The organism is Gimesia chilikensis (assembly GCF_007744075.1).
In the GTDB taxonomy this organism is placed as follows: Bacteria; Planctomycetota; Planctomycetia; order Planctomycetales; family Planctomycetaceae; genus Gimesia; species Gimesia chilikensis_A.
Genome location: NZ_CP036266.1, coordinates 5,637,674 through 5,695,344 on the forward strand (window position 1 = coordinate 5,637,674; position 57,671 = coordinate 5,695,344).

The following is a 57,671-nucleotide window of genomic DNA, read 5'->3' on the forward strand; positions in this document are numbered from 1 at the left end:
TCGTCCCGGAAATGGCGTCAGTCATCCCCTGCACCAGGAATATTTCGGCAAGCCAGGCAAAACGCTGCTCGGTTCTGACAGCCATACCTGTTCCGCCGGCGCACTCGGCATGCTGGCCATTGGCGCAGGCGGACTCGAAGTTGCAATGGCCATGGCAGGTTTTCCGTTTTATCTCAAGATGCCCGAAATCTGGGGCGTTCATCTCACAGGCACGCTCCCCGACTGGGTCAGCGCCAAAGACGTGATTTTAGAAATGTTGCGTCGGCACGACGTCAAAGGAGCCGTGAATCGCATCATCGAATATCACGGTCCCGGTCTGAAACAACTCTCGGCCATGGACCGCCATGTGATCGCGAATATGGGCGCGGAGCTCGGCGCGACTGCCACGGTCTTCCCGGCTGACACAGAAATTCAGCACTTCCTGCACGAACAGGGACGCGCAGAAGATTATTCGGAACAGACAGCAGACGCGGATGCCAGCTACGACATCGAGGATGAAATCGATCTGGGTACCCTGGAACCATTGATCGCCCTCCCCTCCAGTCCAGGCAATGTGCACACTGTCCGCGAACAGGCCGGCGAACCGATCTACCAGGCCTACATCGGTTCCTCTGCCAATCCCGGTTATCGCGACTTCGCCATCGCCGCCGAGATCGTCCGGGGACGCCAAATTCATCCGCGCGTTTCCCTCGACATCAATCCCAGTTCACGCCAGATCCTGATGTCCCTGGTCGAACAGAGTGCCCTGGGCGCGTTAATTCAGTCTGGTGCCCGTATCCACCAGGCGGGATGCAATGGCTGCATCGGCATGGGACAGGCCCCCGCCACCGACCAGATCAGTCTGCGTACCGTTCCCCGCAACTTTCCCGGGCGGAGTGGAACCCGGGAAGACAAGGTCTGCCTGGTCAGCCCTGAGACGGCTGCCGCGTCCGCACTCTCCGGATGCATTACCGACCCCCGTACCCTGGAAATGCCCTGCCCCTCAATCGAGATTCCCCGGGTCCGGACCAGCCGTGACGAACTCTTTCAGGCACCGCCTATGGATGACGACCTCACTCAGTTCAAACTACGCAAAGGACCAAATATTAAATCCATCCCCGAATTTGAACCCCTGCCAGATGAACTTGAGGTTCCCGTCTTACTCAAAATGCGCGATAACATCTCGACGGACGAAATCCTGCCTGCGGGTGCCCGCGTACTGCCTTATCGCAGCAATATTCCCGAAATCAGTAAGTTCGCTTTCGAACAAATCGACTCCAGCTATGCAGAACACGCCCTGCATATCCGCGAAGCGGGCGGTCATTCAATCGTGGCCGGAGAAAATTATGGACAGGGTTCCAGTCGCGAGCATGCAGCGCTCGCCCCACGCTATCTCGGGTTGAGACTGGTCATCGTCAAAAGCTTTGCCCGCATCCACTGGCAGAACCTCGTCAACTTTGGCATCCTCCCCCTCACGTTTGAGAACCCGGACGATTACGCAGAGATTGAGCAGAACGTACTGTTGCATATGGAATCACTCAGGCACCAGGTCGCAGATCAGCCGACAATCCAGGTCCATGTTAACGGTCACTCTACCATCACAGCTCGACATGGGCTCTCAGAACGTCAGCGTGAGATCCTGCTCGCAGGCGGATTGATCAACTGGGCACGTTCGTCCCGGCAGAAACAGGCCTGACAGATATCGGTTATGTATTGCTCAAAGCACATAGTAATACAGGCCCATGCCACTGAAATAAATCAGCAGAATCATGGCCGAATCGTAGCCCATCCCCAAGATGGTCTTATCGCGGCGTTCGAGAATTCCCCAGAGATACAGTCCCGTGCAGATGATTCCCAGCGCTGCCAGAAAACTCGCTGAGGGATCCAGGCTGTCAATAATCGCCCCGTCCCGATACGCCAGGTCGGCAGGTAGAAACAGCGCGACTTCCAGCAGGTTCGTTCCCAGAATATTAGCCACCGCCATACTGTAAGCACCGAAACGGACTGCGGTCCACGTAGTACTGACCTCCGGCAGACTGGTCGCCAGCGCGACCAGCGTCGCACCGATCAGGCTCTGGCCAAGACCACTCTGATCCGCCAGCACTTCCCCCGTCCGCGCCACCACAAATCCACTCACCAGCACACCAGCCGCTGCCAGTACAAAGCGTATCACCAGTTGCCTGGTACTCAGATCACGATATTCGGGATGCGCATCTTTGACATCGCGAGGCGATTCAATCGGCTGTTTATCCTCACCCGTCGGCTCCCAGCGTGGTGCCCCTTCATAACGATGAAATACCCCCAGGCAAAACAGATAGGCCAGAAACAGCAATACGGGCCAGAGCCCCACTCCCCAAACCACCAGCAGTTCCCCGGTCACCAGGGTAATAATGCCGAAGCTCAACATCAGGATCAGAAACACGCCCTGCACCAGTAACGTCGCCTCAGGCGAGAACAGCGTCAGCGGTTTGTTTCGCAGAAAAAAAACATCCAGTGCTGCCAGGACCGCAATCTGCATCACCACGCCTCCCAGCAGGTTGTTACCCGCCATCTCCGCGGCACCAGAGAAAGACGCGCTCAACGTGGTTGCCAGTTCAGGCAGGCTGGTCGCACCTCCCAGTAGCAACGCCCCGGCGAACGCTTTTCCAATTCCCGTACGTTCCGCGATCAAATCTACGTAGTAACTCAGCCTGGAACCACATAACCAGACTCCCCCGGCTGCGAGACTGAACAGGACCATGTTCAACGCCAGCGGATTTGTCTGTAACTCGAACAATGACATTGAGTCAACAACTTCTTTCCAGTTGGAATAACTTAGCTTGCGATCAGACAGACGAACGACCAGAACGAACGCTCAGACAACAGTCCACCCCACCAAAAAACCCGGACAGCCTGTCGCACAGGTGCGACAGACTGTCCAGCCAACTCATCAGGCCCGAGATGAATCCCTGATAAATGAAACTCATCTCTGCTGAAGCAGGGGCATTCGTGGTATTAACCAGCCCTTCCTCAATATCAGCAAAAGCGGTACCGTCGTGGTATGCGTTTTGCACTCTTCTCCGACTGCTACTACAAAAGTTTTCAATCATTTCAGGAGAACGATCATGCAAACGATCTCGACCAAAGAACTCCGCAGCAAAATGCAGCGTAATGAAAAAGGTATTCTGGTCAACACCCTGTCACAGGATGACTTCCAGAAGGCGCATATCCCGAATTCCATGAACATCCCTCAACAGCAGGACGATTTCGTCTCGCAGGTGGAACAGGCGGCTGGCAGTAAAGAACTGCCTGTCATCGTTTACTGTGCGAGCGAGGATTGCGGTTCCTCCGAACAGGCGGCACAGAAGCTGGAAGAGGCCGGCTTCTCGAATGTCTATGACTACGAAGGGGGATCGAAGTCATGGAGCGAAGCCGGAGAAAAGCTCGTTGCAGGAGCGTAATTCGAGTGATCCTTACTGAGTGAGATGCACTGGTTACTCAAATGCCATCAGTAACCAGCGCATCCGGTGATCACTCGTCTTACGCTTTACCGCTGGCCGATGGAAATGTTTCCTGCCAATTCATTCATTTTCATCGGTCAGCTTTTTATTTTAGAACCAACAGGTGAATCAATGAATCAGCAAGAACCAAAACAACAGGAACGTCAGCAGTCGATTGATACACTGCGTGAACTGATCCGTGATATTAAAATCTGCATGCTTACAACCCACTCTTCCGAAGCAGGCTTGAGAAGCAGACCCATGATCACAGCCCGGCACGAGTTCGATGGTGAGCTCTGGCTGTTTACCCACGCCAATGATCCCAAGGTCAAGGAAATCGAGCAGGACCCGCATGTGAATCTCGTCTATTCGGAACCGAGAGAAGATCGCTACATCTCCATTTCCGGCCAGGCTCAGCTCATCCAGAACAAGCAGAAAGCAGAGCTGCTCTGGACAGACAGTCTGAATGAGTGGTTTTCCGGCGGTCCGGAAGACCCCAGCCTGATGCTGATTTGCGTGCATGTCGCAGAAGCCGAGTATTGGGATGCGAATGTGCAAAACCTCTCCGATGCGGTAAGAGCACTTTTCTTCACTTCGACAGCACCGAAACATGATAAGCTGGAATGGTCAGACACACCGTCCTGATCTGATTGAAGCCCAGTCTGCAAAGTCCGGCTGATACAAAAAAGCCCCGGGAAGCAACACAACCTGCTTCCCGGGGCTTTTTTAATTTCATTCAATCATGAGCCGATCATGATGACTGTGAGCGAGGCAGACTTTCTGCATCTACCAGGTCCGATTCGCGTGACTTCTGACTCTGGTCTGCGATCACCGACTTTTCATATTCCAGCAACTGCTCAAACAGTTCTTTCACACGTGGTGCAGAAGAACCGTTTGCCAGCGATTCATACAACTGAATCAATGCCTGGCGAAACCGGATATTCATATCATTCAACTCATCCAGCGTCATATCACGCTGTACCCGAATGGAATCCAGCTGCTCGCGCACATCCTCATCCGGGATGTACTGCAGCCACGTATCCAGTACGCCTTCTGCCACCCGCTTTCCGTATCCGTTCAGCGCGGCCTGCCAGTGCAGCTCATGCGCCCGTAACTCTTTGGAGAGCCATTCCACGCTTTCGGATCGGGATTCCACTTCCACGCGTTCCAGCGCCTGACGCATCCGTTTATGAAAAGACTCGACAAGTCCTAAAATATCTTCGACTTTGCGATATGCCATGATGGGTTCTCCTTAATAATGGACCAGCCAGACTAAGGTGCAATTCATATGCCAGTGTCTGAAATCGCTCATACAGGCACGAGAGCCGCTTTAACAGCCATGATCGCAGAATTCTGGTCGCTCAGCGCCCACCCTGGAAGCTCGTCAGGCAGCGGCAATCCAGCACAGGAACATTAAGAAACAAATTGGAGAGCCACACTGTCATCACGCAAGGATGACGTACCGCGCATAAAAAAAGCTGCTGCCCTTCCAGGCACCAGCCACTCAGCTCCATAAGCGTGCGAATCGCAGTTCCCCGTATGCAGGATGCCTCAGCCCAACGACCTCAGCCCACTTATCGCGAAGTTCGCCCTCGATTATGGAGCTGCCTTCCAATTTAGATATGAGGTACTAACAGCCAGCCTCCTTTCTCACACTTTCAACAGGCGAGGTGGATGACGAGTCCATTCCTCGCAACCCTTTCGGATCCTCATGATCCCTTTTTTCCTTCCATACTTAATACGTTTTCAGGGTGATTTGAGAGAAGAAAATCCGCACTTTTTTCAGAATTCCGGTCGCCAGAAACAACCTGGTCCCTTAACTCTTTCAGATATTCAGGTTAGCGAAATTCGACCGAAATCGGGTATCTGGTGAACCGATTTTTTGATCTCTCCGAAATCCCCTGCGTTTTCAATGACAACAGAGACATACTTCAGATTCCTGACAATCATGTCTCCGAAGAAATACAGCAGATCAAAACACCTATCTTCTACATTGATAGTGACTTGTAGAAACACATTGCTTTCATTCACGGTCGAGACGGACTCGATCAAAGGAGCAGAAATGAGCGACGAACGATTCAAAGCCAGACTTCTTTTGCTGAAATTCGGGATCACCGGCCTCTTTGTCGGCGGATTATTCCTGATGATTTTCGGGTATGTTGTCTACTCCCAGTTTCGCATCGACGTCCCCGCCCGACACTTTGCCGTCCTGACTCACAAGACTGGTATCGACCTCAGCAACGATCAGGAAATTTCGCCTGACCTCACACTCAAGGACGCCACTCACAAAGGACTCCAGCGGGAAGTCCTGCCCGAAGGACGCTACTTCTACAACTGCTACACCTGGGACTGGGAAATTTATCCGATGGTCGAAATTCCCGCCGACGCAATGGGGGTCCGCATTCGACTCTATGGCGAAGACCTGCCCCCCGGAGATTTCATGTCGACCAGCGAAAAGCACAAAGGCATCATCCAGGAAGTGCTCAAACCAGGTCGCTATGCCATCAACGCCCTGGTCATCGATCGTAATTCCAAGCAACCCGTGGGCATACCCCGTCTTAAGAACGACTACATCGAAATCATCGAGCTCTGGGAACCCAAGGTCATTCCCGCCGGTTACAAAGGCATCGTCACGAACCTGGCCGGCCCCATGCCCGAGGATCCCAACAAGTTACTCGTTGATACCGGCCACCGTGGTCCGCAAAAAGAAACCCTGGACGAAGGTACGTACTACCTGAACCCGTATACGATCCGCATCAACGCCATCGATACGCGTTCGCTCCGATTTGACCTCTCCCAGGGAGGCGTGATGATGTTTCCCAGTAAGGACGGTTTCCCGATTACCCTCGACGGCGTCATCGAGTTCCGCGTCATCCCCACCACCGCGGCTCAAACGTACGTAACCTACAACGATGTTTCCAATGACGAAACAGGTTCGACAGCGATTGCCGACGAAATCATCAACAAGGTCATCATGCCCAATGCCCGGGCCTTCTGTCGTCTGCGGGGTTCTAACACCAGTGCTCGCGAATTCATCGGCGGTGAAACCCGTGCAGCTTTCCAGAAGGAGTTCCAGACCAAGATCACCGAAACCTGTAAAGAACAGGGCATCGAAATCGTGCAGGCTCTGATCACCACGATCACACCTCCCGAAGCCATTGCAGAACCGCTACGGAACCGGGAAATTGCTGTCCAGAAAAAAGGACAGTACAGCCGGGAAACTTTGCAGAAAGAACAGGAAGCGGTCCTCGCCACTGAGACGGCGCTCATCGAACAGAAGAAAGCCCTCGTGACTGCAGAGCGAGAGATCATCAAAAAGATCACCCTCGCCCGCCAGGAACAGGGCGTTGCTCTCGAACAGGCGGAACGGGATAAGGAAGTCGCCCAGGAACAGTTGGAGGCAGCCAAAGACAAAGCCCAGGCCATTCTCGCCAAGACACGTGCAGAAGCGGCCGTGATCGGCTTTGAAAACATCGCGGATGCCGCGGGCTGGAAACGGGCCGTCGAAGCATTTGGCGGCGACGGTTCCAGCTTTGGACGCTATGTCCTCTACCAGAAGCTGGCTCCCGGATTCAAAAAGATCATGACCAATACGGCGGACTCACCGCTGATGCGAATCTTCGATCATTTCGCCGACTCTGCACCAGTCACTCCGCAACCAGCGAAGACACAACCGGTGACCGCCGTGTCGACAGAAAAGTGATTTCACAGAAACACATTTGATTTAGAAAAAACAACCACTCCAGAATGGAGAGAAAACCAATGCAACGCAGTAAACTGATTATCATCCCTGTTGTCGTGCTGTCGATGATGCTGGCCATCGCCGCCTTCCTGTTCCACTGGACCATCGACCGCATTTACGTCCCCGAAGGACAAAGCCTGCAGCTCCGCTACAAAGGTCCGCTGATCTTTGGAGATCGAATTCAGGCCGAGCCCGGTATGTGGGCCAAAGAAGGCCAGATGGGCATCCTCGAAAAAATGCGTGGCCCCGGACGGCACTTCTACTGCCCCATCTGGTGGGAACGCAAACTCGTCGATGACGTGGTCATCAAGCCGGGTGAAATCGGGGAAGTCACCTGTAAACTCGGAAAGAACCAGGAAGGGGCCAACTTCCTCGTCGACGGCGACATCGGACACACAGAATATAAAGGGGTGCTCCGCAAGGTGCTGCACCCGGGCCGCTATCGTGTGAATCCCTACGGCTACACAGTCGAAGTCAAAAAACGAATCGACTTCACCTCGGGACAGTCCCAGAAAGTCGCTGGCTGGGTCGAGATCCCCACCGGTTACGTCGGTGTGGTCACGCAGCTCTCTGACAATCAGGCGACCGGCGTGAAGAAAGGCGTTCAGGACAAAGTGCTGCCCCCGGGTAACTATCCCGTCAATGGTCGCGAACAGCAGATCGACATCGTCGAGATCGGCTACCGTCACAGTACTATCTCCGTGGAAGTCAAACATGACGAACTGGGGGAAACGGTTGTAGACGAAAACGGAGAACCCCAGATTTCCGATCCCCGCAGCGGAATCGCCTTCCCCAGTGCGGATGGCTTCCCGATCCATATCGACTTCACCGGGATCTGGGGGCTGATGCCCGACCAGGCGGCTCACGCCGTCCGGACGTTCGGAAACGTCGACCAGGTCGAAAAGAAAGTCGTCCTGCCACAGATCGAATCGATCTGTCGTAACAATGGTTCCGAATACAAGGCAGTCCAGCTGCTGGTAGGCAGCGATCGTGAAGTTTACCAGAAGACCTGCCTCGACCAGTTCCACAGTGTCCTGGACGACAAGGAGATCACCCTGCTCTACGGCCTGGTGCGGCATGTCTACATTCCCAAACAGGTCCGCGAACCGATCCAGCGGGCTTTCATCGCCGATGAATTGAAACTCACCCGCGAAGAAGAACAGTCCACCGCCAAAGAAGAAGCCCGACTCCGGGAAGCCGAAAACAAAGTTGAACTGGCCACCGACACCGTAAATGCCGACACGGAAAAGCAGGTGGAAGAAGCCAAGGCCGGCGGTCAGCGTGAAGCGGCCAAGATCGAAGCGGAAACCGAAAAGCTGGTCGCCGCCATCGACAAAGAGACCGAAGAACTGAAAGCCCAGGCTGTAACCATTCTGGGGGAAGCGACCAACGAAGGGAAGAAGATGGTTGAGGAAGCCAAATCAGACCGCTTCCGTCTGGCCGTCGATGCCTTCGGTTCTCCCCAGGCATACAACAACTGGTACTTTGCCACCAACCTGCCCGACAATGTCGAACTGAACTTTCTCTACGCAGGTGAAGGAACGCTCTGGACCGACATGAATAAAGCCAACGGTGGTTTCGGCGTCCGTGGCATCATTCCACTCAAGTCGGATTCAACCGCTCCCACGCAGCAGCGACCAACCCGCTAAGGCCTGCCCACGGGAAACAGACAGGCGCTTTCCATCAGGAACCCGCCTGCTCTGTTTCCCGTGTTTTCTTTTCCAGCTTGAGCCAGACGCTGGACTCTTGCCATCCAATCAGAGTCCCTCTCTCCCATCCCGATTCTGGACGAAGTCTTCTCGAATGGGTAAACTGAACAGGATGTCGGCAGCGACTTACTTCTCACGTACTATCGAGAATCGACAGGTGCTCTCATGTCACAACTTCCCTGGAAGCCCATCCGGGTCCGCAACATCGAACAGCAGATCGATCAGGCCTTCGACGATCTACTCCACGGCCAGTGGGGCATCTGCGGCCCCTCGGGAGGCTGGCAACCCGAAATCGATATTTATGAAACCCCGGACTCCTATTTCGTAGAAGCCGATATCCCCGGCGTCCCCACGGATGAAATTCATATCGAAGTCACCCCGCATACCCTCATTATCTCAGGCTGGCGTCAGTCCGGCTGTGTTGAGAAATCTGCCCAGGGGGTCTGCATCGAACGCCGCAAAGGCAGTTTTTTCCGTCGCTTCCCGCTCGAACACGCCGTCGACCCACATCGGGTGGAACGGGAAAACAAAGCGGGCACCCTGACATTGAGAATCCCCAAACAGAAACTGAAATCACAACCCTAGTCTTTGACTGATCTGGTGAGGAATGCATGACGGACACTCCGCAGTATCGCGCGCTCAGCGCTGACGAAGTCACTCTCGATATCGATCCCAAGTCGTTCGGATTCAAAACCACGAAAGAACTGGAACCGCTGACGGATATCATCGGTCAGCCCCGCGCCTTAAAGGCCCTGGATTTGGGGACGGGAATCAAACATCCGAATTACCATATCTACATCTCCGGCCTGGTCGGCACCGGTCGGACTGAGCTCATCACCCATGCCGTCCGGCAGCGCGTACTCGACGATTCGATTCCCGACGACTGGGTCTATTTGAATAACTTCGATGAACCCGATTGCCCGCATGCCATCAACCTACCCGCCGGCCAGGGGATCCAGCTGCGTCAGGAGATGGAAGACCTGATCGAACAACTGCAGGAACTGCTCCCCAAGGCGTTTAAAGAAGAAGATTTCGGCAAGGAAAAAGAGAGACTCCGCCAGGTCTACCGCAAACGGGGTGACGAAGTTTTCGACAAACTGCAGAAGCTGGCCGGTGAACACAACATGACCGTACAACAGCTCCCCGACGGTCAGATGCTGTTTATCCCGCTCACCGAGGGTCGCCCCATGACCCAGGAAGAGATTGAGAAGCTCACTCCGGAGCAGATGCAGGAAATTGAAAGCCATCAGGATGAACTCGTCGAGATGGCCGGTCGGGTCCTGCAGGAACAACGGGAAATCCAGCGACAACTGTCAACGGACGTTCGCGAAGTCGCCCGTAAGTTTGCCACGCAGATCATCGAACCGATGGTCACGGACCTGCAACAGAAATTCGAGTCCCCGCGACTCAAGGAATGGTTCCCCCGTTTCAAGCAGCACGTCATCGAACATCTCAACCTGTTCCGCGACATTTCAGACATGCCTCCCCAGATGGCGCAGATGATGGCTGCTGAAGGACAGGATGCGCAGCAGCGCTTCCTCGAATATCGCGTCAATGTGGTCGTCGACAACAGCCAGCTTAAAGAGCCGCCAATCATCGTTGAGGATGCCCCCAACTACCGCAACCTGTTTGGTACCATTGAACGCATCGTCGACCGGGCCGGCCGCATGATGACCAATTTCACCCGGATCAAATCCGGCAGTCTGCACAAAGCTAACGGGGGTTACCTGGTCATCAATCTCATGGATGCCCTGGTCGAACCATTCGTCTGGAAAGAACTCAAACGCACGCTCAAAAGCCGTTCCCTGGAAATCCAGATCCAGGACCCGTTTTCCATGTTTTCCTCCTCCGCTCTGCAGCCCGAGTCGATCCCCCTCAATATCCGACTCGTCGCGATGGGGGAACCGCTGATCTACCATCTGCTCTATCTGCACGATGAAGACTTCCGCGAGATTTTCCGCGTTAAAGCCGAGTTTGATACCGAAATCGACCGGAACGGTGAAACCGGGCAGATCTACGGCATGCTCGTGCGCCAGTTAAGCGACAGGGAAGGTCTGATTCCCTTCAATGCGGGTGCGGTCGCAGAACTGGTCCGCGTCGGTTCGCGTCTGGCAGACGATAAGAAAAAAGTGACCTCCATCTTCAGCCACGTCGCCGATGTCGCCCGCGAAGCCGGCTTCTGGGCCGAACAGGATAAGCAGAAAGTCGTCAAAGCGAAACACGTACATCAGGCGGTCCAGGAACGCATCTACCGTTCCGATCTGGTGGCCGAGAAGATCCGGGAGCTGATCTCCGATGGGACGCTGCTGTTTCAACTGGAAGGTTCCGAAACCAGTCAGGTCAACGGACTCGCCGTCGCCGATCTGGGAGACTACGCCTTCGGCCGCCCGTCTCGACTGACTGCCAGTGTTGGCGTCGGAACGGCAGGCATCATCAATATCGAACGGGAAAGCCGCTTGAGCGGGAATACCTACGACAAAAGCATGCTGATCCTGGAAGGGCTCCTGCGGAACCTCTACGCCAGCGAACAACCGTTGACCCTCTCCGCGAGTATCGCCATGGAACAGAGCTACGGCGGTATCGATGGAGACAGTGCCACCGTCGCCGAGTTCCTCTGCCTGCTCAGCGCCATTTCAGAAGTCCCCCTTCGCCAGGATCTGGCCGTCACCGGTTCTGTCAACCAGTGGGGTGAAGTCCAGGCGATCGGCGGCGTCAATGAAAAGGTCGAAGGCTTCTTCGACGTCTGTCGAGCCCACGGGCTCACCGGAACACAGGGAGTCTGTATCCCCGTCTCCAACGTGCAGAATCTCGTCCTGCGTTCCGATGTCATCGACTCCATTCGAAAGAAACAGTTCCACATCTATGCCATCTCAAACGTGAACCAGGCCATTGAACTTTTCACCGGTCTGCCCGCCGGCGATATTTCCAATCCCAAAACGTTCCACGGCAAAGTCATGGACCGGCTTTCAGAAATTGCAGAGCTCCTGATCGAACAGAAAATGACCGACACCGGACGACTGCTCTGGATCCCCGGAACGCCGCTCGACATGCCCTCGGATCCCCGTCCCCCTCTCCCGGGAAATTGAACGGACTCAATGACGCAGAGAGAACGATTGATCAGAACCCGGATGCCAAAAACCGCGCAGGCTCTGATTAGAAAACAGGCAAGCTGCGCCCCTCTCTTCAGTCAGCGGCGATCAAACCCCATTTTGCTCTTTTGTACAGAACCTGAATTCACTGATCTAACCTAAACACCTTCCAATAAGTGGTTTAGCATATGTATGACAGCAGCAGATCACATCAACCACTTTGCATATAATCAGTAAATTCGGTCCTCACAGAATCTCATGACGCTCAATTTAACTTTATTTTTTAATAATCGTTAAATATGGCATCCGCTTTGCATTTATGTCTCAGCAACTGAAATTTTCCCGCCTCATTTTCTTTCCCAGGAACCCACCAATGTTGAAACGTACCCTCCCGAAACGTGGCTTTACGCTCATTGAGCTTCTGGTCGTGATCGCCATTATCGCGATTCTGATCGCCCTGCTCCTGCCGGCTGTCCAGCAGGCCCGCGAAGCAGCCCGCCGTTCCACCTGTAAGAACAACATGAAACAGCTGGGACTCGCACTCCACAATTACAACGATAATTTCCTGGCGCTCCCCATTGGAACACAAACCGGTTCCTACTCTAACTGGCGTGCTGCCATCCTGCCCTACATCGATCAGGCCAATGTCTACTCGCAGCTGACCCGTCCGAATGGTTACTGGGCCCACTCCGGTTTTCCGGGAAACACCATTTTGTATTCGGTCCGTATCCCCGTTTACAAATGTCCGTCCAACCCCTACGGCATGACCAACACAACTGACTACACCCTGTCTGACAGCAACTCCGATCCCAGTCTGCAGAGTATGATCATCGACTACGTTGGTATCTCCGGTGCCACCCCCGACCCCGTGGGCCGCACCAGTGTCTGTACCGGTGACGTGCTGGCGAGCAGTTCCAGTAACTGTAACACCGGAATGATGATCCCCTACAAGAGCGTCCGTTTCCGTGACTGTACCGACGGAACATCGAATACCATCATCCTTGCTGAACAGTCTGGTCAGGTGAACGGAGCTCAGAAGGGTGCCAATGCACTGGGTGCCTGGCACGGCTGGGCCAACGCCAGTCTCTCCACCTGGAATGCAGGCACGCCGCTGCCCCTCAGTTCGGGTGGCTACTGGTATGCAGCCGGAACCACGACCGTACGGAATCCTCCCAATGCGTTCTGGACTTCCGGTGCACCAACTTACGCCAACAGTGCCTATTCCGCTAACACGGTACTCAACTCGCATCACGTGGGTGGCATTCACGCCGTGCTGACCGATGGCTCCGTTCGCTTCCTGTCTGAAAACATCGACATGAACACACTCCGCCAACTGTGTGTACGTGACGACGGACAGGTCATCGGAGAATTTTAATCCACACCTCTGACCAAACCCCCTCCCCCGAGACTCCGGTCCGGGGGAGGCTTTCCCGCATGAGACCTCTCTTTTAATCTCCCTGGTATCACGATGAACAAGTCCATCCTACGACATAGTGTCCGTTTCACCGCGTTAATCGCCGTCAGTCTCTTTCTGATCACCCTGAATACGGCCTGCAGTCGTACCCCGGGTGCAGACAAGCCCCGCGGTGAAATCTCAATCACAATCACCAACGGTGGTGCGCCCGTATCCGAAGGGCAAGTCGACCTGGCCAACGAAGAGACGGGAGAAGGCGGAGGAGGCCCGCTGGATGAATCGGGAACAGCCACGATCGAAATGGTCGCCGTGGGGAAATACACGGTCACAATTAGTCCCCCACCACAAGAACCAATTGCTCCCGGCATGGATCAACCCGCGCCACAACCCAAAGAATACCCGAATATCCCCACGAAGGTTCGCAAGATTCAGACCAGTCCTCTGACCGTCGATGTGCAATCAGGGGCCAATGAATTCACCTTCGATCTCAAAGAGATCCATTAAGCAGACCAGCATTCCGTTTTCGCAACAGCACGAATAATTGTCTGCATCTCTGTAAGATCGCACAGCTGGTCTAGCCGAATTGGATTTCTCTGGTAAGATAGGTATCGTCAATCGAGACAGCTCACTCTGTGAATCACAGTTTTGGAGTCGGCAATTACGGTTTTTGTTTAATCCCTTGCTGCGCGATAAATAGGCATGACATTCTTCGCCTGCTGACTTCCTGCGCGAGATTTTGAACAATCAGGCACCAAAAGCTGTGATTTCATCATAGATTCAGGCAATCAACGATTACTTGATGTGTACGGCACGCAATCTGCTTAAAACTTAAGGCAGACAGAAAACCCCGTAGCAATTCCAACTAGAAGGCTCGTTGAGGAATCGTCAGATGAGGTTAGCTCCCTATCAGTCTATAGACTGTTTCGATGAAATGTTTGCGCCCGATGGCCAGCCCCGGCCCAGCGGCAAAAAGTTTGTGGAACGTCTGCAGACCCTGACCGAAGGCAGTCTGCAGCAACGCCAGAAAGCAGCCGAGCTCTCCCTGCAGAACATGGGGATCACCTTCAACGTCTACGGACATGAAGCGGGCACCGAAAAAGTCTGGCCCTTCGATCTGCTCCCCCGCATCATCGACGCCCATGAGTGGGAGGTCGTCGAAAGCGGACTCAAGCAGCGCATCCACGCCTTGAACCTCTTCATTAACGATGTCTACAACGACTGCAAGATCTTCAAAGACAAAGCTGTTCCCGAAGACCTGATCCGCAGCTCGAAAACACTTCGCCAACAGTGTCAAGGCTATCAGCCTCCCCAGGGAGTCTGGTGCCACATCACCGGCGTCGACCTCATCCGTGATGCCGATGGACAGATCTACGTTCTCGAAGACAACCTTCGCTGTCCCTCCGGCGTCTCCTACGTGCTGGAAAACCGCGAACTGATGAAGCGGACCTTCGCCCCCGTCTTTCAGGGCATGTCTGTCGCTCCCATCGAAGACTACAACGAACAGCTGCTCAAAACACTGCTCGACTGTGCCCCCGAAGGCGTCAGCGATCCCACCGCGGTCGTACTGACTCCAGGCATCTATAACTCGGCTTACTTCGAACACACCTTCCTCGCCCAGCAGATGGGCGTCGAACTCGTTCAGGGTACCGACCTGTTCGTGGAAGACGGCTATGTCTTCATGAAGACCACACAGGGACCGCGTCGCGTCGACGTCATCTATCGCCGCATCGACGATGACTTCCTGGATCCGAAATGTTTCCGTTCCGATTCCGCTCTCGGCGTCGAGAACCTGATGGAAGTCTGTCGCGCCGGTCGCGTCACCCTGGCGAATGCACCGGGAACAGGCGTCGCTGACGATAAAGCCGTCTACGCCTACGTGCCGCAGATCATCAAATACTACCTGGGGGAAGAAGCCATTCTGCCGAATGTACCGACTTACCTCTGTTCTGATCAGAAACAGCGCGATCACGTACTGGCGAACCTGGATCAGCTGGTTGTGAAACCCACCAACGAATCAGGGGGCTACGGTATCCTGATGGGGCCTCAGTCCTCACAGGCAGAACGTGATAAATGTGCCGACGCCATTCGTGCCAATCCCCGCGAGTGGATTGCCCAACCCATGTTGAAACTCTCAACCGTCCCCACCCTGATCGGCGATGAACTTTGCCCCAGACATGTGGACCTGCGACCGTTTGTGCTCTGCGGAAAAGATATTTACGTAATGCCGGGAGGCTTGACGCGTGTAGCGCTGCGAGAAGGATCAATGGTCGTTAACTCTTCACAGGGGGGAGGCAGCAAAGATACGTGGATTCTGCGAAACGGACACACGCTGTCTGATCCGCATTTTTCACCCGCAGCTCTGGAGAAGATTTGATGCTCAGTCGTGTCGCTAGTTCCGTTTACTGGTTAAGTCGCTATGTCGAACGTGCAGAAAACGTCGCGCGATTTATAGACGTCAACTACAACCTCACCCTCGGAGAAACGGACACCCTCGCCAATCAGTGGGCGCCGCTCGTCTATACCACCGGAGATCAGGCTCCCTACGAAAAACTCTACGGCGAACCCACGCGGGAAAACGTCCTCAAGTTTCTCTCGTTTGATAAGAAAAATCCGAACTCGATCATCTCCTGTGTCTCACTGGCGCGGGAAAACGCCCGCACCATTCGTGAAATTATCCCCACAGTCGTCTGGGAACAGCTCAATCAGTTCTACTTCATGGTCCGCTCGGCAGCCAGTCAGCCCGGCCTGATGGATCAGCCACAGGAATTCTGTGAACGTGTCCGCCTCGCCAGTCACATGCTGGTTGGTGCCACTGATGCCACCATGTCGCATGGAGAAGCCTGGCATTTCTCCCGTACAGGTCGCCTGATTGAACGGGCCGACAAGACCTCGCGCATTGTCGATGTGCAGTACTATATCCTGCTGCCCGATGCCCGGGACGTGGGAAGTGCCCTCGACGTAGTCCGCTGGTCGGCCCTGCTCCGTTCCGCCAGTGCCCTGGCCATGTACCGCAGACAGTACGGCAAAATCACCCCCTCGCGCGTCGCGGACTTTCTGATTCTGGATACTCAGTTCCCCCGGGCAATGCACTTCTGCCTGCGGAAAGCTCAACAGTCACTGCGCTACATCACCGGCAGTACCGCGGGCACATTCCAGAACCTTGCCGAACAACGGATGGGGCTCTTATGTTCCAATATGGATTATACCAGCATCGATGACATCATCGATCAGGGACTGCACCAGTACATCGACGGGTTCCAAAAGCAGCTCAATCTGGTAGGCGAAGCGATTCAGGATGTATTCTTCACGCCACAATATCAGTCACAGGCATCCTCTACGCAAACGCAATCACAAACGGGTTGATTTCTGCCCTCTATCCGGCAACCCCGTTTCAGTTAACACCGAATGATGAACCAACATGATCCGCGTCGCTCTCAACCACAAATCAATTTATAAGTACGACCGCCTCGTCGAACTGGCCCCCCAGCTCGTGCGACTCCGTCCCGCCCCCCACTGCCGCACACCAATCTGCAGCTACTCCCTGCGGGTCGAACCGGAAAAACATTTCATTAACTGGCTTCAGGACCCGCACAGTAACCATCTGGCGCGGCTGGTCTTTCCCGAAAAGACTCGTAACCTCGAAGTCGAAATCGATCTCGTCGCCGAGATGACGGTCGTCAATCCGTTTGACTTCTTCCTCGAACCCGATGCGACCGAATTCCCTTTCACCTACGAACCGGGGCTCGCCAAGGATCTGCAACCCTTTCTCGATCCAATCACGCCCGGCCCCGAATTAAAGGCGCTCTTGGATTCGATCGATCGCAGCGAATGCAAAACCATCGATTTTCTGGTACAGATCAATCAGCGCCTGCAAGAAATGATCGGATACGTTATCCGCATGGAACCTGGCGTACAATCCCCGGAAGAAACTCTGAAGCTGGGCCGCGGTTCCTGTCGCGACAGTGCCTGGCTGCTGGTGACGATCCTCCGCCATCTGGGGATGGCGGCCCGCTTTGCATCGGGTTACCTGATCCAGCTCAAACCCGATGTCGAATCTCTCGATGGCCCCTCTGGTACCGACGTGGACTTTACCGATCTGCATGCCTGGACTGAAGTCTTTCTCCCCGGTGCCGGCTGGATTGGTCTCGATCCAACCTCAGGACTACTCGCCGGCGAAGGACACATTCCTCTGGCCTGCACGCCTGAACCACTCAACGCGGCCCCGATCAGCGGTACCGTCGAACAATGCGAAGTTGAGTTTCACCACGAAATGTCGATCTCACGGGTCTACGAAGATCCGCGCATCACCAAACCCTATACCGAGGAAGAATGGCAGCAGATCAAACAACTCGGACACCAGGTAGACGTCGATCTGGAAAAACATGATGTCCGGCTGACGATGGGGGGCGAACCAACGTTTGTCTCCATCGACGACATGGATTCGGACGAATGGAAAACCGCTGCCGTCGGTCCCACAAAACACATTCTGGCAGGAGAGCTGATTGAACGCCTCCGCGAACGCTTCGCCCCCGACGGCCTGATTCACTACGGTCAGGGAAAATGGTATCCCGGCGAATCACTGCCCCGCTGGGCACTCACCTGCCTCTGGCGGACCGACGGACAGCCCATCTGGAAAAACACGAAACTCCTGGCCGAACCAGGCAAGAATTACGGACACGACATCGACCAGGCAGAGCAGTTCTCGCGTCTGCTGTCCGAACGACTTGACCTCAACCCGGATCACGTTTCGCTGGCCTACGAAGACGCGATGTACTACCTCTGGAAAGAGCGTCGCCTGGCCGTCAACGCGGACGTGCTGAATGCGGATCTCGACGATGCAGAAGAACGGGCCCGCCTGGCCCGCGTCTTCGGACGGGGACTCAGCAACCCGGTCGGCTGCATGCTTCCCCTGACACATCAATGGTGGAACGCCCGTCCCCGCTGGAAAAGCGGCACCTGGCCCGTTCGCTCCGAACACATGTTTCTGATTCCCGGCGACTCCCCCATGGGACTCCGCCTCCCTCTGGATTCGCTGCCTCCCGCACTGGAAGGCGAATTTCAGTCCGTACCCGTGGTCCCGTTCGAAGCAACTGAACCACTGCCCGATTACGAAGGACTCAAACAACAGGCCGTCTCTCACCGGACCACCCGACAAACCAGTAACCTGGTCCAGCATCAGGTACTGGAACGTGTCGGCTCATCCGGAAATGGAGACGGAGACGAGAACAGCCCCCTCGAGGGCACTCATTCTGATGAAACCAAATCTGACGAACTCTCAGAGATCATTCGCACCGCGATGTGCTTCGAACCGCGCGACGGCTGTCTGCACATCTTCATGCCCCCGGTCGATCGGCTCGAAGGTTATCTCGAACTGCTGACCGCCATTGAGCAGACGGCGGAAGAACTGGAAATGCCCGTCATCATCGAAGGGTATCTGCCGCCCCCCGATTACCGCATCAAGTACATCAAGGCCACACCGGATCCCGGCGTGATTGAAGTCAACGTACATCCCGCCAGCAACTGGGAGGAACTCGTACAGATCACTTCAGGCGTCTATGAAGACGCCCGCATGTCGCGCCTGGGAACTGAACAGTTCGACCTGGACGGAACCCATACCGGAACCGGAGGCGGAAACCATATCGTCATGGGCTCTCATACTCCTGAAGACAGTCCGTTTCTGCGGCGTCCCGATCTGCTGCGGAGCCTGATCGCCTACTGGCACAATCATCCTTCATTGTCTTATTACTTCTCCGGTCGCTTTATTGGTCCCACCAGTCAGGCGCCCCGTGTCGATGAAGGCCGCCGCGATGCGATCTACGAATTGCAGATCGCCTTCGAACAGATTCCCGAATCGGGTCCCGTTCCCCCCTGGCTCGTCGACCGTGTCTTTCGACACCTGCTCGTCGACCTGACCGGCAACACCCACCGTGCCGAATTCTGTATCGACAAACTCTATTCTCCCGACAGTGCCACCGGCCGACTGGGGCTGGTCGAGTTCCGTGGTTTCGAAATGCCTCCGCACTGGCAGATGAGTCTCACACAGCAGTTGCTGCTCCGGGCACTCGTCGCCCGTTTCTGGAACAACCCGTATAACATCCCGCTGATGGACTGGAACACCTCGATTCACGATCGCTGGCTGCTCCCGCATTTCATCCAGCAGGACTTCGAAGATGTCATCGCGGAAATGCAACAGGCAGGCTATCCCCTGGAAAGCAGCTGGTTCGGTCCACACTTTGAATTCCGTTTTCCCCATATCGGAGAAATCGAATATCGAAGTGTCCATATCGAATTACGGACTGCGATCGAACCCTGGTACGTCCTTGGCGAAGAAGCGGCAGGGGGTGGAACCGCCCGCTATGTCGATTCCTCCGTCGAACGTCTGCAGGTGAAAGTACAGGGATTAGCCGCAGGTCGGCACGTCCTGCTCTGTAACGGCCGCCGCATCCCCCTGCATCCGACTGGAACCGAAGGAGAGGCCATCGCCGGCGTCCGCTATCGTGCCTGGCAGCCACCCAGCTGCCTTCACCCGACCATTCCCGTCGATGAACCGCTGGTCTTCGACCTGGTCGACACCTGGAATCAACGCTCCATCGGCGGCTGCACCTACCATGTGGGCCACCCTGGCGGGCTGAATCCAGGCACTTTTCCAGTGAACGCTTATGAAGCAGAGAGCCGTCGGGCTACCCGATTTTTCAAAATGGGACATACAGGCGGTTCCCGATCCGTTCCGGAAGAGGAAAAAAACGCACTGTTTCCCTTCACGCTTGACCTTCGCCGAAACCGGGGCATCGTGTAAAATAGTCTGATCCCATCCGGGCCTCCGGGGGCAAACCGCTCCCGAATTATAAATACCGACACACGATCAGCGATGAGATATACTTCAACAGAACACTTGAGGTACATCTCAACTTGAGGAATAAAGACTACCGTGACAACCTCCCCACTCTCTGTGAACCATCTGTTTCAAGGATACACGCCGCCCCCCGGCGTGTTTGATGAGTTCCTGCTGGATGGTGGGCAGCCCCGCCCGCAAGCCAAACTATTTCTGGATGCTCTCTCCCGTATCGGCCGCGAAGAATTCGATCACCGCTGGGAACAGGCACAACGCACTGTCCAGGCCAATGATTTCGCCTACAGTGGACATATTACTCCCGGCGATCAGCCCCGCCCCTGGGAGCTCGATGCCATCCCTTTTCTGATCTCGTCTACCGAATGGGATGTCATCGCCACTGCGTTAAAACAACGGGCACGCCTGGTGAACCTGGTATTGAGCGACCTGTATGGCCAACAGACTCTGCTCACACAGGGAATGCTGCCTGCCGAACTCGTCTTCTCTCACCCGGGCTTCCTGCGGGCCTACCATGGACAGGTCCCCCGCGATAACTGCTTCCTGCACTTTTACGCTGCCGATCTGGCCCGTTCGCCCAATGGAAAATGGTGGGTAATGGCCGACCGCACCGAAGCGGCCTCGGGTATCGGCTTTGCACTCGAAAATCGTATTCTGACTTCGCGGATGTTTCCGGAGCTGTTCAACCAGTGCCACGTCAAACGACTGGCTCCCTTCTTCATCGCCGTTCAGGATCGCCTGCGCAGCCTGGCGCCCCAGGGTTTGGAAAACCCCCGCGTGGTTCTGCTCAGCCATGGTCCGCAGAGCCCGAACTATTTCGAAGATGCCTACCTGGCACGCTACCTCGGATACACACTGGTGGAAGGTGGTGACCTCGCGATTCGCCGCAATCAGGTCATGCTCAAAACACTCGGAGGGCTGATTCCCGTTGACGTCATCTTCCGGCGACAAAACAGCGGCGACTGTGATTCTCTGGAACTGAGATCCTCGTCCGGTCGGGGCATTTCGGGGCTGACACAGGCTGCCCGCTCCGGACAGGTTGGCATCGCCAACTCACTGGGGAGTGGACTGATCGAATCCGCCGCGTTCATGGCTTACATGCCCCGTCTCTGTAAAGCACTGCTCGGGGAAGAACTCAAACTGCCCGGCGTCGCCACCTGGTGGTGCGGAGATCCACAGGGACTGAGTTACGTATTGAAGAACCTGGAGAAGCTGACCATTCAGTCAGCCTTCCGCATTCGGGGCCAGGATCACCCCGCCATGGAAAGCTGGAATCAGCTCCCCCTCAAGAAACGGGCCGAACTGATTCAGGCCAACCCGAAACAGTTTGTCGCCCAGGAAAAAGTCATCCGCTCCAGCGTCCCGGTCTGGAAAGGGGAAACAACGCCCGCCCATCTCTCGCTCAGAGCCTATGCGGTCTCCGCCGGAGATTCTTACACCGTAATGCAGGGCGCCCTGGCCCGGACAGCCAAGGCACTCGATCCGCTGGAAGTCTCCATTCGCAAAGGGGAAGGCAGTAAGGATACCTGGATTCTCTCCGACCAGCCCGTCGAACACATTTCGCTCCTCAAAGAACAGGGCCGCACGATCTCCCTCCGCCGCAGTGGATCGGAATTACCGAGTCGCGCGGCAGACAACCTCTTCTGGCTGGGACGACAGCTGGAACGGGCCGAATCGCTGGCCCGGCTGTTGCGTAGCCTGGTCAATCGACTCGGCGGTGAAACCCGTTCGAACAGCGATCTGGAAGTCCCTATTCTGCTCCGCTGCCTGGCCGACGAGGGACAGATTGAACCCGGTTACGCCATCGAAAAAATGCGGAATCAGCTGCCCGCCATCGAACATGTTCTGCCCACCGCGGTCTTTGATGAAACTCAGTCAGCTTCGCTTCGCTCGATCATCAATGAACTCTTCCGTCTGGGCTCGATCGTTCGCGACCGGGTCTCGCTCGACACCTGGCGGATCATCCGTCGTATCGATAAAGGCTTCCAGCCGGCCCGCTTTGGAGTCACCAACCTGTCCGATGTGCTGACAATGATGAACGACCTGATCACAGAACTCGCTGCATTCAGCGGGATCATCATGGAAAGCATGACACGGACCCAGGCCTTCCGCTTCCTCGAACTGGGACGCCGGCTCGAACGTTCGCTGCAGATTATCAGCCTCGTCAAAAACAGTTTTATCCCCATGCCTGATGTCCAGGCGCCGGTTTTGGAAACCGTACTCGAAGTCGCCGACAGCCTGATGACGTATCGTTCGCGATACCTCTCAAATCTGCAACTGGCGGCTGTTCTGGATCTGCTGTTGACTGATGAAAGTAATCCCCGGTCGCTCGTTTTCCAGTTCATGCAGCTCTCCAAACAGGTCGAGCGTCTGCCGCGCAACCGGGAACTGCCCGGTTACTCAGCCGAGCAACGTCTGGCGATGACGCTCCTGCAATCGGTACGCATGCTGGATATCCAGGAAGTTTCGGACACGCACTGTCTGGGCGACTACCAACCACTGGAGCAATTGATCGAAACCTGGGACGCTCAGCTGCCCAAACTCTCTGAAGCGATCTCGCATCGTTATCTGGTTCACGCGGTTCCCTCACACCAGTTGGCAGATATCAGTCCGCAATGAAATACAAAATCACCCACATCACGAAATATGCCTACTCCGAGGCGGTGCCGGTCTGTCAGAACGTGGTCCACCTGGCGCCCCGCGTATTGCCTTACCAGATGTGTGATGATTTCCAGCTGCTGATCCACCCCGATCCCTATAGCATCAGTCATCGCGAAGATTATTTCGGGAACAATGTCTCATTCTTCTCTATCGACCAGCCTCATACGGGACTGAGCGTGACGGCCACCAGTCAGGTCTCCGTAATGGCAACACCGGCGATCCCTCCCGCCAGTACGCCTGCCTGGGAAACCATCTCCCTGGCACTGAAAAGCGATCATAGTCCCGCTTTGCTCGACGCATATCAGTATGTGTTTCAGTCGCCGGGAGTGAAGCTGTTTCCCAAACTCATTGATTATGCAGAAGTCTCGTTTACCAAGGGACGTCCGATCCTGGAGGCGGTTCTCGATCTGACCGCGAGGATCCACAAAGAATTCCGCTATGATCCCCGCGCCACGAACGTCAATACGCAAATCGATGAGGTCTATGCACAAAAGCACGGCGTCTGTCAGGATTTCGCCCATTTCCAGATCGGCTGCCTGCGGATCCTGGGTCTGGCCGCCCGTTATGTCAGCGGTTATTTACGCACGATCCCACCGCCGGGCAAGCCACGCCTCGTCGGAGCAGATGCCTCACACGCCTGGCTCTCAGTTTACTGTGGAGAGAAAGCTGGCTGGATCGACGTCGACCCGACGAACAACGTACCAGCTTCCACCGATCACATCACGGTCGCCTGGGGCCGCGATTACTACGACGTCTGTCCCATCCAGGGCACGATCGTGGGCGGCGGCGAACATCGCATGACCGTCTCTGTGGACGTCGCACCGGAAGAACCGGTCACCCCCGCCGCAAAGTAGTCACGACCAGAGAGTATTGCGCTGGTCTCAGCCTTTCAGTCCCGTCAGCGTACTGCTGCTGGAACCGAAGCGATCAGTTTCCACTCCCATCCGCTGCAGCATACTCAGATACAGATTGCACAAAGGTGCGTTCGCGTCCCGGTTAAACGCGAGATGCTGGCCATGTTGAAAGCCGCCTCCTGCCAGGAGAATCGGGAGATTCGTATTCTCATGGGTATTCGCGTCCCCCATGTTGCTCCCATACAGCACCATCGTGCTGTCCAGCAGTCGTCCCGTATTGCCCTGCACGGTCTGCAGTTTCTCAAGCACCCGCTTCAACAACTGCATCTGGCGGCGATCCGCTTTCTCCAGCTGCGCCAGGTGATGAGTCCGCATCCCGTGATGACTCAATGGATGATAGCTGGTCAGACTCTTTTCCTGCTCCGATAGTTGAAAGACGGGCGTCGCGAAGGCATCCACCATCAATGTGACGATCCGCGTCGAGTCGGACTGCAGTGCCAGCACCGCCATCGCCAGCATCTGCTCCAGCTTGTCAAACAGCAGCCCCCGATCCAGAATATCTTCCGGCAATTCCGCAACAGTTTTCGGCTTGGGACTCTGCTCCCATTCGCCCGCAGTCACCAGTCGCTGTTCCAGTTCGCGGATCGAGGTAAAATACTGATCCAGACGCGAACGATCTTCCGGCCCCAGTTCACGGTTCAATCGCTGTGTTGACTCAGTAACCGCATCCAGAATACTGCCCCGCCGTTTCAGATGTTCCAGCCGTCGCTTGATCTGCGCCGAGTCTCCCTGAATGAACATCTTCTGAAACAACCGGGCGGGACTGTCTTCTGCAGGTAACAGTACGCCGTCCCGCGTCCAGGACAGACTGCGATTTGCCTTATCGATATTCACGCCCAGGTTCAAGGTGGCGAAGCGGGTCTTGCGTCCCAGATGCTCGGCCGCATATTGATCGAGAGAGACCGTATTGCGAAAACCGCTGCTCGTCGGATGTTTGGCACCGGTCAGGAAACAGTTCTCAGTAGAATGCCCGCCTTCGCAGGCCGGATGCGATAAACCACTGAAGACGGTAAAATCAGAAGTCAACTCCTTGAGCTCACTCAGATAAGGCGAAAGCTGGTACCTGGAGCCGCTCTCTTTGGGAAAAAAGTGTTGCGGCAAGACTCCCAGGTTATTCGATATCAAGAGCATACGACCGGGCGTCGCAGCTGAAGACTCCTTCCCCTGCGCAGGGCGCTGCAGACTCTCCAGCAACGGAAGTGCGAGAGCCACACCGGCACCGCGTAAAAAACGCCTGCGGGCATAATCCACTGTCCTTCGTCGGGCTGAGTGATTCCTCATGATTCGCTTCCCTTCGCTGCTGCAACAGGTTCGGTTCCCAGAAAAATGCGGCTCTGAACCAGCGCCAGCAGTAAATCGCGAACCCGATATTGATCGGGCTCGCATTGATCGAGAATGGATTCAATCACGGGTCGATCCGAAAATCGAACCGGGGTGCCCGTGGCATACACGGTCAACTGCTGCAGAAAATTCCGGGCCAGCTGTCGCGGGTTCTGCACCAGCAGCTGTTTTAATTCCTGGATATTCTGAAACGCACGACCATCGCGCAACTGACCACCGGCGTCCACAGGACCAGCAATGAAATAAGCGTAATCGTGACCGGCTCGATCGATGCCCGTCACTTTTTCTCCCTGCCCGAGGCTGCGATATCGATTCCGCCAGGCCCCCATGATATCATAATTCTCCAGTGCAAAGCCGACCGGATCAAAGCGGGCATGACAGTTCGCACAGACCGGATCGCGCGTGTGCTGCGCCAGTTGGTCGCGGATGGTCTTCGCCCCCCGAATGTCGGGTTCGACCGCGGGTACCGACGGAGGGGGCGGAGGCGGTGGTTCACCCATAATCCGTTCCATGATCCAGGCGCCCCGAATCACAGGTGAGGTCGTCGTACCGTTCGCTGTCACTTTCAGAATCGCTCCCTGGGTGATCAAACCCCCGTACGGACTGTTTGCAGGCAACGCAACGCGGCGGAGCCTGGATCCTTCCAGCGGCGGCAGATCGTAATGCCGGGCCAGTCGGTCGTTCGCAAAAATAAAATCGGTCTGCACCAGGGCTGTGATCGGTAGATTCTCTTCAAGCAGATAGCGGAAGAATGCACGCGTCTCCAGCGCCAGGGAATCGATCAGGTAATCGTCGAAACGATATTCGGGATAGAGCCGCGCATCGGGTTCGTCCCGCCTGATGTCTTTCAGCGATAGCCAGTAATCCGTGAAGTTGTTCACAAACGCCTCGGATGATTCCGCCTTCAGCAGGCGTTCTGTTTCTGAGCGTAATACCATCGGCTGCAGCAGATCACCATCAGCCACATGCGACTTCAGTTCGGCGTCAGGACAGGTATTCCCCAGGAAGTGTGACAACCGGGACGCCACCGCGTAAGGTAACTGCTCAGAATTCTGCTGTGGCTCAGGCAGGTACAGGTACTGTCCCGAACAGAGAAGGGCGCTATACCCCGAAAGCAGTGCCTCTGCGAGCGGTTCCCCCCGCTTCAGTTCTCCCAGCACCAGTTGTTCATAAATCTGGATCACCTCTTCGGGAGTGGGCTCCCGCTCGGCCTGTTTAATAAATCGTCTGAGCAGCCTGCGTGCTTCCTGCTCAGGTTGCTCTGTCACCAGTTCTACAGCCAGAGTTCCTGCCTGTGTGGAACGAATCGGCAGTTCGTCAAACAGCCGCCGATGTGAAGGAGGCGGCCAGACCTCGGAATCGAGGGGGCCGGTAATCTCCAGCCACTGAAAGGCAACCCCCGGGTGCCCGCCTTCCGGGCGTGGGGGAAAGTCATAGTAGAGCGGCGCATTGGGCGGATTGATCGCCCGGGGAACCGGCAGTCCCAGCAGACTATACTCGAATGTCTCGTTCTGTTTCAGCCGGATCGTCGTCTCATAGATCGCGGGCTCCGGTTGAATATCCAGAATCTCTTTTGTGGCCCGCACATCGCCGGAGACATCCGCCCCCGACCGTTTCCGCGCGCGGAAGTTCGTGGGAATTGAAGACTGAGCCGGCTTGAGACTGAAATCCCGTAACTGTCGCACCGCACGCGCTGAAAATCGCAGTCGATAAGTGCCGGGTTGCACCGCTTTGAACTGATCCGGGTAACCATAATAAGGCCAGGAGGCAGAACGAAAGATGGCAAGTTCCATTGCCGGATCGTGGCTGTTCTCTTTGCGGATCCGATTCAGGTCTGCCATCGAGAGTGGCACCAGTTTCGAATCCTTCGCATAGAACATCGCCTCCCGCTCACCAAAGGTTTGCGCGGTTAAAAACATCCGCGTGGCCGGTAATCGCTCCAGTTTCCGGGGCCGGGGTTTGACTCCTGAAGCGACCGCCTGCCGCAATGCAGCATCGGCGGCATCGAGATAGGCTTCCAGTTGAATCCGGGACATGTCCAGCACTTCCGCCACCTTGTTGCAATGCAGCCGTTCCCGGTCGGCGGGCAGCATGTCGCGAATATCCAGCTCGGGCAACTGGAGCAGATCACGCAGGTTCTGCTCATACTCCTGACGCGTCAGCCGCCGCATAGGTCCCCGTCCGTGGTTACTGACTTCCGCCTGATCAACCTGCAGCAGCGCACTCGATAACGACTTGAGTAACGCCTGCCGATTCTCCGCAGACAGGTCTGCCGGATCAGGGGGCATTTCCCCTGCCGCGATTCGATCATAGATCTGAACCCAGCGGTGGCGGGCCGTTTTGTCTTTCAGGTCGAACGAGATCTGCTGCAGATCCAGCTTCGCCTCTGCCGCTTCCCCCGAATGACAGTCCACACAGGTTGACTTCAGCAGTGCACGCTCGTTTTTTCCGATGCCAGCTTGAACCGCTTCAGTAGCCTGAGCTTCACACCACGCTGATAAAATCAGGACGGACCACGTGAGAAACCGCGCAAACCGAGGCGCGGTATCAATCAAAGTCCGTGTTCCTGCAGCACAATCGCAGTGATCCGGAGAGCGGTCAGGCAGAACCCGGGATTCAGGATACTGAAGAAACACGGACACAAATCACTCCCCCGACGGTTGAGAATCGGACTTCAATTCAAAGTCCAGTTGCAGACTCTGATCGGCTTTAATATCTGCAGTTAACTGACTCTGCTCGTTATAAATCGCAGGCAGGTATTGTTCGGTCTCCTTTATACCGTACTTCTCATACGGCTTCCCTGTCCAGCGGGAGGCATGAATTTCCACCCGCTTATTCCCAATCGGAACGTTGACGAGATACTCTCCCTGTTCAATTTTTCCCTGGGCGGAATGCGTCGAATTATCTGCGGAAACAAAGGTAATCGTCCCCTCAGGCAGGGGTTCTCCATCCAGTTGAATCATACCGCTGACCTCCGACTCATTCGGACCAGCCTCGCTGGAACAGCCGCTGATCAACAGCAGACACAGAAGGGAAACCAGCCTCACAAAACGCCTGTTGAATCTCGCGCTGAACAACATTTCGTTTAATGCTCCCATGTGAAAGAGATCTGCTTAAAATTCGTTGATGACTTCCTGACCGGCGCGGGTTCCCAGCCCCTGGTAGGTGGCGCGATCAATATTCTCAGAAATAAAGCGGACCGCACCATCGGCCAGCAGACCATGCACTCCCCCCGTATGATAGCTGCGGGCAAACGTGCGACTGTTCGTGGTACTGTCCGCCCCGCAGGGAGCATGCGGAATTTCCAGACAGGCGATTAACACATCACCTACATTCGTATTCGGCGTTTCCAGTGTTGTGATAAACGTTCCCATGCAGCGGGGATTCATCAGTCGGCCACGCACATCATGCTTGGAACTGTCGGCTGAGAGAATAATCTCGCTGGCCATGAGGGTCGTAGAGGCACCATCGGTCAGATCACGCAGCCGCGTACGGGAACGCGAATAAAACATTCCATTCAACTGCGTGTAACTGTTTACGGGGCCAAAGTGTGTCGAGCCGGAACAGACCGCATAATTTCCGTGGAATCCCTGTGAACCGTTACTGGTGGGACTCGTCTGACCATAGGTCACATTTTTCGGCCCTGCAGGATCGCTGGGACACATCATCATCGGTACGATCGACTCTTTCCTGCTCCAGTAGATGGCTCCGGTCCGCGCTGAGTTCTGCTGCTCTTCCATGAATGCGTTGTACAAGGCCCCCTGTTCAATATAAGGCAGAATCATCGGATACCAGCCGGTATTGTCTGTCGGGGGACGAGGGGAACCGGGCAGATCTCCATTAGTCGGGTTGATCATGCCAAAGGGAAACACCTGGAAGGTATCGTGGTAATTGTGCAGCGCCAGTCCCAGTTGTTTCAGATTGTTCTTACACTGACTGCGACGTGCCGCTTCCCGCGCCTGTTGCACAGCCGGAAGCAGGAGCGCAATTAATATAGCGATGATGGCAATCACCACCAGCAGTTCGATCAACGTGAATCCTCGTCTCCCGCGAAACATGAGCGTCTCCTTGATGAATAGAAGATAAATTCCTTCAGCCGGCTGCAGAAACAGCAATGAAACGTATGCGGCTGATATATGAGATGACAAATCGAAACTGATCTGGATTCAGTACGTGCTCCTGCTTTCAATTTTGTATAGCTTCAGTTTCCGGTATCCGGCGCACAAAAATGCCTTCGACGGCCCGCTCACACGTGCCTTTCAAATGACGCTCCATCGCCGCCCCGGCCGCATCCTTGTCTCGTTGCAGGATCGCTTCTAAAACCTGCAGATGCTCAGTGAGAATCTGATCGAGGTAAGGCTCCCAGTCTTTGAGCAACACGCGAATCATATGCATCAGTCGATCATAGCGCTGCAGTTCGGTCTTCAATCGCCTGATTCCCGATGCCTTGACGATCGCGGTATGGGTGCGTTGATCATTGTCCGAACAGAGGAGACTCCAGTCCGCTCCCCGCGGCCCCTGTTGTAATGCCTTGGTTTCTTCCAGCAGCTGTCGAATTTCCTCCAGGTCAGCGCACTCACAGGCACAGCGGGTTGATTCCACTTCGAGAATCCGCCGGATATGGTACATCTCGCGTATTTCAGAAATCCCCAAAGGTGTCACAACCGCCCCACGATTGGGAATCATATCGACGACTCCAATTCCGCTTAATTCCACAATTGCTTCGCGAACCGGCGTGCTGCTGACGCCAAACCGTTGTGCCAGGTGCTGTACTTTGAGTCGCGTTCCCGAGGGGTATTCGCCAGTGAAAATCGAGAGCAGTATCTGACTGAAAATATCCAGTCGTAACGTGCTGACGGGCAGGAACCGGGTTGCTTCAGGAATCGATGTGCTCATCTGGTTTTGCCTGTTTTTCCTCGTGTAGATGGGTTCCGCAGATCCGTAACCCCTCTCGAAACGTGCGTAGCCTGTTCATTTCTACGCATAATGCATTATGCATTATATATAATATTAACTTTCGGACTGTCAATCATAAATTAGAAAAACAGCGGGCAACCGGGGACGGAATTACCGGAAGTGTAGACAGGGGAGAATCTTCAGACGATTCCCGGAAGCACATGAAATCGTCATATCCCAAGAACGATGAACACAGCGGGTGCGATCGAAAGCTGCAGTTAGCTGCTTTGAGCAGGTGAGGATAAATTTCACGCTGCGGGCTGTCACGCAGCCTTTGAAGAGGACTCAGCAGATCGTTCGAACTGCTGTTCGGCCTGAAGCGCCAGCTGCTGTGCCTTCTTCTTCATGCGTCGACGGCGGCCGAATCGAAAAGCAAGATCCAATGACCAGGGCGCAATCCGTTTCAGATAATAAAGCACATAGGCCACCCAGCCCACCAGGCAAATTCCCTGATCACGGTAAATGGCTTTGACCGCTTTCTGCGCCACCAGTTCGGGGGTCGTACAGATCCAGCGTGGCGGAATCGGGGTTTGCTTGCCGTCACGTCCTGATGGAGCCACCTCGAACAAACGTGTCGTCACCGGTCCGGGACAGATGGCGGAGACGCCCAGTCCCTGTCGACTGTACTCAGCGCGAAGTGCCTCACTGAAACCCAGCAAGCCATATTTACTGACCTGGTAAGCACTGAAACGATTGCCTTGAACCAGGCCGCAAATGCTGGAAACGTTGACGATATGGGCTTCGGGGCGGTTTAACAGACTGGGCAGTAATTCTCGCGTAATCTGGATTGGTGCCAGCAGATTGATGCCCAGGAGCCAGTCCCACTGCTCGGCAGTCATCGTGTGTGTTGGACCGTAGAAGGCAACGCCCGCGTTATTCACCAGAATATCGACACCGCCCCAGGTACTCAGCACTTCCTGAATCGTAGCGGAAATCTGTTTTGAGTCGGTCAGATCACAGCGCCGGCTGGCGACTTTCACACCCAGCAAAGATGCCGTTTCTGTCGTATCTGCCAGGCCACTTTCATCGACATCCAGCAGAAACAGATCCACTCCTTCCGCAGCCAGTTGTAGTGCAATCTCTCTGCCAATCCCCGCAGCGGCACCGGTGATGAGTGCTGTTTTACCTATTAAATTCTGCATCGCTCCATTCGCCTCGTTGAACCGAAACCCTCCCTGTTTCGAGAAGCGGGAGTTTACGCGATCGGGCGAAATGGGTAAAGACGTCTCCGCAGAACCAGGGAGTGATCATTTAGTCACTCATCAACGCCGGAATCTGCCTCGATCACTTCATGCAGCTGCTTCAGCACAAAATGGGGGTCGAGCCCCATCTGTCGGCAGACATAATCCAGCGATTTCCCCTGGCAGGACTGATCGATCCCCAGAGATTCAAGTACCCCCTGCACTTCGGGATGCTCAATCACCCACTCAACAACACTGGATTCAAGTTCAAGACTGCTCATCATTTTCTTCCCTGGTACGGGACCGCGGTTCATCAGAGAATCCTGATTTAGATTCTATGATAGCAAATCCGCCGCGGAATCAAACTCGTGTTTCTTTCGGGGCTCAGGAGGCCAGCGCGTCCCGCTTTTCCTGAATCAGTTTGATATGGTGCGGGATATGACCCGTGATCCGGTCGAGCAGAGTCCACAGTGACAATTCCCCATCACGGGTATGGATGCCTGTGCGTTCGAACTGAGCCGGTTCCAATGTCTTCAGGATCCGCCCCAGGTGATTTCGTACCGCGGAAATCAGCTGCAGTTCCTCTTCCAGATCGCGCTGGTCATACGCCAGTTTTTCAGCGAACTGATCGGGATCGCCTCCCGGCAGCGGTGGATTTTCTTCGACCAGCACCCACTTCATCCGGTCCGCATACACGGGTTCGAAGTCCGCAATGTGACACACCACCTGCCGCGTCGACCATTTTCCCGGAACCGGGGCAGCATCCAGTTCAGCGTCAGTCATCCCCTCGATGGCCTGTCGTAATTGTTCCGGTCCGGCCAGGTAGTCTTCGATCCGCTGTCTGATATCCATATGAGGCGCTCCTGCAGAATGTTTGACGGGAGTGAAATCGGTTGATCACTGTTGGTGTCGATTATGGGGATCTGATTCCCGTTGATCAACTCTGGCAGCGGTCAGGAGTACGAAACCGGTTCACTCCCCGTCATTACCTGCGGGGCGGACGCTGTCTGCTGCCGAACTCGGATTTCCCGATGCCCCCCTTGATGGTGCCATCCGGATTTTCTTCTGCGGTTTTCCCCAGAATGATATCAAAGTTCGCAGCCAGCTCTCCCAACTTCGAATCGGGCAGCGGTTTGAAATCGACCAGAATCGTTTCCCGCTGCTCAGGATCGCGAATCTGACGGTAAACGCCATCTTCCGCGTTCATCTCATGTCCCTTCACCAGCAGCTGCGTAGTCAGAATCCGGCGTCCATTCTGACTGACGGCGACATGAATGTGCGGCGTACGGAATCCGCGTCCCGCCCGATAGGGAACCGGCTTGATGGTGCGGAAATAATACTTCCCCTTAGAATCAGTCAGGAAGCGGCCATAGCCCTGAAAGTTGCCGTCTCGGCCTTCTTTATTTTCGCCTCGCGTATGAATGTAAGAGGCTTTATTGTCCACCTGCCAGATTTCGACAAAGGCATTCCGCAGGGGATTCCCTTTACTGTCCAGAACTTTGCCGGTCAGGTGCGTGATCTCTCCGACCGCAGGCGTGATGGAATCGTTAATCACCAGCAGGTCATTGTCGGTATCCAGGGGCATCTTATCCGGGTAGAACGGTCCTTCGGTCATGGAAGGCGTCCGGATCAGTTCCTCTGCCATCAACCCGGGGGTGGTAAACGCCGCCAGACCGAAAGATGACCATTTAAGAAAATCCCGCCGACCAGCGCTTGTCGATTGACGTTGCATTACCTGCTCCCTGTCTCTCAGAGTTAAAAAAGTTTATCTGTCAACCATTTTAACATTTAACGGGTATTTTCGGCGAATGTTTCGTCAAAAAAAGCGATTTCCGGCAATTTCACGGAAAGATCATCCATCGGCAACGGTTGAGCTCATCCGACTTTAAGTGTCCCTGGAACAGCCGGTCAGAACTGGGCGGTCAGTTCTTTCATGAGGTCCACGTCAAAGGTGTTTGGAATGGTCACGAGCAGCGTATTATGGCCGTCGTCTTCGAATTTGAGAGAATTGCGGGGCATGTTTCCGCCAGCAGCTTTGACGAGAATCACGTTCTTATCCCGGATCAGGAAAAAGTGATCCTCCAGCCCTTCTTCACCGGCGGTTACAAAGTTGAGCACCCCTTTCTTAAACCGCACGGACTGCACGCGATGAAAGAACGTCGTTTTCGCCAGGGGATGCTTTGTCTCAGCATTGAGAGCGTTATGGCGACTGGGAAGTTCAACGACGCCCGGCGTGGCGTCGGGTGGGTCTTCGCTCAGAAAAAGGACAGACAGGCAGAACAGGATTACGATCAACGATGAAGTGGTGGTGAGCATATCTTTCATTAAAGCCATTCCCCACTTTCGGTGCCCGCGAAAGTTGATTGAAGTGAAAGTTCAAATGGATTACCTGCAATACGAAACTGCTGTTCTCAGTAACTCACTCCTGTAAGACATTATTCAGATCCCGTTAGTTGCACGTTTTTGTGCATCATTTCCATTTTTTTATTAATCTCAGTAAGTCGCTGCCAGAGTTGTGATTGCCAGCTGACAAACGGAAGTTCGCCGGTTACGGATCAATCTTAAAAAAAGAATCGACTTTTTCTGTCATTCGTGAAATCCCCCAGGCGCGAAACATCCTCTCCCGGATTCCGCTGGTTACTACTCCTGCCAACAGACGTTTGTTAAGATGGCGAAAGAAAATGCGAACTGACCAACGGCCCCTGTGGGATTTCGGGGCTGTGGTTGAAACTTATCCCTCGCTCATCTTGAAATAAGGAACTGCACCGTGAAGACCTACCATCGACTCACTTGCCTGGCCCTGATCACCGGTCTCTGCTGGAACCTGGCCAGCACCCGTCCGGCAGACGCCGCACCACCCAAGGCACAGAAAACCCAGATCAGTCGTGCCAGCCGCGAAATGGCCAGCGCCGCCAAACGCTTCCTCGCATCACTGTCTGAAGAAGAACGCAAAGCCGCGACCTTCAAAATGGACAGCAAAGAACGCGATCAGTGGTACTTCATTCCCGACTTCGCCATCAAAGAAGATGGCGGCCGCACCGGACTGCCGATGACGAAAATGTCACCACAGCAGAAGATCTTCGCTGTCACCCTCCCCGCAACAGCACTCTCGCACCGCGGCTATCTCGAGATGAATTCCATCCGCGCCCTGGAGCAGGTTCTGTTCGAACTGGAAGGCAAAGACTACCGGAACCCGGAACTCTACTACGTCTCCATCTTCGGTAATCCCGATCCCAAGGGTACCTGGGGCTGGCGGTTCGAAGGGCATCACCTCAGTGTGAATGTCACCATCGTCGACGGCGAAAAGTTTTCCGTAACTCCCTCCTTCTTCGGATCCAACCCCGCCACCGTCATGCAGGGCCCCCTCAAAGGTGTTGAAGTTCTTAAGGAAGAACAGCAGCTGGCTCTGAATCTGGTCAAATCCTTCAATCCGGATCAGCTGGCCATCGCCACGATCGACACCGCTGAAGTAGACAAGAAACTGCTCGCCAAAAGCGTAATCAAAGAAGTCCTTACAACCGACGATCCGGTCGTCGACAAAGGCCTGGTGCCGCACAAAGGCATTCAGTACGCCGACCTTGACCCGAAACAGCAGAAGATGCTGCTGCGTCTGGTCAACGCCTACCTGGGCCGTTTCCGTCCGGAACTACTCAAGGGAACCCGCTATCTCGGGAACCTGCGGGACGGCGACCACCTCTACTTCGCCTGGAGTGGCGGTCAGGCCCGCGGCCAGTTCCACTACTACCGCATCCAGTCCAAAGTCTTCCTGATTGAATTCGCGAACACCCAGAACGATGCCAATCACGTGCATGCGGTCTTCCGCGAATTTGACGGCGATTTTGGTCGCGACCTGCTCAAAGAGCATTACTCGAAGCAGCACAAGAAATAGTTCTGAGTTCAAACTGCCCCTCACCAGGCCCGATCCGCGTACTGCGATCGGGCCTGTTTTATTGAGGGGAAGTCATATGGACGGAATTTGATCTACGGGTTAATTTACCCCCATGGACCAGCACCCCGCCCCTTCAACCAGTTCGAACGCAAACCAGCCTACGACTCAGCAGAGAGGTTCACTCCCCCGTCGCGTCCGGATCGGCCGCTGGATCAACGCGATTCTGGTCCTGCTGTTTCTGTTGCTGTTCCCGGTCATCATCGCCACTTATCATGACTGCGCGATCTGCGGCATGAAACAGACTCAATGGCGGGTCGTGGGCACAGGCTGGTTCCTTTCCGCGCGAAATCAGCCGACATCCTGCAGCGACTGGTACCGCACACACGTGGAACCGCAACATCAGCATGTCTGGGTTCGCAGGACCTCCGCGGGTGGTTTCGATCTCTTTGGCTGGCAGGTCGGAACCTGGCAATCAGGCAGGCTGGCTTCAGGACAGTTCAGTTGGCTCCCCTTCGGACCGCACACACAAAAGCAAATCTATCAGAAATGTCCCCACCCGGCCCAGGCCCGAACGCTGTTTCTCAAGCTCGCCCGCTTTGATAAACGCACCGGAAGAACCATCAATCACCAGGATGAACTCTTTACCCGCCTCAACGCCTGGATCGAATCCGACCTGCAAGGCCCCTGGCCATTTGAGGAAGCAGATCTGCGTCTCTCCCTGTCGCGCAGTCCATTCAGAAAATAATTCTGTCTGTCGTTATGATTCAGAAGTCACCACGGTATCCTACTCTCTGTCTGCATGTTCCACTCAGTATGCACCAGCCTTTTCAAGAATGGTTTTCACAAATTCATACTGATGCTCTTGCAGTACCCGTTTTGAATACTCTGACCTAACATGAGGTTCTTTGAGAGCCAAATCCGCGATTTTGGTTGAGACACCGTCAGTATACCACCCATCGTCAGCCGCGAGACGGTAGACGCCATTAATACAAGGGTCTGCGCAAATGCAAAGTCCTCTATGACGGTGCTTGTGCCAATATTCTTTTCTCTCATGCGGGCAGGGTACACCAAGATCGATGCCGACGCGTTGCGTTACGGACTGGTGCTCTAAAATGGTTTCGTGAACGGGGATCTCGAAGACGCGATATTTCAGAACATCTTTGAAACAACCGCAGTCGTGGCATTCAAATACGAACCACGACCAGTCAACTGCAACAAACCAGATTGCGGTGAGAAAGCCTAAAGATGAAATCGCAATAATTTTCTTCTGTTTCATTTAATCAATTACGCTCTCAACTCGGTGCCTTCACAACCACTTGACTCTGTTTTATCGTAAAACATGGTCAGGCCGTGGCACCATCCTGCCAGAATGCGTTTTCATCATCTTCATCGATGTAGCACTCTCCATGGCAGTATCGACAGGAACGATCGTCTTGACCGCCGGTTGTGTAACGATGATGCGCAGTCTTGTCCAATCCAGTACCTTTACAGACCGGACAAAGACGCCCCTTGCTTCGACTTTTGTTTGACTTACCAGACATCATCTCATTCTAAAGAAATCTGTGAGATTAAAAAGAAATTTCTTTCCACGATCCCCAACCACTTTGTTAACCTCCCAATTCAACCCGAACCTTTTCCCGGTTCTGTTGTCTGCAGATTATCTCCTGCACTGCCCCGTTCAGGGTAGCCCAACCACATCCTGCGAAAACCAATACCGGCGGAATGAAGATGAATCGAACTGTTCGCGAATACCAGGCTGACGATCTGCAAGACCTGCTCGCTGCCTGGGAGAGTGCCACGCGTCTGGCGCACCCGTTTCTCACCGATGATTTCCTGGATCAGGAACGGCGGAATATCCCCGAGCTCTATCTGCCCAACGCTGAAACCTGGGTCGTTGAACAGGACCAGCGCGTCATCGGCTTTATCGCTTTGCTCGGCAACGAAGTGGGCGCGATCTTCGTCGATCCCCTACACCAGGGTACCGGGGCCGGCCGGGCGTTAATGGATCAGGCCCGGGAGTTACGGGGAAACCTCGAGGTGGAAGTGTTCGCAGCCAATGCAATCGGACGCCGCTTTTATGAACGGTACGGCTTTCAGCCTCTCTCGGAATCCATCCACGAACCGACGGGAAAAACGCTGCTCAGACTACAATTCCAGACCGCGATCACCTAAGCTGACGCCAACACATTCTTTCGTCTGGAGCCCCCTTTATGCCTGACCACGAGCGTCTCAACTACGTCGAATTCCCTGCCCGGGATCTCCCTGCCACCAAAGCCTTCTTCGAAATTGTCTTCGGCTGGTCGTTCACCGACTATGGCCCGGAATACACGGCCTTCGCGGATGCCGGCCTGGAAGGCGGCTTTTTTCAATCCGATCTTTGTTCCACCACTGATGCGGGCGGAGCACTGCTCGTTTTCTTTAGTCAGAATCTGGAGGAGACGCTCAGCAAAGTGGAAGCAGCGGGTGGCAAGATCGTCAAACCGATCTTCTCCTTTCCCGGCGGCAGGCGTTTCCAGTTTCAGGAACCCTCGGGCAATGAACTGGCCGTCTGGTCGGAGAAGTAACTCCTCTGTCACATCGCTGTCTGTATTCCCAAGACAAATATCGATCCACTGAGACGACTTGCGTAATATTCACGCGAACACTACCATGAAGCCGTCTTATTTTAAGTGTGTCGGACACGGGACTGCTGTCGTTCCAGTGTCCCAACTCCTCTCGATTGATCTTTCTTCAGAATACAAACAGTAATGACAGAAGACGAAGAATCAGGCGCAATCCTGGTGCTCGACTCCTACATTGTCGGCCCCTGGTACAAGATTTTCCTGATCACCGAAAGGGAACTGCTGGCTGCCACCATGAAATCAAAATGGCAGCAGGAAGTCCTCGACCAGCTCAATCAGGGATACGATCCGTTTGAAGTTCTCCAGGGGCACTCCCCCCTGGAAAACCCGGTGAGACGGACTCCCCTGGCAGACATTCAGGCCCTGGAATGGTCCGAAGGCTTTTTCGGTCAACTTGCTTTTAAAGGCACCTCCAGCCTGAAGGTGCACTATTACGATACGACCAAACAGAAAAACAGGCGGTTCAACCTCCGCTTCAACGCCGTCGACCGACGCAACGCATTCGCTCGCAAACTCAAATTTCATACGGGAAACTGGGACGAAATACAGGCCCCCTTGCCGGCCTGGCGGTGTGGGATCCCCGCCTTGATTTTCCTGTTCTTTTTTGGAGTGATCCTGAGCTTCCGGGCCGCATATCGCTTTATTACCTACGGTCCCCGGCTTTCCGATGTGATGGAGGATCTCGGAGCCAATTTCTTGCCGGCACTCCAGTTCGCCTATGGTGACGAAATCTACCTGCTGGCTGTCATTCTGATTCCGTCACTGATCTGGTGGGCGATCACCTGCATCAAACGCCCCACACGCACTGTAGCCCGACCAGTCAATCCCGGGTTCTGACCACAAAATCTGGTTTATTAAGGAGAGGTTGACAATGTGTGCTATACTATGGTGAACAGCCCCTGCGATCCCACTTTCGCCCGGCTGAAACAGAACCCGCTCCTCACATCCAAGGAAAGCAGAAAGGCGACAAGATGAACTGGTACTTGACTGTCCTCAAGAAATATGCTGAATTTTCCGGCCGAGCCCGCAGAAAAGAGTACTGGATGTTCGTGTTGATGAACTTCCTGGTCGGGATCGTCATTGCGTTTATCGGAGCAATCATTGGAGAGACAGGCGGGCTGATCTCCGTCTCCCTCTCCGGCGTGTACTCGTTATTCATCTTCATCCCCAGCCTCGCGGTCACCGTCCGTCGCCTGCACGATACCAACAAAAGTGGCTGGTGGATTCTGATTTCTCTCGTCCCGTTGATTGGTGGTCTGGTCCTGCTGATCTTCATGATTATGGACAGTGATCCCAACACCAATGCCTACGGCGCCAATCCTAAAGCGGCCCCGGAACCTGTGTAATCACGAATCCCGTTTCCCTGGCAGGTTGTCCGCAGTGTCTCCTGCCGGGGAGGTCGGTAGAGCCTTGGAAAAAGACCTGTCCTAATTCGGAAAATTTTCCTGATTCCGGACTGGGCAAACCCAAATTTCGACGATATATATGCGCCAGCTTTTTACACATTCAATTCAAAGAGGTGCTCTGTGAAATAAAGACCGTGTGACCGGGGGGCTGCGCAAAGCCACCAACCTGCGGACACACTCCCTGACCGTGTATTTGAGAATTTTCCTATGATACACCCCAAAACTGAGCTGAAATTCATCAGCAACGAAATCGGTTACGGCGTTGTTGCCACCGAATTCATCCCCGCCGGCTCTATCACCTGGGTCCTCGACAAACTCGACCGCGAGTTTAGCTCGAACGAGTTTCAATCGATGGACGAGATCTACCAGAACATCCTGGATACTTACTCGTTCCGCAATAACAAGGGGAATCTGGTCCTCTGCTGGGACAACGGCCGCTACGTCAACCACAGCTTCAACTCCAACTGTCTCACCACCGCTTACGACTTCGAAATCGCGATCAGAGACATCCACCCCGGCGAACAGTTGACTGACGATTACGGCTACTTGAATATCCCCTCTCCCTTCCGGGGCATCGATGAAGGCACCCGCCGCAAAATCGTGTACCCCAACGACCTGATTAAATACTACAAGGTCTGGGACCGCAAACTGCTCAAAGTCTTTCACCACATTCCCAGCCTGGAACAGCCGCTGAAACAGCTGCTCTCAGACGAGATGTGGGATGAAATTGTGGAAATCTCCCGGGGAAACCAGGAGATGAAGTCGATTCTCACGAATTACTATAACGGCGAGGAAGACCGACAACCCGAACTGCAGGAAGTCTGAGCCCCTAATCGATTTCCCCTGACCGCCCCCCATTTCTGATCCCGGTACCTGACACAGAAGGCGGCGTACGTTAGGATGGTTACACCACTACTGTAAACCACCTTACGTACGATTTGCCTCTCTGTTTCAGGAATACCGCCATGCGAGCCTCATCCCTCACCTCCCTGATTCTGCTGACAGCCCTCAGCCTGAGCACCGGGTGTGATAACCAGCCACCCCGCTCGGGTGAGTTGGTCGAACGCGAAGGCGAACCGGCAATTACCTACGTCAAATCAGATGATCCGAAGATGGTCGCTGCGATCGATAAGGCCCGCGGCAGCTTCAACCAGTTCCAGACGGCATTCGAGAAACAGCAGCCCGGTCAGGACTTCTTTTCGGTAAAGTTACTCGTGGAAGACGGCGAACACCAGGAACATGTCTGGACGACTCCGGTCCGTATCGAAGCGGGCAAATATTACGGCACCCTGGATAACGAGCCTTATCAGATCAAAAAATATGTCGTGGGAGATGAGATCAACATTCCCGTGGATCAGATATCAGACTGGATGTACGTGGATGATGGTAAACTGGTCGGCGGATACACCTTGCGTGTCGTCCGCGACAGTTTGAACGAAGAACAGCGAAAAGAGTTCGACACGACCATTCCCTTCAAAATTGAATAGCCCCGCACGGAACCGGTGTCCGTCGACTGACTTTGCCCCTGTGCCCCGCCCGCAGAAAGCAGAGATGAGCGAGTTACCTTATATCCGTTGCCTGGGTTGTGAAGAGGCCATCTTCGATCCCACCCGCGCTGTCTGCCCCGGCTGCGGTCGCTGTCCGGTATGTGGACTGAGACGCGTAAAACCGGAGACCAAAGACTGCCCGGAGTGCGAACTCCCCTATTGCACCTGTTGTGGTCGCTGCCCCAAATGTGCCGGACTCCGCTACGCAGAAATCGACACTCCCTGCGAATGCGGACACCCCCACAATGCCGAAAAGCTGGCAGACCTGATCCGCTACGAGTCAGTCGTCGGAGCCGAGTCCCGCCCCTTCGACTGGGGCTGCAGCATGGTCATTATCGCCCTGGTCACGGTCATTCTGCTGATTCTGGCAGCCCTGCGGTAAATCAGGCCTGGAAAATGAACTTATAGAATCTGTACCTCAACTCACTTTATCCTGTTCAACCGAAATTCAGGAAGATGCGAAAACGGCTCCGTAAAAAGAAACATTTGGGGGAATTCAAGGAATGGTGTATCACCGTGGAAGTCCACCTCGATCCGGGAGTCGATTATCAAGCATTTCTCGATGACTGGATTGAAAGAGCCATAGAAGGCAATCAGTGCCAGTTTGGTGGGGGCGGCAAGTCTCCGCTTCTGGAAGGCATCATTCAGCTTGGTCTGGCAAGTCACGGTCTGCAGGAACGCCTGACTGAAATAAGCAACTGGCTGGAGCAGCACCCTGCTGTGCAGGATTATCAGTTCGGTCCTCTGGTCGACTGCTGGTATGATTCTGGCGGCGCAAACTGAATTTGATTTTTTTTGAATTACCACTTGACCAAGAACAGACAGGTCTGTATATTTCATTTATGAATAAGACACCCAGAGCATCCAGTGCCCGCAAACGCATCGTCGAAACAGCCGAAAGACTGTTTTATGCAGAGGGCATCCGCGCCGTCGGCATCGACCGGGTGATCGCGGAAGCGGGTGTCGCCAAGATGACGCTCTACAATCATTTTGCCTCCAAGGACGACCTCGTCCTGGCGGTGCTGAAATATCGGGAGGAACAATTTGACCTGTATATCAAACAACGGATGATGGAACATCAGTCAGCCGGCTTGAAACCGCTGCGTGCCTTCTTCGCTGCCTTGAAAGACTGGTTCGAATGTCCGGATTATCGTGGGTGTGCCTTCATCAACGCCACCTCGGAACTGGCCGATTCGAACCCGGCGGCAACCGAATTCTGTGCCGAGCACAAACGTCGTTTCAAACAGCAACTGGCTGACATCATTATCGAGTCCGAAGGTGACCAGGCCGCGGCGGTCGCACCCGCGATTTCCGTCCTCGTCGAAGGGGCCATCGTCACCTCAGTCAGCGAAGGAAATTCCGAGGCAGCTGAAATTGCCGAAGCGGCTGCCTTTCAACTGATTGCCGGTGTGCTCTCGCAGTAAGCTTCACTTTTTATTTTACCACATATTATACAGACCTGTCTGTTTAATAACATTTACGTTTCACTGTTACTTTCACTTTAAAAGGAGAACGATCATGCCACGTTTAACCGCACTCACCAACGCAGCCGCTACCGACAAAGCCCGCACCCTGATGGATGCTGTTCAACAGAAACTGGGGATGACTCCCAATCTGATGAGAACCATGGCACACTCCCCTGCTGTCCTCGAGTCTTATCTGCAGTTCAGCGGACTGTTGAAACAGGGAGCCCTGACAGATCAGCATCGGGAGCAGGTCTCATTGACTGTCGCGGAAGCGAATGAGTGTGACTACTGCCTGGCCGCCCACAGCACCCTGGGGAAAATGGCAGGACTGAGTCCGGAACAGATCCGGGACAGCCGCGCAGGTGTCGACAGCGATCCGCAGTCGGCAGCCCTGCTCAAGTTCTCCCGGACGATCGTCCACAAACGGGGTCAGGTTTCTGACGAGGATCTGCAGGAAGTACGTGACGCCGGTTTCAGCGACGAACAGGTCGCCGAGATCGCCGCCAATGTGGCCCTCAACATCTTTACAAACTACTTCAATAACATCGCCCAGACCGAAGTCGATTTCCCGGAAGTCGAACCACTCTGTGCGGGCAACGCCTGCAGCCACTGAGAGTCTGCAGTCATTTTCCGGAAGGGGATTCGCTCTCGAGCGCATTCCCCTTCCCTCTTTTCATCTCTGTTTAGCAGACAGGAATGTCATGCACTCGATTCCCAGCGATATCGCCTTTACTGAATCAGTCAAAGCATTACAGTCCCGCAATGGTTCTCGCTCCCAGTATGCCCGTATGGAACAGGGATCAGGCTGGCAGACGAAAATAACCGACGATCTGCAGGACTTTCTGTCGCACCTCGATATGTTTTACCTGGGTACCGCCAGCCGCACCGGGCAACCTTACATTCAGTATCGGGGCGGTAATCCGGGCTTTCTCAAAGTCCTCGACGAGTCCACACTCGGCTTTGCCGACTTCGCGGGCAACCGACAGTTCATTACCCTGGGAAATCTCTCAGAGAACCCGCAGGCCTTTCTGTTCCTGATCGATTACGTCCACCGTCGCCGCGTCAAAATCTGGGGCACGGCGCGCGTCGTGGAAGATGACGCCGCACTGCTGACGCGTCTGCACGACCCCACCTACCCGGGAAGGGTCGAACGGGCCATCCTGTTTACGATCTCGGCCTGGGACGTCAACTGCCCGCAGCACATCCACCCGCGTCTGCCCCAGCAGGAGATCCTGCCACTGCTCGAACAGCTGCGCGAAGAAAACCGTCAGCTCAAAACAGAACTGGCCCGACTCCAGTCGCAACCGGAATCAGGCCAGTAAGAAAATCAGACGTCTGGTTCAGCAAACGGTGATATCAGCATTAGAAGCTGTTATCACTGCCGTTATCAGAGCCGGTGTTCGTTCCCGTACCGTTCTGCGGAGTCCCCGATTGCACGTCGTAACCCTGCAGGGCATTGTCGATGGCAGAGTTATTCGAGAAGGTTGCGGTGTTACCGCCGGAGAAACTCCAGATCGAGAAACCAGCCCCACCGTTATTCTGGGCACTGTTGCCGTCCAGTGTGCCACCGAAGATGGGATCAACAAAGTCAAACCCATTCTCCGCATTTCCAATCGAGGTATTATTGCTGAACGTTCCACTCACGAAGTCGTCGTCGAAGTCAAAGCCGTCTTCCTGATTCCCCTGTGCCAGGTTATTGATAATCGTTCCGCCATTCACATCTTCAAAGTCGAAACCATCATCCAGGTTGTTGAGAGCAGAGTTACCGCTGACCAGGGTTCCCACACCAACAGTATCAGCAAACTTGATCCCGTTCACACCGTTCTGGCTGGCACTGTTTCCGGTGAAGGTTGCGTTCTCGACATCGTCATCAAACCAGAAGCCGTTCAGATTATTCTCGTTGGCCACGTTTCCAGTGAATGTTCCGCCATTGACATTATCATCAAAGTAGAAACCGGCGTCATTCAGATTCGCGATGTTATTGGTGAATGTTCCGCCGTTGATTTTTCCGTAGAACGCGAAGCCAGCATAGTCATTGCCAATCGCCTGGTTACCACTGATGGTCCCGCCATCCACACCATAGAAGTCAAAACCAAAGTTATAGTTTTCCCGAGCGATGTTATTTGAGATTTCACCACCGGTCACATCGTCATCGAAGTAGAACCCGTCTTCACCGTTATACTGTGCGGTATTCCCCGTGAGTGTTCCCCCTTCGAAGTGATCGAAATCGAAACCATCGGTCACGTTCAACTCAGCCAGGTTGTTGCTGATCGTCCCCCCGCTGACCCGGCTGAAGTAATATCCATATTCGTTCGCCCGCGACGTGTTCCCCGATACGAGACCACCGGTCATATGTTCGATTTCCAGACCATCGTTGCCGGTCACGACTCCGTTGGCAGTAAATGTGTTGTTGGTGATGGTACCATTCGTATCGCCATCCAGATGCACACCGTCTTCAAACGCACCATTGATGCTGTTGCCGGTAATCGTGAAACCGCTCAGGTTATTCCCGTATATCCCGTTGCGACCACCGGTCAATGTCAGTCCCACCATTGTCGAGTTGTCCGCCATGGTGAAGATATCATTGATTGTATTCACCCCTCTGACGGTTGGCTGCCCGCCATACTGAAAGCTGGTCACAGCTCCCGAGCTACAACCTACCACATTCACACTGGTACCGCCGGTCAGTGCCAGCTGTCCATCGTTGAAGACAAAGCCGGTCGCGGTATCAATCGTGCCGGCACTTCCGTCAAACAGAACCACGCTGTCCGCCCCAGCCGCATTGAATACCGCCTCGGCGTTCGCGGTATTGGCGTCGATGACGGTGATATTCTCCAGCGATTGACCGTTTAGCTGCAGCTTCGCACATTCCTCCGGTGCCTGTCCCTGATTCAACACGATGTCGATATCACGCTGAATCGGATTAACCATCCGACGCTGGAAGCGGGTCAGCTTCTGACTGTCTCCATTGCCGGGCAGCGGAATTCGCACGGTCAACAGCCCCTCCCCCTGTGAACCTCTGACATCGTCATGCTGATACTGTCCCGCCAGTACCACACGCGAACCATTCCCCAGAAACGGTAGATCGAACATCCGGAATTCCACGCGAGCCCGGGGACCGGTCATTTTTTCGAAGTTGGGGGCATTATTATCAAAGTAGTAACCGCCTACATAACCTCTGAGTTCTGCATCGATCGGCATCTGATCGAAAGTCTTCAGCAGCCGCCCGATTTCCAGATCGGTTCCCCAGTAAGCCCGTTCTTCACCAGCCCGCACGACCACGTTATTGCCGCTCAGATAAGCCGTCGAGAGACCATCCACGCGTTGCTGTTTCTGATTGGGGATATAACCGTTTACCCGGAAGTCCCATTCGATGCTCATCAGCTCGAAGCCGAAACTTCCCTGGCGGAAGATGTTGTTGTACTGACTGCGACGGACATCGTAGAAGCCGTACATGCCCGCGATCCACTGATCGTTGACCATCTTGCGGTAGGCCAGGCCGAAATTCCCCTCGGCAGAAGAATCGTTGAAGATATTCCCGCGCAGATCCGCGAAGAACAGACTTTCGCCGTCTTGTGCCAGTGGAATAAACAGCAGCCCCTGTCCGACATCACGGTAGCCGCCGGCTGCCCCTGAGAAATCAAAATAGGCGCGATACAGATAATCATCTTCCTGGAGCCATTCCGGATCCTGAGCATGTGCGTAAGCAGGCGCAAACAGACCTGGCGCAGTCAGGAGCAGCAGGGCTAGAAGTCGAGAGGAAACTCTAGCGTTCATTATTTTCCTGTCAGTGGGATTGTTCCGAGAGTGATCAATTCCAGTCTGTAACGATTAAAATGGTGGCTCAGGTTCTTCTTCGACTCCTGCGGGATTTCACTCGCTGCAGAAATTTCCAATTCTGAATAAGTGTTCTCCGACTCCTCTTGCCAGAACCGGTCAGGTAAAATATACCGGTTATAGGGTCGAGAAAATTGAGCAGGCAGGTCGTATTCTCAGTCCATTAGCAAGCGAGGCTTCAATGTCGTTTCCCGCATTACCCCAGATCGAAATCGAACAGAAACTCCTGGCCGTCGTCTCCGAGACATTGGATATTCCTCTGCAAAAGCTCTCGCTGGATGATCGCATCATTGAAGATCTGCGTGCTGACAGTCTGGACCTGACGGAACTCATGATGAGCCTGGAAGACGCGTTTCAGATCACGATTCCCGATGATCCCAGCGATCCCATCCATAAAGAGATCTTCACCCGCCAGCCCTTTCGACTCAGTGACCTGGTGGAACTGGTAACCCTGCAGATGGGAACGCGTGCGGTACCTCGTGCCAACTGGTTTCGTCAACCAGCCACTCAACCCGGGATGGGACAGCGCGTCCCTTTCACTCAACTGGATGGCATCGGCAAACGGTCCGCACTGACGGAACCCGACTTGTTCGTCCCCATGGATTCCACGCGTCCCTGTACCATGTGGCTCAGACGCACTGATGGCATGCGCTGCATCCACATTCCAGCCGATACCGTATTACTGGGTAGCGACACTCCCACAGCCAACCCCGATGAACGCCCCCTGCATAAGGTGGACCTCGATTCCTTTCTGATCGACGCCGAACCGGTCTCGACGACCGCCTACTGCCGCTTTCTGAATTCCATCGGTCAGCTCCCCGAATCGTTCCTGACCGACTGGTTTGTCCTCGATCCGGAAGATGACCGCGACGAGCATATGTTGATTCAACATACCTCTACCTACGGCTGGCAGCCACTGCTCGGCACCGAAACCTGGCCGATGATTCTGGTCTCCTGGTATGGCGCGAACGCCTATTCGCTCTGGGCCAATAATCGGCTCTGGAGCAACTACCGCGACGAAGCCAGCGATCCCGAGGGAAGCTTTCTCCCCACCGAAGCCCAATGGGAATACGCGGCCCGCGGCGCCACTCCACGTGTCTATCCCTGGGGTGATGCAGCCCCCACCCCGGAAAAACTGCGCGCCGGCCTGCATCGGCAGAAAATCAACTACGAAGCGCAGTCTCTCCCTCTCTGTCCTGTCAACGAAGCACTCGGTATGTCCCCCTTCGGCCTGCATCACATGGCGGGGAATGTCTGGCAATGGTGCCGCGACTGGTACAACGAATCTTTCTACCACCACCCCGAGGCGACAGAGCCGAATGCCTGGAATCACCAGCCCACACGCGTCCGCAGCGAGCGGGGCGGCAGTTGGGTCGGCCCGAACATTCTCTGCCGCAGTTCCTATCGCCGCGGCCGCCCCCCCATCGCCCGCGGCCGCTGCCTCGGCTTCCGCTGCGTTAGCTCGGTTAGTGATCTGCCTGCAGCGCATCCCTGATCACACAGAGTTCCTGCAAGCATTGATCAGACATTAACATAGCGCGAAAACTTGAGCCCCGCTGTCTCTGCCCAGCGACGCAGGACGTTACGCTCTCTCGGATTTGGCAATCGATTCGCCTTACCCCGCACTTCACTGATCAGGTTGTTGTCTTTACGGACCTCAATGGTAATCGCCTTTTTGAAACCCTGCTGAAGCTCAATCTGCATCGACCAGATCGAACTTTCGCCGCCGGTACAATTTCCAATATAACTCGCGACACAATGCTTCATCTGGTTCCCTTCTGTAACCAGATCATCGCTGGTTAATATCTCGCGGATCATCCATCGATTTTCATCTTCATAATCAAACTCACGAATTCCGCTAGCATCCCAGGTACATTCGGGAATTTTACTTTTTTGTTCCTGTTCACGGTGCCAGTCGGCAACATCCCGCAATAAAGAACGCGGAGTCCGTCCCTTAATGGAATAATCAGGTGCAGGGGCATCAACTTCATCATACACACCATTATCACCAGGGATTGTGAAGACTCCAAAACGCTGATACCGTAAGAATTCAACGATAGACTGAATCTGTCGGCGATCCAGACTTGCATGATGAATCAGCCATTGAATGACCGTGGTCCAAAACTGGTCATTTGATAATTCTTCGGGAAAAGGGGACTGCATGATTGCCCGGCCCAGACCAGGATCTCCACCCATCCCCAGAACCTGTCCCCAGCGCAGCGCCTGTAAGATCGTAAGATCCTGTGGCGCCTGCATAAAAAAGTGCGCCATTTTTTTCGAATAGGAAACCGGCAAACGGCAGTTTCGGATATTCTGTCCTTGTCCGACTTCGAGATACCACTCCCTCCAGTCCTCGCACTCCGGAGTGTAATTTACCAGCCAGACGGAATCGAAAAAACGAGGCATCTGGTATTTGACGAACAGGTGTCTCAAAAGCGACGAAAACTGTCGCCGGGCGCTTGTACCTCTGGGTTTCCAGGTTTCAATCGGTCGAATCCAGTAACTCGCTTTGGACGCAATGAAAACCAGTGCGTCAATGTATCGCACTCCCCAGGGATATCTCTGCTGAGTTAATGCTACTCGATCCAATATAAACTTCGTTTTACTGCAATACAGGTGGGAGACCAGCCTCATAAATGAATCGCGTGTCATTTCGCTATGGTTGATGCAGGGACTTTCCTGATCATGCAGTTGCCAGATCATTCTCAATACAGGATCAGTAATGGATTTTTTACTGACCTCCTTAGAACAAACAGCCTCCAGCTTATCAACAATCGACCGCTGTTCCTGTTTTCTCTGTCTGAGAGAGTTGACTGCCATCTGGCGACGGAAATAAAGCAGTTCCTCGCGCCGCTGAAACCGACTCTTACGGAAACTGGTGCGAAATCCATTCTCGACGCACCACTGGCGATAATCCTCTGGTGTTTCTAAGCCGAGGCTTTGCAGATGCGCGAGCAATTCAGCAGCGGCATTCTGTTTTGTGTACGTTCCTTTTCTGTGGGACATGACTGACTGTCGTTTCTGTAATAAATGAAATCAAATGTTTGAACCTTTGTCTGTGTTTCAGAGTCGATCTGTATAACATCGTTTTCCTCCTTTCGAGATAAGAATCGGGGTGAATTTTGATCTACGACACACTGCCCGACGGCAGGGTTCGCAACTGAGAGGAACTGAAATGCAGGCCATCATCTTCACAGGCATACCGGGAGCAGGAAAAACTTCGTTTTATCGACAGGAGTTTTTCGCCACACACGTGCGCATCAGCCTGGACCTGTTGAAAACGCGGGCTCGGGAAACACGTTTCCTGGAAACCTGCCTGCAGACCGGCCAGCAATTCGTGGTCGACAATACGAGTCCGAGCCGCGAAGAACGTGCCAAATACATACAGCTGGCCCGCCAGGCCGGCTTTAGCATCACCGGTTATTATTTTGCCTCCCGCGTAGATCCCTGCCTGCAGCGGAATGCAGAACGCGAACACCCCGCGAGGGTTCCCGACGTCGCAATCCTGTCTGCAGCCCGACGCTTGCAGCGCCCGTCGCTGAAGGAAGGCTTCGACCAACTGTTTTATGTCAGTCTGCAACAGGTAGAGTTCCAGGTTGAGGAGTGGAACGATGAACTTTGATGAACTGGATCAGAAGATGCGGGTTTATGAAACCGCTGCAGACACCTGCGTTCTGCCCGACATGTATATGGTCGCCAGGCTGGATGGTCGTGGATTTACCCGGCTCACGAAAGAAGTCTGCGCGTTCGAACGCCCCTTTGACGCGCAGTTCCGGGACATGATGGTCCGAACCACTAAAGCCTTATTGAGCTGCGGTTTCCGAATTGTTTATGCCTTTACCGAAAGCGACGAAATCTCGCTGCTCTTTGATCGTGAAGAGCAGCTGTTCGGGCGAAAGCTCCGCAAACTGAATTCCCTCCTGGCCGGGGAAGCCAGCGCACAGTTCTCACTGCAACTGGGACAGGTCGCCACGTTTGACTGCCGGATTTCACAACTGCCCAACCAGGACCGGGTGATTGACTATTTCCGCTGGCGCAGTGCTGATGCGGCTCGCAATGCCTTGAACGCACACTGTTACTGGTGCCTCCGCAAAGAGGGACGCGACGCCCGCCAGGCCACTCAAGAGCTCTCCGGCCTGACTTTCGGCCAAAAAAACGAACTCCTGTTCCAGCGGGGCATCAACTTCAACGATCTGCCCGCCCGGCAGAAACAGGGAATCGCGGTCTACTGGGAAGAGTTTGACAAACCGGCCGTCAATCCCCTCACCGGGGAAGCGGTTGTCGCGCTCCGCCGCCGGCTCATCGTCAACGATCAGCTTCCCCGTAAAACAGAGTACACTGAGTTTCTGACGCAACTGCTCGACGCTTCCTGATACACACTCCCGGCACAACTGCAGCCAGGAGCGTGTTTATGCTGCCTTACACGGTCTCGTTGAATGTCAAATGCTCCTGGTGTGCCCAGTTGTTTAAAACCTTTCGAACCGTCTCACTCGGCTCATTGTTGTTTTTCCCGCGTGCCTCAAAGATCTCCTTCTTCCCTGGCAGAACTTCAATCGTCAGTTGACGCCGTCGTCGCTGACCGGCTTTGACTTTCATCGACCAGATCGTCGTTTGTCGCCGGACACATTCATTCAGATAGGTCTCCACGCAGTGCTTCATGATCTTGCTTTCAATCTGCAGTTGGCGCGGCGTGAGAACTTCCTCGATACTCCAGATCTGCCCTTCGAGTTCGCACTGAAATTCGCCAATCTCACTCCTCTGCCAGGGGAAATCAAGCGGGTCAACTTCCGGCGGAGGCATCACCCCTTTTTCGATCAGATCTGATTTCCAGTGAACCATGTGCCGCCGGAGCGACATCAACGAACGCCCCTTCAGAGAGAAATCGGGTTGCACCGGAAAGGGTCCGGCCCCTTTCCCCCAGACCTTTTCTGCAGGTTCAAATCGTTGCTGATTCACAAAATGGACAATCTCGACGATCTCATCCGCGGAAATCGGTTGGTTCTGGATCAGAAATCGAAATACCGAATCCCAGAATGGCTGATCTTGCAAGGGATAACAAAGCAGGGTCCGTGAAATCAGAATCCGCGCCAGCCGCTCATCACCTCCCAGTGCCCGAATGCGTGCCCAGTTCAGTGCAGCAAAGGGTGACAGATCAGCGGGGGAGTGCAAATACAGGGCCCCCATTTTTTTAGTCAAGCTTTGAAATAATGGATTGGGAAACTGCCGCACGCTCCGGCCTTGTGCCAGGTGCAGATAGAGATCCAGTTCCCACGCTGCCTCGTTTTCATTCCACCAGGCGGCGGTCAGAAAATCGGGAACGGGATACTGATCGAACAGATGATGCACCAGAGACCGCAGTTGAACCAGGGGGCTGCCCGCGGGTACTTCCCAATCTTCCGGATGACGGTTCCAGGCAAAGCTACGCCGCGCCATTCTCTTACAGGCTGCGATCACCGTCTGCGCGTTAACGGGAGCCAGAAAACCACCATGCTGCTCAGCGGACAACAGTCTGGTCTGTGAACGAATCACGCGAATCAATCGCCAGAATTTTTTCCGATGCGCTGTTCGCATGGCAGCCGACTGCGCAATCAGTTCATCTACCCTGCGAGCGGCGTAGTGTTTTCGGTTTTGAGAATTCATGGTTACCGTACTGAGAAAAAGGAATAATCAGACCTGCGATGCGCATACACCGCCTCCAAAGTCATACCCTTGGCGTAAAACGCCATTGATATGCTCACTTGAGATTCGTCAGATCAAACCCGTATCGATTCGCATGAAGATCACCTCGTGGTGCAGAGTGCCCGGCAGGCACTAAAGAGAACCAGGCTCCGGCTCTCGTGTCATTATTAAGGAGTCCTTTACAACAGGCCTCCGTTTTCTCATCGACATTGACACAGCATCCGAACAACGGTTCGGCTTTTTCATGAAATCAACCAGGTGAATCACACACAGACAATTCTGCTGATCCTCGATATCGACGAGACGTTACTGCATGCCACGGTCCAGACTTTGGCACACAGTCCGGACTGCCGCATTGGCCCGTATGTGGTCTATCTGCGCCCTTACCTCACTGAATTCCTCGAACAGACCTCTCAGCTGTTCAAGCTCGCGCTCTGGTCCTCGTCCAGTCCCGATTATGTCCAGGCGATCGTCAGTCAGATTATCCCCGCTTCCGTCTCGCTCGAATTTGCCTGGAGCCGGGACCGCTGCATTACCCGCATCGATCCGGAGTGGCATTCCTACTATTACGTCAAAGATTTACGGAAAGTAAAACGCTGCGGCTATGATCTGAACCGCACGCTGATCGTGGATGACACGCCCCGTAAAGTAGAACGCAACTTTGGAAATGCGATCTACGTCACCCCCTGGTTCGGTGATAACAGACACGATAATGAGTTACAGCGGTTAGCAGCCTATCTGCCAAAGTTATGCAGGGAACAAAATCTGCGCCGCATTGAAAAACGGAACTGGAAGAATCGGGAATACTAAAGTGTCACTGGTAACTGAGGTTTGTCTTCAGGTATCATGAAAACAACGTTGTCTTAAAAGAAACACGATGTACTGCAATGACAGATCTGCATTACCCCGAACTGACGGCCACCGACAGCCTGGCCTCGCTCCTGTGTCAGAAACTGGGCGAGACAGACATCATGCTGCGCGTCGTTCCCTACCAGGAAAGAATAGAAAATCCCTCTGTAGCCCCCGATGAGCAGAGCGTTTTGCTCAAGTATTCCCGTTGGAACGTCACTTTCGAAAACACAGAACGCTCGATCTATCTGACCTGTGCTGCAGACAGACGCTTATTTACCTGTCATTGCAGCGAACACGAAATCCCCAGGGCGCGACTGCAGACGTCGCGTCTCGAAGAAGTGGCTCATCTGTTCCGGCTCTGGGTACTGGAACAGATGGATTGTGCAAAGCTGGCGCATGCACGGGGCATTGGTTCGGTGCAAGTCTTCCCCCGCATATCGGCACACAAAGTTGTCGATGAGCGATGGGCCAAATATGACGCGCATCTCGCTGATGATCCCCTCGGCCTGAACCTGTTTGAATTTTATCAGGTCGCAAAAGCCACCCCGGAGTTGCGACAACTCTTTCCCTTTACCAGCATGTGGAACTTATGTTTCAGCCGCTGCACACATTACCCATTCACCCGGGATTGTCCGCATGTCAGAGCCAAACAGAAATTCAAGTCTCGTGCAGTGGTCCCGGGTTACTACGAGGTATTTCTACGGGAGCGCTATCTGGGAGAAGGTCCCGCCGTAATCGCTGCGCGGATTGTCGTAAGCTATCTGCCGCGTGGTTGTGGCCCGGCCCTGTTGTGCACCGAAACGAACTTTCAACATTTCAGCGAACCTCTCTGAAGTACACGTGTCTCCCTTCTCAAACCACTCTGTTCTCTGACCCAGCGGAGGTGTGATATGTACGATTCCGAATTCCACGACCGGCCATTTTTTTGAAACGATGAGCAAACGCCGCACAGGCTTCCCGTCTGAAACACAGGTCAAACGGGGCATCCGCATCGTGCATGGCGACAAGCTGCTCGAAGAAAAACTCGGCCGCAACGATTTATGTCCCTGCGGCTCCGGCAAGCGCTTTAAAAAGTGCTGCCTCACGCGGGGCTGCTTTTGACGGCGTGAACCGCAATCACTTTTTTCAGAGAATAACGACCGTGCGCAGGAATTACCGTGCGCCGGTTTTCCGTTACTGAGTTTTCACGTCAGCCGTTTTCTGCCAGAATCGACATAGAGAGTCTGCGCATACTGAAACGGTTGAAACTGATACATCCCCTTCACTTTTGTTAAAGAGAGTCCGGACCGATGGGCAGTTCCCACGATCAATTTGTGAAATATCCGCGGACACCTCATCTGTTCGGCTCTACGGGGACGGCAGACGACAAACGGCTCAGCGAACAGGCTTCGCTGCAGTTCATTGCCGATCCGTCTCTCATCGTGGAGGAAAAGATTGACGGCACCAATGTCGGACTCCATTTCTCTCCCACGGGAGAACTCGTCTTGCAGTGTCGGGGGCACCTGATTAACGAAGGCATGCACCCGCAGTACGATCTGTTCAAACAATGGGCCATGGTCAAACGACCGGTCCTGGAACAGATGCTGGAAGACCGGTTTATCCTGTTCGGCGAATGGGTCTATGCCCGGCACTCGATTCATTATCGCAGCCTGCCGCACTACTTCTTTGAATTTGACATTTACGATAAAGTACAACAGGTCTTTATCAGCCTCGCCTGTCGACTGGAACTGCTCGCAGGCACCGGTATCGAAACGGTCCCCGTGATCCATACCGGTCCGCTGGCACGCAAAGACCTGGAGACGCTGATTGGCCAGTCCGCCTTTGACAGTGTCTTTGACAATCCACTGACTAACACCACGGACAACCTGATGGAAGGCGTTTATCTCCGCACCGAAGCGGGTGAATCCGTCACCGGCAGGTCCAAGTTTGTCCGTCCCGAATTTGTAGAAAAAATCAAACAGAGCAGCCACTGGCAACACCAGGCCATGGTTCCCAACCTGCTCTCCAAACAAGCAGATATCTGGTCATGAACTGGCAGACACTGACAACATCGACTCTGGAGGAGATCCTGCACTGGGCCGCTACGCAGCCCTGGTGCCAGGCGATGTCCGACTGCGCGCAGGATGCCCAGTGGCACGCCGAGGGGGATGTCTGGACGCACACCCAGCTCGTCTGCCGCCAGTTGCCGCAACTTACTGAGTGGGCTGGTTTATCAAACCGGGAACAGTCCATCCTGATCTGCACTGCACTCCTGCACGACGCCGCCAAACCGCTGACCACACAGCTCGACCCCGAAACCGGCCGCCTGCGTTCGCCCAAACATGCCGTGAAGGGAGAATACCTGGCGCGAAACGTTCTGCGCAATCTGGGCTGCGACCTGGAGACCCGCGAAATCATCTGCCGGCTGGTCCGCTATCATGGTCGTCCCGCTTTTCTGCTGGAAAAACCGAATCCGGAACAGGAAGTCATTTCCCTCTCCTGGCTGGTCAACCATCGGCTGCTCTACCTGTTCGCCCTGGCCGACACCCGCGGACGGACGACCGACAGCATGTCGCGTCCCGAAGAACACCTGCGGTTCTGGAAAATGATCGCCGAGGAACAGCACTGTTTCGATCAGCCCTACCCGTTCGCCAACGATCAGGCGAGATTCCTGTTTTATCACTCCCCCGATCCGAACGTGCATTACGTGCCTCATGAAGAGTTCAACTGTACGGTGACAATGTTGTCTGGCCCGCCGGGCGCGGGGAAAGACACGTGGCTTGCGCGGCACCGCACGGATCTGCCCATCGTCTCTCTGGATGATGTGCGCGATGACCTGGGGGTTGAGCCTACAGACAACCAGGGAGAAGTGGCGCAACTCGCCCGGGAACGCTGTCGCGAACTCTTACGCAACAAGACTGATTTCGCTTTCAACGCCACCAATCTGTCCCGACAGATCAGAAAACGCTGGCTGCAGCTCTTCGCCGACTACGGAGCCCGCATCGAACTGATCTACCTGGAACCACCCCTGGAAACGATATTGAAACAGAATCGCCAGCGCCCCCAACCAGTCCCGGAACAAGTCATTTGCCGTCTCGTAGAAAAAGTCGAACCTCCCACCCTGACCGAGGCTCATACACTAGACTATCTGTATTGACCGTTTCGTCTTTCGATCTTAAGGACTTCATAATGTTGAAACAGTATAATTATGTTGGTCCTCCTGAAATCCGGGCGCAGTTGAATTCGGTACGCATGAGTCGACCTGTTAACACGCATCAGGCATTACTTCACCAGATCGAACTACTCACAGCAGAGTTTAATGATGGCCCGTATCTAACGGTGACCTTCATTATCGACACAGAGGGTCACCTGCATATCTGCGATCGCCATCAGGAACATGTCGCTTGCGCTTTGGGACGCCCGGTACTCAGTGCAGGCGAAATCACCTTCGCTTTACAGCACGCAGATTACTACATTGAAAGAATTACGAATCAGTCAACAGGTTATTGTCCGGAACCTGCTTCCTGGCAGGCCGTTGATTCAGCCCTGAGACGACTCGAAATACATTACCCTGACTTTTTTGAACCGGCATATGACTTTCGTCGTTGCCTTCATTGTGCACAAATTAATCTGATCAAAGACAACTATTATATTTGCGCAGTCTGTGAAACAGATCTGCCAGCGTTCTGGAATTGTGACCAGAAAGAATAGACTCGAGTGTTATTATCCATCACGACGACACACGAACCCGCCAGCGATCTGAGCTACCTGCTCCACAAACACCCGGACCGCTTTCAGAGCTTTAAACTGAGTTTCGGCAACGCCCACGTGTTTTATCCTACGGTTTCCGAAGAACAGTGCACCGCCTGCCTGCTGCTGGACGTCGATCCGGTAGGGATGGTCCGCGGTAAAGGACATCACCAGTCGTTCCTGCTCGACCAGTACGTCAACGATCGGCCCTATGTCGCTTCGTCTTTCATGAGTGTCGCGCTTTCCCAGGTCCTGGGATCCGCGCTCAACGGGCGTTGCAAGGATCGGCCTGGACTGGTCAGCACACCGATTCCGCTCACGGTACAGATCGCCGTCCTGCCCGTACGCGGCGGCGAAGATCTGATTCGCGAAATCTTCGAACCACTGGGTTACGAAGTCGCCGTCCAGTCTTATCCGCTGGATGAACAGTTCCCGGACTGGGGCGAGAGTCCCTGTTATTCCGCCACACTGACAGCCACGAAAACACTTTCGGAACTGCTCAACCACCTCTACGTCCTGATTCCGGTCTTCGATAACCGAAAACATTACTTTGTCGGCGAGAACGAACTGGAAAAGCTGCTGGAGAAAGGAGCCGGCTGGCTGGCCGACCATCCGCTGAAAGAGCAGATCAGCCGCCGTTACCTGAAGTTTAAACCCAGCCTGTACCTCACCGCCCTGGCCCGTCTGGTCGGAGAAACCGAGACCGAAGATCCGGAACTGGAAAACGATGAGACAACAGAAGACCTCCCCGACAAAGCGGTTCCCCTGAACCAGCAGCGACTGGGCAGCGTCATGGCCGCCCTGCGGGCTTCTGGTGCGCAAAGTGTGCTCGACCTGGGCTGCGGCGAAGGAAAGCTGCTCCGCGAATTACTGGCTGATCGACAGTTCGAACAGATCGTCGGCCTGGATATCTCGGTCCGTTCGCTGGAAATCGCTGCAAAACGTCTCAAGCTGAAACGGCTGCCGGAACGACAGGCGCAACGGGTCAAGCTGCTACATGGCTCGCTGACCTACCGCGATCGTCGTCTCGAAGGTTTTGACGCCGCGGCCCTGGTTGAAGTGATTGAACACCTCGATCCGCCCCGCCTGGCGGCGCTGGAACGGATGCTGTTTGAATTCGCTCGCCCGAAAACCGTCGTGCTCACCACACCGAACCGGGAATATAACGTGATGTGGGAAACCCTGCCCGCCGACCAGCTGCGTCACGCCGACCACCGCTTCGAATGGACTCGGTCTGAATTTCAGACGTGGGCCACGGGCATTGCAGACCAGTTCGGTTACTCCGTCCGCTTCCTGCCCGTCGGCCCGGAAGACAAAGCCGTGGGTGCCCCCA

At 54.5% G+C, this 57,671-nt stretch carries 54 protein-coding genes (2 of these 54 running past the window's edge); 37 read left to right on the plus strand and 17 right to left on the minus strand.

Translation table 11 applies throughout. The annotated features are described in order from the left end of the window. On the plus strand, positions 1-1,675 hold the 3' portion of the coding sequence (locus tag HG66A1_RS21200) for an aconitate hydratase (protein WP_145188658.1). Its footprint begins 278 nt before the window's first position; the window shows 1,675 of its 1,953 coding nt (coding positions 279-1,953); the start codon falls outside the window, past its left edge; its stop codon occupies positions 1,673-1,675. Between the two features lie 21 nt (positions 1,676-1,696). On the opposite strand, the gene HG66A1_RS21205 is transcribed toward HG66A1_RS21200, so the two are convergent. Next, the gene (locus HG66A1_RS21205; RefSeq protein WP_145188661.1) at positions 1,697-2,761 is read right to left on the minus strand and encodes a sodium:calcium antiporter; all 1,065 of its coding nucleotides are present in this window, start codon (positions 2,759-2,761) and stop codon (positions 1,697-1,699) included. A gap of 322 nt (positions 2,762-3,083) precedes the next feature. Between HG66A1_RS21205 and HG66A1_RS21210 the strand changes: the two genes are divergently transcribed. Together HG66A1_RS21210 and HG66A1_RS21215 are read left to right on the plus strand one after the other, a co-directional pair. Continuing rightward, entirely contained in the window at positions 3,084-3,419 is a 336-nt protein-coding gene (locus tag HG66A1_RS21210) for a rhodanese-like domain-containing protein (RefSeq protein WP_145188664.1), read from the plus strand. 171 nt (positions 3,420-3,590) lie between these two features. Continuing rightward, complete coding sequence (locus HG66A1_RS21215; RefSeq protein WP_145188667.1) at positions 3,591-4,103, plus strand: pyridoxamine 5'-phosphate oxidase family protein; 513 nt, start codon at positions 3,591-3,593, stop codon at positions 4,101-4,103. Positions 4,104-4,209: 106 nt separating this feature from the next. Here HG66A1_RS21215 and HG66A1_RS21220 read toward each other — a convergent pair whose 3' ends face one another. Continuing rightward, positions 4,210-4,698, minus strand: coding sequence for a hypothetical protein (locus HG66A1_RS21220; RefSeq protein ID WP_145188670.1), 489 nt, complete (start codon positions 4,696-4,698; stop codon positions 4,210-4,212). 822 nt (positions 4,699-5,520) lie between these two features. Between HG66A1_RS21220 and HG66A1_RS21225 the strand changes: the two genes are divergently transcribed. From HG66A1_RS21225 to HG66A1_RS21275, 11 genes are all read left to right on the plus strand, one after another. Then, a complete protein-coding gene (locus tag HG66A1_RS21225; RefSeq protein ID WP_197996736.1) occupies positions 5,521-7,161 on the plus strand; it encodes an SPFH domain-containing protein in 1,641 nt (546 codons plus the stop codon). Between the two features lie 59 nt (positions 7,162-7,220). Further along, a complete protein-coding gene (locus HG66A1_RS21230) occupies positions 7,221-8,849 on the plus strand; it encodes an SPFH domain-containing protein (protein ID WP_145188676.1) in 1,629 nt (542 codons plus the stop codon). A gap of 225 nt (positions 8,850-9,074) precedes the next feature. Continuing rightward, on the plus strand, positions 9,075-9,494 hold the full coding sequence (locus tag HG66A1_RS21235; protein WP_145188679.1) for an Hsp20/alpha crystallin family protein: 420 nt from the start codon (positions 9,075-9,077) through the stop codon (positions 9,492-9,494). 26 nt (positions 9,495-9,520) lie between these two features. Beyond that, positions 9,521-11,995, plus strand: a complete 2,475-nt coding sequence (locus tag HG66A1_RS21240) for a Lon protease family protein (RefSeq protein WP_145188682.1) — start codon at positions 9,521-9,523, stop codon at positions 11,993-11,995. Positions 11,996-12,371: 376 nt separating this feature from the next. Then, a complete protein-coding gene (locus HG66A1_RS21245; RefSeq protein WP_145188685.1) occupies positions 12,372-13,373 on the plus strand; it encodes a DUF1559 domain-containing protein in 1,002 nt (333 codons plus the stop codon). A gap of 93 nt (positions 13,374-13,466) precedes the next feature. Continuing rightward, positions 13,467-13,916, plus strand: coding sequence for a carboxypeptidase regulatory-like domain-containing protein (locus HG66A1_RS21250; RefSeq protein ID WP_145188689.1), 450 nt, complete (start codon positions 13,467-13,469; stop codon positions 13,914-13,916). 385 nt (positions 13,917-14,301) lie between these two features. Beyond that, entirely contained in the window at positions 14,302-15,786 is a 1,485-nt protein-coding gene (locus HG66A1_RS21255; RefSeq protein ID WP_145188692.1) for a circularly permuted type 2 ATP-grasp protein, read from the plus strand. Continuing rightward, positions 15,786-16,775 (plus strand): alpha-E domain-containing protein, encoded by a 990-nt coding sequence (locus HG66A1_RS21260; RefSeq protein ID WP_145188695.1) that lies wholly within the window; start codon positions 15,786-15,788, stop codon positions 16,773-16,775. Before HG66A1_RS21255 ends, HG66A1_RS21260 begins: the two co-directional genes overlap by 1 nt. Before the next feature lie 55 nt (positions 16,776-16,830). Next, positions 16,831-20,208 (plus strand): DUF2126 domain-containing protein, encoded by a 3,378-nt coding sequence (locus tag HG66A1_RS21265; RefSeq protein ID WP_145188698.1) that lies wholly within the window; start codon positions 16,831-16,833, stop codon positions 20,206-20,208. A 132-nt stretch (positions 20,209-20,340) separates the two neighbouring features. After that, positions 20,341-22,878: a circularly permuted type 2 ATP-grasp protein gene (locus tag HG66A1_RS21270; protein WP_197996737.1), complete on the plus strand. Its 2,538-nt coding sequence runs from the start codon at positions 20,341-20,343 to the stop codon at positions 22,876-22,878. Continuing rightward, a complete protein-coding gene (locus HG66A1_RS21275) occupies positions 22,875-23,774 on the plus strand; it encodes a transglutaminase N-terminal domain-containing protein (RefSeq protein WP_145188704.1) in 900 nt (299 codons plus the stop codon). The genes HG66A1_RS21270 and HG66A1_RS21275 overlap by 4 nt, the downstream gene beginning before the upstream one ends. A gap of 27 nt (positions 23,775-23,801) precedes the next feature. Here the strand turns inward: HG66A1_RS21275 and HG66A1_RS21280 are convergent, their stop codons facing one another. From HG66A1_RS21280 to HG66A1_RS21325, 10 genes are all read right to left on the minus strand, one after another. Further along, entirely contained in the window at positions 23,802-25,115 is a 1,314-nt protein-coding gene (locus HG66A1_RS21280) for a DUF1552 domain-containing protein (protein ID WP_145188707.1), read from the minus strand. Beyond that, positions 25,112-27,817, minus strand: coding sequence for a DUF1588 domain-containing protein (locus HG66A1_RS21285; protein ID WP_145188710.1), 2,706 nt, complete (start codon positions 27,815-27,817; stop codon positions 25,112-25,114). The genes HG66A1_RS21280 and HG66A1_RS21285 overlap by 4 nt, the downstream gene beginning before the upstream one ends. A gap of 3 nt (positions 27,818-27,820) precedes the next feature. Continuing rightward, positions 27,821-28,138, minus strand: coding sequence for a hypothetical protein (locus HG66A1_RS21290; protein WP_145188713.1), 318 nt, complete (start codon positions 28,136-28,138; stop codon positions 27,821-27,823). Between the two features lie 150 nt (positions 28,139-28,288). Then, positions 28,289-29,233, minus strand: coding sequence for a DUF1559 domain-containing protein (locus HG66A1_RS21295; RefSeq protein WP_145188716.1), 945 nt, complete (start codon positions 29,231-29,233; stop codon positions 28,289-28,291). A gap of 127 nt (positions 29,234-29,360) precedes the next feature. Continuing rightward, complete coding sequence (locus HG66A1_RS21300) at positions 29,361-30,071, minus strand: GntR family transcriptional regulator (RefSeq protein ID WP_145188719.1); 711 nt, start codon at positions 30,069-30,071, stop codon at positions 29,361-29,363. 323 nt (positions 30,072-30,394) lie between these two features. Continuing rightward, on the minus strand, positions 30,395-31,273 hold the full coding sequence (locus HG66A1_RS21305) for an SDR family NAD(P)-dependent oxidoreductase (protein ID WP_145188722.1): 879 nt from the start codon (positions 31,271-31,273) through the stop codon (positions 30,395-30,397). A 113-nt stretch (positions 31,274-31,386) separates the two neighbouring features. Further along, entirely contained in the window at positions 31,387-31,626 is a 240-nt protein-coding gene (locus tag HG66A1_RS21310) for a hypothetical protein (RefSeq protein WP_232106633.1), read from the minus strand. Positions 31,627-31,696: 70 nt separating this feature from the next. Continuing rightward, a complete protein-coding gene (locus HG66A1_RS21315) occupies positions 31,697-32,164 on the minus strand; it encodes a DinB family protein (protein ID WP_145188725.1) in 468 nt (155 codons plus the stop codon). A gap of 133 nt (positions 32,165-32,297) precedes the next feature. Further along, complete coding sequence (locus tag HG66A1_RS21320) at positions 32,298-33,044, minus strand: protocatechuate 3,4-dioxygenase (RefSeq protein ID WP_145188728.1); 747 nt, start codon at positions 33,042-33,044, stop codon at positions 32,298-32,300. Positions 33,045-33,220: 176 nt separating this feature from the next. Further along, positions 33,221-33,637 (minus strand): hypothetical protein, encoded by a 417-nt coding sequence (locus HG66A1_RS21325; protein ID WP_145188731.1) that lies wholly within the window; start codon positions 33,635-33,637, stop codon positions 33,221-33,223. 442 nt (positions 33,638-34,079) lie between these two features. Between HG66A1_RS21325 and HG66A1_RS21330 the strand changes: the two genes are divergently transcribed. Then, the gene (locus tag HG66A1_RS21330) at positions 34,080-35,201 is read left to right on the plus strand and encodes a DUF3500 domain-containing protein (RefSeq protein ID WP_145188734.1); all 1,122 of its coding nucleotides are present in this window, start codon (positions 34,080-34,082) and stop codon (positions 35,199-35,201) included. A gap of 112 nt (positions 35,202-35,313) precedes the next feature. Next, positions 35,314-35,946, plus strand: coding sequence for a hypothetical protein (locus HG66A1_RS21335; RefSeq protein ID WP_145188737.1), 633 nt, complete (start codon positions 35,314-35,316; stop codon positions 35,944-35,946). A 63-nt stretch (positions 35,947-36,009) separates the two neighbouring features. On the opposite strand, the gene HG66A1_RS21340 is transcribed toward HG66A1_RS21335, so the two are convergent. Together HG66A1_RS21340 and HG66A1_RS32670 are read right to left on the minus strand one after the other, a co-directional pair. After that, the gene (locus HG66A1_RS21340; RefSeq protein WP_145188739.1) at positions 36,010-36,477 is read right to left on the minus strand and encodes a hypothetical protein; all 468 of its coding nucleotides are present in this window, start codon (positions 36,475-36,477) and stop codon (positions 36,010-36,012) included. A gap of 67 nt (positions 36,478-36,544) precedes the next feature. After that, positions 36,545-36,676: a hypothetical protein gene (locus tag HG66A1_RS32670; RefSeq protein WP_261343282.1), complete on the minus strand. Its 132-nt coding sequence runs from the start codon at positions 36,674-36,676 to the stop codon at positions 36,545-36,547. A 253-nt stretch (positions 36,677-36,929) separates the two neighbouring features. Between HG66A1_RS32670 and HG66A1_RS21345 the strand changes: the two genes are divergently transcribed. The 11 genes from HG66A1_RS21345 (at position 36,930) to HG66A1_RS21395 (ending at position 43,563) form a co-directional block, all read left to right on the plus strand. Continuing rightward, positions 36,930-37,373, plus strand: coding sequence for a GNAT family N-acetyltransferase (locus HG66A1_RS21345; RefSeq protein ID WP_145042334.1), 444 nt, complete (start codon positions 36,930-36,932; stop codon positions 37,371-37,373). 38 nt (positions 37,374-37,411) lie between these two features. Next, the gene (locus HG66A1_RS21350) at positions 37,412-37,765 is read left to right on the plus strand and encodes a VOC family protein (protein ID WP_145188742.1); all 354 of its coding nucleotides are present in this window, start codon (positions 37,412-37,414) and stop codon (positions 37,763-37,765) included. 183 nt (positions 37,766-37,948) lie between these two features. Beyond that, complete coding sequence (locus HG66A1_RS21355) at positions 37,949-38,659, plus strand: hypothetical protein (protein WP_145188745.1); 711 nt, start codon at positions 37,949-37,951, stop codon at positions 38,657-38,659. Between the two features lie 134 nt (positions 38,660-38,793). Next, a complete protein-coding gene (locus HG66A1_RS21360; protein WP_145188747.1) occupies positions 38,794-39,168 on the plus strand; it encodes a DUF805 domain-containing protein in 375 nt (124 codons plus the stop codon). A 267-nt stretch (positions 39,169-39,435) separates the two neighbouring features. After that, positions 39,436-40,053 carry an SET domain-containing protein gene (locus HG66A1_RS21365; protein WP_145042338.1) on the plus strand — a complete coding sequence of 206 codons (618 nt, stop codon included), beginning with the start codon at positions 39,436-39,438 and terminating at the stop codon, positions 40,051-40,053. 140 nt (positions 40,054-40,193) lie between these two features. Then, the gene (locus HG66A1_RS21370) at positions 40,194-40,715 is read left to right on the plus strand and encodes a YegJ family protein (protein WP_145188750.1); all 522 of its coding nucleotides are present in this window, start codon (positions 40,194-40,196) and stop codon (positions 40,713-40,715) included. Positions 40,716-40,779: 64 nt separating this feature from the next. Beyond that, the gene (locus HG66A1_RS21375; protein ID WP_145188753.1) at positions 40,780-41,157 is read left to right on the plus strand and encodes a hypothetical protein; all 378 of its coding nucleotides are present in this window, start codon (positions 40,780-40,782) and stop codon (positions 41,155-41,157) included. Positions 41,158-41,231: 74 nt separating this feature from the next. Beyond that, the gene (locus HG66A1_RS21380) at positions 41,232-41,558 is read left to right on the plus strand and encodes a 50S ribosome-binding protein YggL (RefSeq protein WP_145188756.1); all 327 of its coding nucleotides are present in this window, start codon (positions 41,232-41,234) and stop codon (positions 41,556-41,558) included. A gap of 59 nt (positions 41,559-41,617) precedes the next feature. Beyond that, entirely contained in the window at positions 41,618-42,199 is a 582-nt protein-coding gene (locus tag HG66A1_RS21385) for a TetR/AcrR family transcriptional regulator (protein WP_145188759.1), read from the plus strand. A gap of 94 nt (positions 42,200-42,293) precedes the next feature. Continuing rightward, entirely contained in the window at positions 42,294-42,854 is a 561-nt protein-coding gene (locus HG66A1_RS21390; RefSeq protein ID WP_145188762.1) for a carboxymuconolactone decarboxylase family protein, read from the plus strand. Positions 42,855-42,942: 88 nt separating this feature from the next. Beyond that, positions 42,943-43,563, plus strand: a complete 621-nt coding sequence (locus HG66A1_RS21395; protein ID WP_145188765.1) for a pyridoxamine 5'-phosphate oxidase family protein — start codon at positions 42,943-42,945, stop codon at positions 43,561-43,563. Positions 43,564-43,603: 40 nt separating this feature from the next. Here the strand turns inward: HG66A1_RS21395 and HG66A1_RS21400 are convergent, their stop codons facing one another. Beyond that, entirely contained in the window at positions 43,604-46,018 is a 2,415-nt protein-coding gene (locus HG66A1_RS21400; RefSeq protein ID WP_145188767.1) for a right-handed parallel beta-helix repeat-containing protein, read from the minus strand. A 241-nt stretch (positions 46,019-46,259) separates the two neighbouring features. Between HG66A1_RS21400 and HG66A1_RS21405 the strand changes: the two genes are divergently transcribed. Beyond that, a complete protein-coding gene (locus HG66A1_RS21405; RefSeq protein ID WP_145188770.1) occupies positions 46,260-47,573 on the plus strand; it encodes an SUMF1/EgtB/PvdO family nonheme iron enzyme in 1,314 nt (437 codons plus the stop codon). Between the two features lie 26 nt (positions 47,574-47,599). On the opposite strand, the gene HG66A1_RS21410 is transcribed toward HG66A1_RS21405, so the two are convergent. After that, positions 47,600-49,084, minus strand: coding sequence for a PcfJ domain-containing protein (locus HG66A1_RS21410; protein WP_145188772.1), 1,485 nt, complete (start codon positions 49,082-49,084; stop codon positions 47,600-47,602). Positions 49,085-49,253: 169 nt separating this feature from the next. On the opposite strand from HG66A1_RS21410, the gene HG66A1_RS21415 reads away from it, so the two are divergent. Beyond that, positions 49,254-49,700, plus strand: a complete 447-nt coding sequence (locus HG66A1_RS21415) for an AAA family ATPase (RefSeq protein ID WP_145188775.1) — start codon at positions 49,254-49,256, stop codon at positions 49,698-49,700. Then, complete coding sequence (locus HG66A1_RS21420) at positions 49,690-50,451, plus strand: tRNA(His) guanylyltransferase Thg1 family protein (RefSeq protein ID WP_145188778.1); 762 nt, start codon at positions 49,690-49,692, stop codon at positions 50,449-50,451. The genes HG66A1_RS21415 and HG66A1_RS21420 overlap by 11 nt, the downstream gene beginning before the upstream one ends. Before the next feature lie 46 nt (positions 50,452-50,497). Here HG66A1_RS21420 and HG66A1_RS21425 read toward each other — a convergent pair whose 3' ends face one another. After that, entirely contained in the window at positions 50,498-51,718 is a 1,221-nt protein-coding gene (locus HG66A1_RS21425) for a PcfJ domain-containing protein (RefSeq protein WP_145188781.1), read from the minus strand. Positions 51,719-52,015: 297 nt separating this feature from the next. Between HG66A1_RS21425 and HG66A1_RS21430 the strand changes: the two genes are divergently transcribed. The 7 genes from HG66A1_RS21430 to HG66A1_RS21460 all read left to right on the plus strand — a co-directional run. After that, on the plus strand, positions 52,016-52,567 hold the full coding sequence (locus HG66A1_RS21430) for an HAD family hydrolase (RefSeq protein WP_197996738.1): 552 nt from the start codon (positions 52,016-52,018) through the stop codon (positions 52,565-52,567). A 77-nt stretch (positions 52,568-52,644) separates the two neighbouring features. Continuing rightward, positions 52,645-53,442, plus strand: a complete 798-nt coding sequence (locus HG66A1_RS21435) for a DUF6193 family natural product biosynthesis protein (protein WP_145188784.1) — start codon at positions 52,645-52,647, stop codon at positions 53,440-53,442. Positions 53,443-53,542: 100 nt separating this feature from the next. Beyond that, entirely contained in the window at positions 53,543-53,710 is a 168-nt protein-coding gene (locus HG66A1_RS21440; RefSeq protein WP_145188787.1) for an SEC-C metal-binding domain-containing protein, read from the plus strand. A gap of 188 nt (positions 53,711-53,898) precedes the next feature. After that, on the plus strand, positions 53,899-54,639 hold the full coding sequence (locus HG66A1_RS21445; protein ID WP_145188790.1) for an RNA ligase family protein: 741 nt from the start codon (positions 53,899-53,901) through the stop codon (positions 54,637-54,639). Continuing rightward, positions 54,636-55,745 (plus strand): AAA family ATPase, encoded by a 1,110-nt coding sequence (locus HG66A1_RS21450; RefSeq protein ID WP_145188794.1) that lies wholly within the window; start codon positions 54,636-54,638, stop codon positions 55,743-55,745. Before HG66A1_RS21445 ends, HG66A1_RS21450 begins: the two co-directional genes overlap by 4 nt. A 32-nt stretch (positions 55,746-55,777) precedes the next feature. Further along, positions 55,778-56,299 (plus strand): hypothetical protein, encoded by a 522-nt coding sequence (locus HG66A1_RS21455; protein WP_145188796.1) that lies wholly within the window; start codon positions 55,778-55,780, stop codon positions 56,297-56,299. 6 nt (positions 56,300-56,305) lie between these two features. Continuing rightward, positions 56,306-57,671 carry the 5' portion of a 3' terminal RNA ribose 2'-O-methyltransferase Hen1 gene (locus HG66A1_RS21460; RefSeq protein ID WP_145188799.1) on the plus strand. 44 nt of this gene lie beyond the right edge of the window, so only the first 1,366 of its 1,410 coding nucleotides appear in the window; the start codon lies at positions 56,306-56,308; the stop codon falls past the right edge of the window.

What these genes read in the sequence shown, in the direction of transcription:
- HG66A1_RS21205 (WP_145188661.1), bottom strand. Translation starts at nt 2,761, where the DNA reads ATGTCATTGTTCGAGTTACAGACAAATCCGCTGGCGTTGAACATGGTC.
- HG66A1_RS21210 (WP_145188664.1), top strand. Translation starts at nt 3,084, where the DNA reads ATGCAAACGATCTCGACCAAAGAACTCCGCAGCAAAATGCAGCGTAAT.
- HG66A1_RS21215 (WP_145188667.1), top strand. Translation starts at nt 3,591, where the DNA reads ATGAATCAGCAAGAACCAAAACAACAGGAACGTCAGCAGTCGATTGAT.
- HG66A1_RS21220 (WP_145188670.1), bottom strand. Translation starts at nt 4,698, where the DNA reads ATGGCATATCGCAAAGTCGAAGATATTTTAGGACTTGTCGAGTCTTTT.
- HG66A1_RS21225 (WP_197996736.1), top strand. Translation starts at nt 5,521, where the DNA reads ATGAGCGACGAACGATTCAAAGCCAGACTTCTTTTGCTGAAATTCGGG.
- HG66A1_RS21230 (WP_145188676.1), top strand. Translation starts at nt 7,221, where the DNA reads ATGCAACGCAGTAAACTGATTATCATCCCTGTTGTCGTGCTGTCGATG.
- HG66A1_RS21235 (WP_145188679.1), top strand. Translation starts at nt 9,075, where the DNA reads ATGTCACAACTTCCCTGGAAGCCCATCCGGGTCCGCAACATCGAACAG.
- HG66A1_RS21240 (WP_145188682.1), top strand. Translation starts at nt 9,521, where the DNA reads ATGACGGACACTCCGCAGTATCGCGCGCTCAGCGCTGACGAAGTCACT.
- HG66A1_RS21245 (WP_145188685.1), top strand. Translation starts at nt 12,372, where the DNA reads ATGTTGAAACGTACCCTCCCGAAACGTGGCTTTACGCTCATTGAGCTT.
- HG66A1_RS21250 (WP_145188689.1), top strand. Translation starts at nt 13,467, where the DNA reads ATGAACAAGTCCATCCTACGACATAGTGTCCGTTTCACCGCGTTAATC.
- HG66A1_RS21255 (WP_145188692.1), top strand. Translation starts at nt 14,302, where the DNA reads ATGAGGTTAGCTCCCTATCAGTCTATAGACTGTTTCGATGAAATGTTT.
- HG66A1_RS21260 (WP_145188695.1), top strand. Translation starts at nt 15,786, where the DNA reads ATGCTCAGTCGTGTCGCTAGTTCCGTTTACTGGTTAAGTCGCTATGTC.
- HG66A1_RS21265 (WP_145188698.1), top strand. Translation starts at nt 16,831, where the DNA reads ATGATCCGCGTCGCTCTCAACCACAAATCAATTTATAAGTACGACCGC.
- HG66A1_RS21275 (WP_145188704.1), top strand. Translation starts at nt 22,875, where the DNA reads ATGAAATACAAAATCACCCACATCACGAAATATGCCTACTCCGAGGCG.
- HG66A1_RS21280 (WP_145188707.1), bottom strand. Translation starts at nt 25,115, where the DNA reads ATGAGGAATCACTCAGCCCGACGAAGGACAGTGGATTATGCCCGCAGG.
- HG66A1_RS21290 (WP_145188713.1), bottom strand. Translation starts at nt 28,138, where the DNA reads ATGATTCAACTGGATGGAGAACCCCTGCCTGAGGGGACGATTACCTTT.
- HG66A1_RS21295 (WP_145188716.1), bottom strand. Translation starts at nt 29,233, where the DNA reads ATGTTTCGCGGGAGACGAGGATTCACGTTGATCGAACTGCTGGTGGTG.
- HG66A1_RS21300 (WP_145188719.1), bottom strand. Translation starts at nt 30,071, where the DNA reads ATGAGCACATCGATTCCTGAAGCAACCCGGTTCCTGCCCGTCAGCACG.
- HG66A1_RS21305 (WP_145188722.1), bottom strand. Translation starts at nt 31,273, where the DNA reads ATGCAGAATTTAATAGGTAAAACAGCACTCATCACCGGTGCCGCTGCG.
- HG66A1_RS21310 (WP_232106633.1), bottom strand. Translation starts at nt 31,626, where the DNA reads ATGAACCGCGGTCCCGTACCAGGGAAGAAAATGATGAGCAGTCTTGAA.
- HG66A1_RS21315 (WP_145188725.1), bottom strand. Translation starts at nt 32,164, where the DNA reads ATGGATATCAGACAGCGGATCGAAGACTACCTGGCCGGACCGGAACAA.
- HG66A1_RS21320 (WP_145188728.1), bottom strand. Translation starts at nt 33,044, where the DNA reads ATGCAACGTCAATCGACAAGCGCTGGTCGGCGGGATTTTCTTAAATGG.
- HG66A1_RS21325 (WP_145188731.1), bottom strand. Translation starts at nt 33,637, where the DNA reads ATGAAAGATATGCTCACCACCACTTCATCGTTGATCGTAATCCTGTTC.
- HG66A1_RS21335 (WP_145188737.1), top strand. Translation starts at nt 35,314, where the DNA reads ATGGACCAGCACCCCGCCCCTTCAACCAGTTCGAACGCAAACCAGCCT.
- HG66A1_RS21340 (WP_145188739.1), bottom strand. Translation starts at nt 36,477, where the DNA reads ATGAAACAGAAGAAAATTATTGCGATTTCATCTTTAGGCTTTCTCACC.
- HG66A1_RS21345 (WP_145042334.1), top strand. Translation starts at nt 36,930, where the DNA reads ATGAATCGAACTGTTCGCGAATACCAGGCTGACGATCTGCAAGACCTG.
- HG66A1_RS21350 (WP_145188742.1), top strand. Translation starts at nt 37,412, where the DNA reads ATGCCTGACCACGAGCGTCTCAACTACGTCGAATTCCCTGCCCGGGAT.
- HG66A1_RS21355 (WP_145188745.1), top strand. Translation starts at nt 37,949, where the DNA reads ATGACAGAAGACGAAGAATCAGGCGCAATCCTGGTGCTCGACTCCTAC.
- HG66A1_RS21360 (WP_145188747.1), top strand. Translation starts at nt 38,794, where the DNA reads ATGAACTGGTACTTGACTGTCCTCAAGAAATATGCTGAATTTTCCGGC.
- HG66A1_RS21365 (WP_145042338.1), top strand. Translation starts at nt 39,436, where the DNA reads ATGATACACCCCAAAACTGAGCTGAAATTCATCAGCAACGAAATCGGT.
- HG66A1_RS21370 (WP_145188750.1), top strand. Translation starts at nt 40,194, where the DNA reads ATGCGAGCCTCATCCCTCACCTCCCTGATTCTGCTGACAGCCCTCAGC.
- HG66A1_RS21375 (WP_145188753.1), top strand. Translation starts at nt 40,780, where the DNA reads ATGAGCGAGTTACCTTATATCCGTTGCCTGGGTTGTGAAGAGGCCATC.
- HG66A1_RS21380 (WP_145188756.1), top strand. Translation starts at nt 41,232, where the DNA reads ATGCGAAAACGGCTCCGTAAAAAGAAACATTTGGGGGAATTCAAGGAA.
- HG66A1_RS21385 (WP_145188759.1), top strand. Translation starts at nt 41,618, where the DNA reads ATGAATAAGACACCCAGAGCATCCAGTGCCCGCAAACGCATCGTCGAA.
- HG66A1_RS21390 (WP_145188762.1), top strand. Translation starts at nt 42,294, where the DNA reads ATGCCACGTTTAACCGCACTCACCAACGCAGCCGCTACCGACAAAGCC.
- HG66A1_RS21395 (WP_145188765.1), top strand. Translation starts at nt 42,943, where the DNA reads ATGCACTCGATTCCCAGCGATATCGCCTTTACTGAATCAGTCAAAGCA.
- HG66A1_RS21400 (WP_145188767.1), bottom strand. Translation starts at nt 46,018, where the DNA reads ATGAACGCTAGAGTTTCCTCTCGACTTCTAGCCCTGCTGCTCCTGACT.
- HG66A1_RS21405 (WP_145188770.1), top strand. Translation starts at nt 46,260, where the DNA reads ATGTCGTTTCCCGCATTACCCCAGATCGAAATCGAACAGAAACTCCTG.
- HG66A1_RS21410 (WP_145188772.1), bottom strand. Translation starts at nt 49,084, where the DNA reads ATGTCCCACAGAAAAGGAACGTACACAAAACAGAATGCCGCTGCTGAA.
- HG66A1_RS21415 (WP_145188775.1), top strand. Translation starts at nt 49,254, where the DNA reads ATGCAGGCCATCATCTTCACAGGCATACCGGGAGCAGGAAAAACTTCG.
- HG66A1_RS21420 (WP_145188778.1), top strand. Translation starts at nt 49,690, where the DNA reads ATGAACTTTGATGAACTGGATCAGAAGATGCGGGTTTATGAAACCGCT.
- HG66A1_RS21425 (WP_145188781.1), bottom strand. Translation starts at nt 51,718, where the DNA reads ATGAATTCTCAAAACCGAAAACACTACGCCGCTCGCAGGGTAGATGAA.
- HG66A1_RS21435 (WP_145188784.1), top strand. Translation starts at nt 52,645, where the DNA reads ATGACAGATCTGCATTACCCCGAACTGACGGCCACCGACAGCCTGGCC.
- HG66A1_RS21440 (WP_145188787.1), top strand. Translation starts at nt 53,543, where the DNA reads ATGAGCAAACGCCGCACAGGCTTCCCGTCTGAAACACAGGTCAAACGG.
- HG66A1_RS21445 (WP_145188790.1), top strand. Translation starts at nt 53,899, where the DNA reads ATGGGCAGTTCCCACGATCAATTTGTGAAATATCCGCGGACACCTCAT.
- HG66A1_RS21450 (WP_145188794.1), top strand. Translation starts at nt 54,636, where the DNA reads ATGAACTGGCAGACACTGACAACATCGACTCTGGAGGAGATCCTGCAC.
- HG66A1_RS21455 (WP_145188796.1), top strand. Translation starts at nt 55,778, where the DNA reads ATGTTGAAACAGTATAATTATGTTGGTCCTCCTGAAATCCGGGCGCAG.